We start from the raw sequence: 47,230 nt of genomic DNA on the forward strand, positions 1-47,230 counted from the left end.
GAGGTATTTTTTATTGTCAATCTCTTGACCTATTTAAATTATACAGGAAGCTTTCGGCTTTGTAAATTTGAATGTTGTGAGCTATTAAATAAATCGTTAAAAAACAAACAATATTGACTTGTGCTTCGATCATTTAATATTCCCATGGACTCTTTAATACCTGTTCGACAAACACTTTTGCATAGTCGGGATCAAACTGTTTCCCCGCTCCAGCCTGAATTTCTGCAATCGCTGCAAATTTCGTTAATTGTTGTTCATATGAACGCTCATTTGTCATATCATCGTAAGCTTCAACTAATGCGAGTATGCGTGCTTCCGGGGATATTTCTGTATTCTTCAAACCTATGGGATAGCCCTTCCCGTCCCAACGTTCATGATGAGACATAACAAAATCGGCGATATCAATATATTCGCTTGCCGAAGCCAATATCCGATGCCCAAGCTCCGGGTGCTTTTCGATCTCCATCCTTTCAAACACATCTATACGTTCTGCTTTAGTCAAAATCTCATCGCTAATGCCAATTTTTCCAATATCATGAACCAAACCTGCCAAGCCAATTTGAATGATCGTCTCATTCGTAAATCCCAACTCGATTGCCAGAGATTTACCAAGGATACTAACCCTTTTCGCATGGAATTTTTCACTCTGATATTTTTTGAAAAGTGATTCCAGGATAAGATCGATCGACTGACTGCGTAACTTTGAATTATTTTCCGCCTTATGGCGATACATTCGTTCTTCTGCAGCCCGATAAACGTCTTCCATATTCTGCGTAACATGGGTTTTGACTGAGAATCCCAATGCATAGGAAAGTTTTAGCTGATTGACTAACAGTTTAGAATTAAGCCTATTAAGCCGTTCAATCAGCGCTTTTGCTTTTTTTGCATTCGTTTTTGACAACAGGATTAAAAACTCATCTCCACCAACCCGAGCTATACAGGCATCCGCAGGACACTCCGCCTTCAAAATCGCAGCGAATTTTAACAATAAGGCATCACCAGCTTCATGTCCAAACCCGTCATTTGCCAGTTTTAAACCATTAACATCAGCCATGATCAGGGTAATCGGATAATTGAACTCCCGATCGATTTTATTTAGTTGCTTGTCATAAAGTCTGCGATTACCTAAACCAGTCAGGGAATCTCGATAACTGAGTACCCTTAGGGCCTCTTCTTTTTTGACATGGGTTTCTGCATTTTTTCTGTAATGGTTCAATTCAGCTTCAAGGTAATTAATTCGTGTTACTTCATCAGAAATATCAATCAGAAAGATGGTGCGCAGATTTTTTTCGCCCCGAACAATTTTTACATGAAAGTAACGGTTAAACGGTTTTAAGAGAACCATTCTCTCGTTTTGCAGTTCCTGATCGCTACGGGTCGCAAACGAGTCGAGCCACTGAAAAAAACTTTCCGGATCGTCTGCAAAGAGCCCCATCGCTCTTGCCCCCATGATCTGAGCTGCGGGTGTTCCCAGCATCCGTGCAACCACCTTGTTAACTGCCAAAATTTCTAAATCTTCCGGGTTACCCTGTTTGTCTACGATTATTTTTAAGTATATCAATCCCATCGGTGCATAATCCATGATATCTTTATATAATTGATCCTTCATTAATCCATTTACTCCCGATTGTTCTATTTTGGGGGACTTTGTTTCTTATCTGCAACTGCTTTTTACGACCACTTTAACAGACTAAATCATCCGAATTATATCATCTTTTTGCATTCTTGTCAGAAAAATTTATCGATCCATGAAATAAAAAGAACGCCTTCCCAATGCCGATTTGCATATTTGACATTGGACGGCGTTCTATTCTCGTTTTATACCAGCTTCTTTTTGTACTCAATAAATTCATCATACGTCGACAGACGATCAATGATACCTTCTTCTCTGATTTCAATAATGCGATTCGCGACGGTTTGCATAAACTGATGGTCATGGCTGGCGAAAAGTAAAATCCCTTTAAAATCAATTAGACCATTATTTACGGCGGTAATGGATTCCAGATCCAAGTGATTGGTTGGTTGATCCAGAACTAAAACGTTAGAACCAAACATCATCATTTTGGACAGCATACAACGTACTTTTTCGCCCCCGGAAAGTACTTGGACTTCTTTATAAATATCATCGCCCGAAAAAAGCATTCGTCCCAAAAAACCGCGGATATAGGTTTCCGTGATTTCTTCGGTGTATTGCTGCAACCATTGACAAATATTTAAAGTACACCCATTAAAATAATCACTGTTATCTTTCGGGAAATACGACTGAGAGGTACTGACTCCCCATTTAAAACTGCCTTCATCCGGTTCAATTTCCTCCATCAGAATTTTAAACAAGGTTGTCATGGCAATCTCGTTTTCAGCAACAAAAGCGATTTTGTCATCCTTATTCACCCGGAAACTGACATTATTGAGAACTTTGACCCCATCAACTGTTTTTGATAGATGTTCAACTGTTAATATTTCTTTCCCAGGTTCCCGATCGATCTGGAAACCAACCCATGGATATTTTCGAGATGATGATGGCATGTCCTCAATATTTAATTTATCCAGCATTTTTTTTCTTGATGTCGCCTGTTTCGATTTTGATTTATTGGCTGAGAACCGGGCGATAAAGTTTTGAAGCTCTTTGGCCTTATCTTCATTTTTCTTATTCTGATCTTTAATTAACCGTTGAATTAACTGGCTGGACTCGTACCAGAAATCATAATTCCCGACATATACCTTAATTTTACCAAAGTCAATATCGACAATATGAGTACAGACATTATTTAAAAAATAACGGTCATGGGAAACCACAATGACGGTTCCCTCATAGTCCATCAAAAACTCTTCCAGCCATTCAACGGCCTGAATATCCAAATGGTTGGTCGGCTCATCGAGCAGGATAATTTCTGGCTTGCCAAATAAAGCCTGAGCCAATAAGACCTTGACCTTTTCGTTACCGGTTAAACTGTCCATATTGGCATCCAGAATTTCGACCCCCAGGCCAAGACCCTGAATGATGCGGGACGCATCAGACTCGGCTTCCCAGCCACCCATCTCAGCAAATTCACCTTCAAGCTCGCCAGCGCGGATGCCATCCTCATCGGAGAAATCCTCTTTCATGTACAGGGCATCTTTTTCTTTCATGACTGAATACAAATGTTGATTCCCCATCATGATGGTATCCAGCACAGAATACGCATCATAAGCATAATGATCCTGCTTTAATACCGACATCCGCATGTGTTCGGGGATAAAGACATTCCCAGTGGACGGTTCGATTTCTCCAGATAGAATTTTTAAAAAGGTGGTTTTTCCAGCCCCATTCGCTCCAATGACCCCATAACAATTCCCCGGGGTAAATTTTATATTTACATTGGAAAAAAGATTTGTTCCGCTAAAATTTAAACTTAGTTCTGATACTGTTATCATATTTGATAATCCTCCCTTGATTCAATTGGCAAACCCTGTAAAATAATCTCATTGCGACTTTTTTAAACTACCTGATTTTTCTGCTTCCAGTCGCAGGTGCCAGTTTTTGCACAATCGCCGCATTAATCTGTAAATTTGTATTTCATCATTTTGTTGCCGTTCCGTAAAGAAGAGGCCTTTATCAGATCACTGACAAAGAACCTCTATCATAAGCCATTATATTATATCCTTTTTATCATTTTTTATCCAGTCTTTTTGCAAAATAATATCATATTCTTAAATATATCCAAATATGATTCCCTTTTTTGATTCTTTTTTATTAAAAAACATACTTCCACTAATAAACCCAAAAGGTATTTCCAATATCTGCAAAGCTGTCCGCTTTCTATGATGAGATGATTATCACAGATTTGTCTGGGTATATTGGGGTTAAAAGCAATAATTGAAAAAAAACTACACATAAATTAATTATCATTTCATCGTCAACTAATCCAAATAATCAAAATCATAGATCAGGAGGTCTTTAAATGAATATTAAAAAAGCAGCATTAGGAATCACTCTGGCAACCTCGCTGCTGGGTGTCTCAAGCTGCAATCAAAACACGGGCAACGATCCCATTGAACAAAGAATCGCTAATCTCGATGCCCAGCCCAATAATGATGGCAATTATAATATTGTTTTTATAACCGTTGATCAGGAGCATTATCTTGACGAATTCCCAGCTGGCACCAATTACAAAGCCCGGGAGCTGTTAAAAAAAATGGGAACCACGTTTGAAAAACACTATACCTGTAGCAATGTCTCCACATCATCCCGATCAGTTATTTACACCGGCACCCATATCACTGATACGCTGATGATTGATAATACTGAATCACCCTGGCAGGAGCCGATTTCCGAAAACCTCACCACTGTTGGTGACCGGATGCTCGCAGCTGGATACTACTCCGCATTTAAAGGTAAGTGGCACATGGGTGATACCAGTGTTTTCGATGATACCAGCCAACCCGCTATGCAAAAACAGAATGGCTTATTAGGATATGGATTTTCTGACTGGAATGCCCAAGGTGATATTGTGGGCCAGCTTCAGCAAGGCTATATGCAAGACAGCAACATTGCCGGAGACACGGTTAGCTGGCTGCGCTCAAAAGGATCAGCTACCAATACCAACGGACAATCTTTTTTCCTGGCCGTCAATCTGGTGAATCCCCACGATATTATGTACTATAACACTGATTCAGACGGTGTCGCCGTACAGGACACCGGCCAAACAACCTTTGCTATTGCCGGAGCTCCAGTTAATACAATCTATGAAACCAGTTACCCTAAGGCGGAAATTCCATCTACCTGGGATCAAGCCATTGATGCTCCCGGCAGGGTTCCGGCAGAATCAGAATACTTTGATTTATGGAACCGGCGGGTTGGTGAAATTCCCGCCGAGGCCAGCCGCTGGGAAAATTTTCGGGATTATTATTATAATTGCATTCAGGACAATGATGATCAGCTCTATAATATTCTTTCTGAACTATCCAATCTGGAAATGCTGGATAGTACCATCATCGTCTTTACCAGCGACCACGGTGATATGCAAGGTGCCAATGGACTCCGGGGAAAAGGTGGATTTATGTACGAAAATAACATCCACGTTCCCCTGGTTATCGTACATCCCGAATATGAAGGGGGCAATTCCATTGATGCGGTAACCAGCCACCTCGACTTGGCACCCACCTTCATTGATATGACCAATCTGCCGGATACTAAAAAAGATGAGCTTTCTGCTGGTCTTCCCGGCAACAGTATGATGGATCTACTTGATAGCAGCCAAGCAAAAATAAGAACGGGCGCTTTATTTGCCTACGAAATGATCTCAATGATCGACAGCAACATGATGCAGACCACCAACCCAACAACCGGTGTCACCAGCTATACGATTGATTATTCTAAACGTGGCTTTGTCCGTGGAATAACCACTGAAAAATACAAATTCGCCCGATATTTTTCACCACTCAATTTCAATCTGCCTACAACGATGGAAGAACTATATGCCAATAATGATGTTCAGCTGTTTGATCTGGAAAAAGATCCCAATGAATTAGTCAACCTGGCCGCAGATCAAAACACCAATTCCGCTCTGATTATGGAACTGAATAACCAGCTTAATGCCCTGATCATCGCAGAGATCGGTGTTGATGACGGCAGCGAAGCCACCACTGTCATTGCTCAGATCAATAATACTTCGAATTGATGGTAATGAAAAATGTATCTCCACCGGATTCCCGGACTTATGCCATCATGGCAAAACCCATTGGCGCATCCTGTAATCTTAGTTGCCGTTATTGTTATTACCTGGAAAAACAAGACCAGATGGCTCAATCAACAAAACTAATGTCAAATGTGGTGCTTGAAGCGTATATCCGTCAAAATCTTGCCATTCACGGGAACAACGCAGTTGTCGAGTTTGCCTGGCACGGTGGTGAACCAACCCTGGTTCCCCTTGATTTTTACATTCAAGCATTGAATTATCAAAACCAATACGGCTCTGGCCGAATCATCCACAACACTCTCCAAACAAATGCGACCCTGCTGACGGATGTCTGGTGTGAGTTCTTTGCGGTCAATCATTTTTTGATTGGCGTCAGTATCGATGGCCATGCCAGTCTTCATAACAGTTATCGAAAAAGTCATTTCGGCGACACATTTGAACAGACCATGGCTGGTATCAAACTGCTTCAAAAGCACGGTGTCACCTACAATACACTGACAACTGTCAATGCCATTAATTCGCATTACCCTGAGGATGTTTATCTGTTTCTTCGAGAGCTCACTGATTACATGCAGTTTTTGCCTGTCGTTGAATGCTTGCCACCCAGCTATGAATCCTCCTCTGGACAGCGGTTTGCCATGCCCGCTGGTATCCATTCCCCCATCATGAAGCATCCATTAACAGATTTTTCGGTCAACGCTATGGACTATGGCGACTTTCTCTGCACCATTTTTGATTTGTGGCAAAAAATGGATCTGGGCGAAAAATATGTCCAGATTATTGAATCGACGTTGGCTAATTTAAATAATCACCCTGCTGGCGTCTGCGTTCATGAAGCACTCTGTGGCCATGCAGGAGTCGTGGAAATGAATGGGGATCTTTACAGCTGTGACCGTTATGCCTTTGAAGCTTATAAGCTTGGAAATATTCTTGACACGCCACTGTCAGACTTAATGGAGAAAAACCGCTTGTTTGGTATGCACAAAACCTTGGGACTACCGGATGAATGCCTGGACTGCGATTATATCCGCCTTTGTTTTGGTGGCTGTCCCAAAGATCGGTTGCTTATCTCAAAAAACGGTCAAAATGGCAAAAACTATTTATGTGAAGGGTATCAGCACTTCTTTGAGCATATAAAAAAATCGCTCCGCTGATCATTTCCCTCATCTTTTCGCTCGTCGATTTTAAAACCTGTTTACATCAATTCTAAGGAAGAAATAAGGGAGGTATCATTTGACACCTCCTTATTTATGTTAACCTTATGCAATTTTTGTAAACAATGATATTAAACTCAGCGATTACTTTCCTTTGTCAGCATTATAGCGGTAGTAATTCGCATTTTTCTTAAATTTCACTTTTGTCAGGATAACACCAATGACAGATGCACCAACCTTGTCGAGATTTTTTTTTGCTTCTACAATTGTTGCTTTTTTTGTGGAGTGGGCGGCAATTACTAGCAATACCCCATCGACAGCATTTGAAATGATACTTGCATCAGCAAAGCTTAGCACGGGTGGGGTATCAATAAGAATAACATCGTATTCTTCTCGACATTGCTTAATGAATGTTTCAAATGCTTCTGAATTCAGCAGTTCGGTCGGCGAAACATGCTTGTTTCCAGCAGTTAGAATTTCTAATTTTTCAAGTTTTTCTATTTTATTAACAAGTGACTCCAGTGGTAATTCATCCACTAACATATTGGATAAACCATTCTTCCTTTTATTAATATTAAAAATGGTACTGATCTGAGGCAACCGTAAATCGGCATCGATCAGTAACACCCGTTTATCGGCCTGAGCAAACGTTACCGCCAGGTTTGAAATGGTGGTACTTTTCCCTTCTTCTTTACCAGCACTCGTTACCAGCATCACCTGATAACGATTATTCAAATTTTTAAAATTTAAATTTGTACGCAATAATTTATAACTTTCCGTTATAAATGATGTGGGGTCGCTTAGTGTGATTAAACTTAGTGAATCCATATTATCGAGCCTCCCCTTTAAATTCTGGAATATCCCCTAAAACTGACACGCCAATCAAATTTTCAATATCTTCATCACTTCGAATCGTATCATTAATCAAAAACATCAAAATAATTACAAACAATGATATGAAAAATCCCAATAAACCGCCGATAACTGCGTTAAGAAGGACATTAGGCGAGATCGGAGCCTGTGGTACCAGCGCCTGATCCAGAATTCTGATATTCTCTACACCGACAATTTGTAATACTGCCACCGTCAATTGTTTAGCCAGTTCATCGGCGATCTGTTTGGCGACTTGGGGATCAGAGTTTCTAAACCCAACTGTGAAAAGACGGGAATCGGAAACACTCTGGATATTAACGTTATCTTTAAATTCATCATAAGAAATATTCAATCCCAGGTTTTTAATTACTTCATTTATTACCAATCGGGTAGAGGCAATTTGCTTGTAATCAACAAGTAGTTGACTATTGGCATTTAATTGACCTAATGATACATCAATTGACCCCAAACTACCGCCCTCCTGACCAATATACAAAACTGTATTTGCTTCGTAGACTGGGGTTACATATTTTACTGTGTAAAGATATGCTGACCCGAAACCGACAACGGTCAGCAACAGAATGAGCCACCATTTTTTAATAATAATCTCTAAAAGTTCTTTAAAATTGACTTCCTTCGTTGTTTCCATATTGTTCTCCTTTCTTAAAGACCAGATAAGCTTTCTAGCTTTTATTTCCAGTTTTCCTGATTAATATCTTCATTCACTTTGAACAGGTTTTTAATTGCATCCAGATCTTCCTGATTGTACAGTTCATACCATAATCCATCAATAATTTCGGAATATGTTTTTAATCGATAATTTTCAAAACTAAGATTTGTGTCCCCACCGCTCATATTCAGATACTCTTTAAGCTTTGAAACATTAACATCGGTCTCAACGCCATTATTATAATAGGTTTCGATCAATTGCAGCTTTTTTTTCAGACTCATCGTTGAGAGATTCTCCATTAATGACTTAACCACTTCCTGCTGTCGGGCGATCCGGCCATAGTCATAGTCGCTATCACTCCGAAATCTGACATAAAATAATGCGTTTTTCCCATTCAAGATTTGTTCACCCTGACGGATAACTAATTGATTTTCATTTTTATAGAAATCTTTTTGTGCTGTGATTTTGACACCCCCAACATCGTTGATGATGCTGGCAAATGTATCAAAATCCAATTTCACTGAAAAGTCCAGTTTGATCCCCAGCAACTCCTCAATGGTCTGATCGCTCAATTCTCTGCCACCATAAGCAAAGGCATGATTAATTTTATCCAAACCATAACCGGGAATATTAACCCGTAAATCTCTTGGTAGCGAAGCCATTATCATTTTTTGCTGTGTAGGGTCGTACATCACAACCATGATGATATCGCTTCGTCCTGTTTCATCAGATCGCTCATCTGTTCCATAAATTGCAAAAATGACCGTTTTTCTCGTGTCTACCAGTTCAAGCAAGCTTTCATTGTTCTGATTCAAAACATCCTCAATCGATCCTGCATCAGTTTCGGAATCTGAGCCATTATTTTGAGTATTGACCATCAACAATGATCCATTGTTGACACGTGCAAATATGAGCAGGCTGGCCACAATTACCAGAAACAGAACACTAAATAGAGTTATAACCAATTTTCGATTTTTCATGGTGTTAGATTCCTTTCTCAGTTAAACTTGCCAGAACCCAAATAGCTGCTCAAACAACAATCTAGCTATTTCAGATAATTACCATTGTTATTAACTTCGTCACTATCTTTGTAGGTGGGAACAATATTTTTCACCATACTGATCAGCGCTTTTTTGTTCGATGCTTTTAGATAGGGCCTTAACTCTTCAAGTGACTTCTTAAGCAATGCATAATCAATATCACCCGGTTTCCCCACTCTGATTTTTTCGAAACAGGTCTCTTTCAGCCCTTCTTCATCCATTAATAGTTCTTCATACAGCTTTTCGCCGGGTCGCAAGCCAATGATTTCAATTTCGATGTCTTCATTCAGCTTTAATCCCGAGAGCTTAATCAGATCAACTGCCAGATCAAATATTTTTACAGGTTGCCCCATATCAAGTACAAATATTTCTCCGCCTTTTGCAATCGCACCCGATTGGATTACGAGCTGTGCCGCTTCCGGGATGGTCATAAAGTAGCGGATTATTTCTTTATGTGTTACAGTAACCGGACCGCCTTCTTTAATCTGTTTCTTAAATAGGGGAACCACTGAACCATTACTACCGAGGACGTTGCCAAAGCGAACAGCAGTAAACTTTGTTTTGCTTTGTCTGGCTAAACCTTGAATAATCATTTCACAGATCCGCTTACTGGCACCCATTATATTGGTTGGGTTAACAGCCTTGTCTGTCGAAACCATAACAAAGCGATCTACCCCAAACTCATGGGCCGCTTCCGCAACGTTTTTTGTTCCAAAAACATTATTTTTAATGGCTTCCCAGGGCGAACGCTCCATTAAGGGCACATGTTTGTGTGCTGCCGCATGAAAGATAACATCGGGATGGTAGGCCTCAATAATCGCAAAAACATCATCCCGATCTCTTACCGATGCGATAATTACGTCCAGATTAATTTTATTTTCATAATCATTAATCAGTTCATTTTGTATTTCATAGGCATTATTCTCATAATTATCCAGAATAATCAATTTCCCCGGATTAAATCTGGCAATTTGTCTGCATAATTCAGAACCAATCGAACCGCCACCACCAGTTACCATAATAATTTTGCCTTCGAGATAACTGACAACTTCTCTGATATTAAGATTTACCGTTTCTCTGCCAAGTAAATCCTCAATCTCGACATCTCGAATTTTACTTAATGAAACTTGTCCATCGATCATTTCACGTATTCCTGGAACAATTCGTACCTTGGCAGGTGTACGTTTGCATTCACTGATGATCATTCGAAGTGTCGTTGGATCTGCTGTCGGTGTTGCAATAATAATTTCATTGATATTGAACTTATGGACGATGCTGCCAATATCATAGTTATTACCCAGAACCTTAACACCCGCAATTGTTTTATTCAATTTTTTGGCATCTTCATCGATAAATCCCACGACTTGTCCATAGTTTAATGCGTGATTCTTAATTTCTGTTGCAATCAGGGTCGCAGTCGCACCACTTCCTATGATCAATATTTTCTTCTGGACATCCTGCTTCATGAATATTTTCCGATTTTTTAAGCTTCTCACCAAACGATAGCTGAAACGGCCACTACTGACAAATGCAATTTCAAAAAGCATACTTGTTAGATAAATACCAAAATATAGTCTTTCGCCCATATAAAAAAGATAAGCAGTACCAAACACGTTGGCGACAATTACGGCCATCAAAATCTTAATCAACTCTTCCACCGAAGCATAAGACCATAAGCTATTATATAAATCGAAGAATCGATAAATAAGCAGCTTGCCAACTGTTAAGATAAAGACACTACTTAAATAAATACTAATAATTTCTGAAGGAATCTTTCCTTCAAAATGCAAAAATAATGTAAATAAGAATGCGGCATTCACAGCCAATATGTCTGCTACAATTAAAAACAACTGTCTGCTTAGTTTCGTTTCCATCGACTACCTCACTTTTTGACAGAATAATTTTGACACTTTTTGCTAAGCTTTTTACTGATTCAGCGATGTTATACTATTGACGGTGAAATCCAAACCTTTTCTTTTTCAGCACAGGCACCATCAATTCTCGATCTCTGATTATCATCCCTGGGTTTTCATAAAAAAGCATTTGTCCACACTCATCACCAAACGCTTTTACAACAATCTCATGTGCCAATTTCATAACCGGTGGCCGCTTAATTAAATCATGCCCATCGGAAGCTATAACATAAATCAAGCCACTTTCAATCCATTTAAGGGCCTTTTTTCTTGTTTTACCATCCATAATATATTGTGATGTGATTTGGGAATAGATTCCCCGTTCGTTTAAAGCCACCAGCTTTTCTGGCCGTCTTGCGAAAATCTCATAACGCTCAACATGAGCCAGAACAACCTTATACCCACTTTCCTGTAATTCGAAAAGCATGGATTCATGAAAAGGATAGTAATGGTACAGGGGTAATTCCACAAGCAAAAATCGGCTGTTTCCCATCGTATGGGCAAGACCCTGTTTGATCCCTGCCATGCTTTCTTCACTTAGATAAATTTCATTACCCAAATGTAATTTAAAGTCTATGTTCTCTCGTTCAATATAATCAATCAGCAATTGATACTGCTCATCCACGTTTTGATTATGATAAGTTGGCAAATTAAAATGGGGTGTCACGATCATTTCATTAACGCCTTCGTTCATTGCCAGCTGCATCATCTGAATTGCTATTTCCAGATCTTTAGCCCCATCGTCAACCCCAGGCACCATATGTATATGTGTATCAATCATAAGTACACTCTTTTAATAATCCTTTCGCTTGATAGTCAGTTAGGCTATCCATTTTGTTAATCCCGACTGAATAAATCCCTGGTATATACCTTATCAACAACATCTTTTATTTCTTCTGACAAACGATTCGTTACAATTACATCAGCAACTTTTTTAAACGCATTAAGATCTTTTATCACTCTGGAATTGAAGAAATCGCTTTCTTCAAGCGATGGTTCATAGACAACCACTTCGATACCCTTTGCCTTAATCCGCTTCATCACACCTTGAATTGCCGATTCTCGAAAATTGTCTGAGTTTGTCTTCATTGTCAGCCGGTAAATCCCCACAACTTTGGGTTTTCTCTTGATGATCATATCTGCAATATGATCTTTTCTGGTCCGATTCGCGTCCACAATTGCCGACATAATGTTCTGAGGAATATCAGCATAATTTGCGAGTAGTTGCTTGGTGTCTTTTGGCAGACAGTAACCACCATAGCCAAAAGATGGATTATTATAATAATTGCCAATTCGCGGATCTAAGCATACCCCTTGGATAATATCATAGGTATTAAGACCTCTTACCTCTGCATACGAATCCAATTCATTAAAATATGCAACCCGTAATGCCAGATATGTGTTTGCAAAAAGTTTTATCGCTTCAGCTTCAGTTGAATTTGTATAAAGAATTTGAATATCCTTTTTTATAGCGCCCTGGGCCAGCAATTCAGCAAAGACGTGCGCCCGCTCTGACTGCTCGCCGACAACAATTCTTGAGGGGTAAAGATTGTCATACAGCGCATGTCCTTCTCTTAAAAATTCCGGTGAAAAGATAATATTTTCCGCTTCAAATTTTTCCTTTATAGCCTCAGTATATCCAACCGGTATGGTTGATTTTATAATCATTACTGCGTCTGGGTTGATCGCCAAAACATTGGCAATTACCGCTTCCACAGTTCTGGTATTAAAGTGATTTTTTTCCGGATCATAGTTTGTCGGTGTTGAAATGATTACATACTCCGCATCGATGAACGCTTCATAATTATCTGTTGTGGCTCGCAAATTCAGTTGTTTGGTTTTTAAATATTCTTCAATTTCATTATCAATGATTGGTGACTTTTTATTATTGATCATCTCAACTTTTTCTTTTAAAACATCAAGTGCAATAACCTCATTATTCTGTGCCAATAAAATGGCATTTGACAAACCCACATATCCGGTTCCGGCGATTGTTATCTTCATTTTTGTTTCCCCCGTCATTATCCATTTATTGATCTATTTTATAATATTTTTTAAACCATTTCACAAACTTAGCCAAACCTTCTTCGATGCTCGTATCGGGTCTAAAACCGATATCTTTTTCAAGATCACTGATATCAGCATAAGTAATTAATACATCACCCGGTTGCATATCCATATATATTTTTTCCGCCTTTATTCCCAACTGATCTTCCAGAATCGTAATAAAACGCATTAACTCAACTGGTTGATTATTTCCAATATTATAAATCTTATATGGAGCAAAACTTGAGCTTAAATCATTTTCCCTTTCATCCCAATTCTTATTGGCAACAGGAATTTTATCAATCAATTTGCTGATACAGGCTACGATATCATCGATGTAAGTAAAATCACGTTTCATTTTACCATGATTAAATACCTTAATCGGTTTTCCGGCTAGAATGTCCTGTGCAAACGAAAAATATGCCATATCCGGCCTTCCATATGGTCCATAAACCGTGAAAAACCGTAATCCGGTTGTTGGGATATTGAATAAATGGCTATAGGTGTGGGCCATCAGTTCGTTCGCTTTTTTAGTTGCAGCATACAGGGAAACCGGATGATCGACATTGTGATTAGTCGAAAACGGCACCTGCTTATTTCCACCATAAACGGAGCTTGATGAAGCATAGAGAAGATGCTTCACTGGATAATTGCGGCATGCTTCAAGGATATTCATAAATCCAACAAGGTTGGAATCCAGATAGGCATAGGGGTTGGTGATTGAATAACGAACGCCAGCTTGAGCAGCCAGATTAACCACGTAGTCGGGTCGATGTGATTCGAAAATGTGATCGACTGAAGCTTTGTTTTTTAGATCAACCTTATAAAATAGAAAGTTGCTATGATTTTTTAAAATAATTAAACGATCTTCTTTTAAGGATTGTTCATAATAATCATTAAGATTGTCAATTCCGACTATTTGATGATTATTGCTAAGCAATGAACTAGCTAAATGAAAACCAATGAAGCCTGCCACACCGGTTATTAGTATTTTCATTTTTATTCCGCCTTTTTCTCAAAACTTATTCATATTCCATTGTATGTATTTTACCCCTTTCAGCCGCAACTTACCACTATTTTAATGAATATTCATTCCGAAAAACCAATTTTTCTTTTTTATCCTTTTGCAGCAAAAAAATAAGCCCTGCTAAAAAGCACGGCTTATTTTTTTCTCGATCTTTTAATTCTATTTCAGAAATAATTACTATCATCATATTCTCTTAATCAACTTTTGCTGTCAGCAGGTTAAAATTATTGGTAGCCACGGAAAAATCAGAGCTGGAATTCAGTCGCTGGAATCCGCTGTAAGAATTATTAGAGACTTGAACTTGGGTTCCTTCGGGATTATAGATCAGATAAGAGTATGTTGCGCCGCTATTGGTAAACGTATTGTTTCGAAGCACGGCTTGTGATCCAACACCTCTGAATCCGATACCATATTTGTCGATACTGCTATACTGGAAGCTGGAGTTTTCCACCACTACATTGGTTGTCTTGGAAGTGCTGCTGGCACTGATTAACGGAATTTTATTGACATTTGTAACGTTCATTCCGGAGATCGTGGTATCCTTCACTTCTCCAATAAACCAGTACAATGCACCGGCCATCCCGGTTGAGTCAACGGTAACATTGGTAATGTTTGCCTGATAGCTGTTACCGATACTGAATGCGCCAATATCGGTGGTTGTTGGCTTCGCACCACTGATATTGACATCGCTAATGCTTAAGCTGTTGGCATCAGCAATTTTGAATCCCAAACCGCTACCGGTGATGGTTAAGCCTTTAACTGTGACATTATTGGCACCGGTATTGATATGCATCCCGACAACGCTGTTCTTGACACGACAATTTTCAAAGACGATGTGATCCGGTGGGGTCGGGAATTTTTCATTACCAGCTACTGCAATACCGCCACCAGGGGCGTTATTGAACTCGACGTTTCGAAACAGGAAATTGCTGTTATCACCGCGAATATACGCTGCATGAAGCCATTTTGTTCCGCCGTCGTTGGCGTTAAGAATGCTGTCGGTCATGGTTAAGTCGTTGGTTCCGGAAATCTGAATGGGCATCCCGGTTTTATCAATTTTAAGATTGCTGACGGTGACTCCCTGATTACGGCTGCTTCCAGATTGTCCCATTTTCAGGCCCACATACATACTGTCCATCGAAACATCTTTGATCGTCAGATTGCTGATGCCCTGGAAATACATTCCCTGTACATTACTGATCATGCTGTTGGCATAATAGTCGGCTCCAGCGATGGTGTTCTGGGATTGTAATGTCAACCCTTCAAGGGTTACGTTTGAGATATAGACATCAGGATTTGACCATAAAATATTTGCAACTGCCGACGGCTGTGGTGCCATGTACAAGATGGCCCCATAACCACTGATTCTGGTGTTGCTCTTTACTTCCAATTGGCTGGTGACCACATAGGTTCCCGCCGGAATTGTCAAAGTAACGTTTTTACTGCTAGCATCATTAATCGCATTCTGAATCGCTAGGGTATCATTGCTAACACCATCCCCTTTTGCTCCAAAATCTTTGACACTGACGCCCTGATTCACTGGTGTTGTGGTCGGTGGTGGTGTCTTTACAACACTGGCAGGTTCGCTTGTTGCTACCGCTGGCAGCTTTTCAATTATGATTTCGATCGCTTCTAAACGCAGGCTTTTTCCTTCCGAGCCAGCGAGAGCACCATCCGAAACCCATCCCTGAGCCCAGCCTTCGTTTTGAATATGCGTCCGGTACTTTACCGTATATTCAGCTGCACTCGAACCCGTTAATCTGATCTGGATTCCTTCTAGCCGCAAGCTTTCGCCCTCAGATCCAGAAAATCCGCCGTTTGCAGCCCATTTCTGTTCCCAGCCCTTATTTTGAACATGCGTACGATACTCAATTCCTAATCCTGCTGGAACAGCACCTGTCAGTTTGATCTCAATGCCTTCTAAACGATAGCTTTTCCCTTCAGAACCGGAAAGTTGGCCATTAATCATCCACCCCTGGGTCCAGCCTTCATTTTGGATATGGGTTCGATAGGTGACGCCAATTGCATCAGTGGCTTCTGTTTCTAATTCTTCAGCAAAAACATTTGCCGAAAAAAATGTCCCTATGATCAAAAATGACATCACTAAGGTTGCGATAATTTTCGTTGTCTTGTTTTCCTTTTTCAAATTCATTGCTTACTGCTCCTTTCGGTAACCGGCTACCTTTCTTTTGGTTAAGGCCCTTGGCTTTGCGTCCCAACTTTTCAGTTGGTTTGCCTTTATCGTGGACATGCTCGTTTGCAAATTGCTATTATTTAGATAAAATAAAGCCTTGTTCAAAAGAGCAAGGCTTTAGGAGAAATTGCTTTATTGAATTATTCTCAGATTATTCACGATATGACAACTTAATAGGCTGGCTTTATTAATCTACTTTTGCTGTCAGCAAGTTATAATTATTGCTGGCGATTGTGAAGTCCGAGCTGGAATTCAGTCGCTGGAAACCGCTGTAAGAATTATCAGAGACTTGAATTTGAGTTCCTTCAGGATTATAGATCAGGTAAGAGTAGGTTGCGCCGCTATTGGTAAACGTATTGTTTCGAAGCACGGCTTGTGATCCAACACCTCTGAATCCGATACCATATTTGTCGATACTGCTATACTGGAAGCTGGAGTTTTCCACCACTACATTGGTTGTCTTGGAAGTGCTGCTGGCACTGATTAACGGAATTTTATTGACATTTGTAACGTTCATTCCGGAGATCGTGGTATCCTTCACTTCTCCAATAAACCAGTACAATGCACCGGCCATCCCGGTTGAGTCAACGGTAACATTGGTAATGTTTGCCTGATAGCTGTTACCGATACTGAATGCGCCAATATCGGTGGTTGTTGGCTTCGCACCACTGATATTGACATCGCTAATGCTTAAGCTGTTGGCATCAGCAATTTTGAATCCCAAACCGCTACCGGTGATGGTTAAGCCTTTAACTGTGACATTATTGGCACCGGTATTGATATGCATCCCGACAACGCTGTTCTTGACACGACAATTTTCAAAGACGATGTGATCCGGTGGGGTCGGGAATTTTTCATTACCAGCTACTGCAATACCGCCACCAGGGGCGTTATTGAACTCGACGTTTCGAAACAGGAAATTGCTGTTATCACCGCGAATATACGCTGCATGAAGCCATTTTGTTCCGCCGTCGTTGGCGTTAAGAATGCTGTCGGTCATGGTTAAGTCGTTGGTTCCGGAAATCTGAATGGGCATCCCGGTTTTATCAATTTTAAGATTGCTGACGGTGACTCCCTGATTACGGCTGCTTCCAGATTGTCCCATTTTCAGGCCCACATACATACTGTCCATCGAAACATCTTTGATCGTCAGATTGCTGATGCCCTGGAAATACATTCCCTGTACATTACTGATCATGCTGTTGGCATAATAGTCGGCTCCAGCGATGGTGTTCTGGGATTGTAATGTCAACCCTTCAAGGGTTACGTTTGAGATATAGACATCAGGATTTGACCATAAAATATTTGCAACTGCCGACGGCTGTGGTGCCATGTACAAGATGGCCCCATAACCACTGATTCTGGTGTTGCTCTTTACTTCCAATTGGCTGGTGACCACATAGGTTCCCGCCGGAATTGTCAAAGTAACGTTTTTACTGCTAGCATCATTAATCGCTTTTTGAATGGCTACGGTATCATCGCTAACACCATCCCCTTTTGCTCCAAAACTTTTAACTTCAAGCGTTGTTGTTGGTTCAGTCGTTGTTGTCGGTTGGGTTGTTGTTGGTTCGGTTGTTGTCGTTGGCTCGGTTGTTGTTGGCTCGGTTGTTGTCGTTGGCTCGGTTGTTGTCGTTGGCTCGGTTGTTGTCGTTGGCTCGGTCACAACTGGTTTTGTAATTCTAGGTGGTTTAACGCGAGCTGCAAATGCAGAATTCACAGGCATAACACTAAATAACATAAATAATGTGACTAAAAAAACAGATATCTTTTTCATGATGGTATTCCTTTCGGTAGCCGGCTGCCATTTTACAGGCCCTTAGCTTTGCGTCCCAACTTTTCAGTTGGTTTGCCTTTATCGTTGAATAACGATGAATTGCAAATAAAAAACTTCCCTTTCGGTAACTGGCTGCCATTTTACAGGCCCTCTAGCTTTGCGTCCCTATTTTTCAATAGGTTTGCCTTTATCGTTGGAAAGTGATTCCACGATCAATATTAGAATTTTATAGATGCTCTTTTGAGTATAATACCTTCCTTTCAGCAGCTGGCTTTCATTTTACAAGCCTTCTCGCTTTGTGTCTCTGACTCTCGCCAAATTTACTCTTATCGTAAAAAAACAAATCACACCTTAAATAACTCATTAAATCAAATCCAATTGATTTGTTAAGTAAATTTTTTACGCTTCATCCTTTGAATTATAAATACAAAGGTTCTCTTACCAAGTAAATATTCAAATATTAAAATATTTACTTTGCTCGGGGTCAATATATCACATTTTTAGATTCTAGTCAACACCTTTTTTGAATTATTTTTCCCCATATTTCAAAACCGTCTCAAGCGCTACATATTGATACCATCAACATGTGACTTCAAGATATTGTATCTATTTCGATCAATTGCTATCATTACCTTAAAGGCGTTATTGCCTGAAATTTTTCATTTCAAACATCAGTGATTCGTAGTGCAACTCATTTCAAATTTAAATTTAACGCAGATAAATCACATTTTGGGGTAATAAATAACTATAAGCAATCAGTTACTTTTTATACATAAGAACTTTGTATCGGAGGAGGCTAAATTATGTTTGAAAAATTTAAATCTCAACTGATTAAAATGGATGCACGATTGTTCAAAGGTACTATCAAGTCATTTTATATTAAACATGTCCAATATAAAGGTAAAGCATATTTTTTAACCAAAGAATTATACTTTCCACCACATGCAACTGCAAACAAGCGCATCCGGCTGGGTTCTGCTAGCGAATTATTAGCGGTTGGTGGTGATCTAAGTCCTGAACGCATTATTTTTGCGTTCAAAAATGGTATTTACCCATCAAATCTTGTTGATCAGCCAATTCTATGGTGGACTTCAGAAATCCGTTGCATTTTATTTCCTGAGCGCCTTCATATTTCAAAAGTCATGTGGCGCATAATTAAGCACAATCATTTTCAACTGACCGTAGATAAAGCGTTTGACGATGTCATCAATGGCTGCACGGAGTCCCGAGAAACGTACACCTGGCTCACCCCCGACCGTAAAAAATCATGCTACGCTTTGCATGATTTAGGTTATAAACACTCCATCGAGGTTTGGCAAGATGACAATCTCGTTGCCGGATTGTTTGGCTTCTCATGCGGCTCATATTTTTATATCTCTTCAATGTTTACACGAGTTAACCATGCTTCGAAATTTGCAATGATTGCCTTGACCATTCGACTGGAACAACTCAACTGGGCAATGATCGATTGCGGAACCTGGCCAACCGATCATCTCACAAGTATGGGTGTCGTCACAATCGATCGTGACGAGTTTCTAAAACGACTGTACCAAAGCATCAATGTTCCTACTATTATCAACAACTGGGATGACCTTTTTGAAAATTGGGACTTTTGCCAAGCTGTCAAAGATCACTTGGCAAAAAATAACCTCGATCCGATATCGTAAATTCTTCTACCGTCGTACCGATCTAATTGCGACCTTCAACCAGGTCATATTCTGTTAGCATCGCTTTAATTCGATCTCTGGGATTAAACATCATCACATCAATGATCGATAAGTTTGGTACAAACTGATGATAAAATTGTCGATATTTTAATGCTTCCCTCGTTTTAATAAATTTAAGTTCAATACCATTTTCTGCAAATTTACTTTTTGAATATAAGTCCATTCCACCGATTGAATTTATATAACGTTTTGCCGCCAATTCTTTGCACACAAAAATCACTGAATCCTGATAGTCCAACTCCGTCGGTAAATTGAAAGTGGACTCTATAATAATCTTGGTTCTAATATCCAGATAGTAGCATATTTCCTTGATATTATTCTGCAAAAACATTACTACATTATAATCTTCGAAATTCATTATCTTTTCAATAAGAGGATAAATATTCTTAAATTCTGGCGCCTTGTGATACGAATTTTCAATTTTGTTCAAAATTGTGGTTCTTCCTTTAGAACCATTTCGATTTTCAAAGCTCCGTTCATATATTTTCAGGTACGTACTGTCCCGATTTACAGGCAACGTGATCATCAACGGTTCGCCATTTAATAAGATCCTGTTTCTGTTGATCCACCCTTTTTTAATAAACTGCACATCATCTGCAATAACAAAATAATCTGAACAATTTATCATTTGAAAATATCCAATATACGGAAATAAATAAGGTTGCATTATTGAAACATCCATTTTGATTCCTCGCTTTTTTTGCCAAGATTAATATTCACCATTTCGGGAAATTTGGGAGAATTTGCTAAGAATTATCATGCAATTGTACGCCTGGGTGACTTGCATTCATTTTACACTCACAAAAATGTGTTGTTGATAAACAATCATAAAAGGAATCTCCATTGCCAAAACCAAATTCAGATTTTCTCAGCTAAAATAACCCATAGTCATCCAGCATTCTGTTTATCTCTGCTGGTGAATTAAACATCATCACATCAATGATTGAGAGCTTTTCTTCAAATACCAGTCGCCGTTGGGGATAGCGCTTTATCTTCACCGAGTGAAAATGTATTATTATCCCGGATTTTTCGTATTTTTCAGGATTAAAAAAAGAAAGCCCTCCAATCGGATTCCAGTATTCCTCCACATTACCCAATTTTTTGCAGATATTAAGGGCCCACTCATCCGGTTCATTGGCTGGCTCAATTTCCAGGTTCATTTGAGAAAAAATATCTATATTTTTCTTAATCCCCAGATAATCACAAACACAGTTCATTGCATTAAGATTTAAATAAGTAATGCTTTCTGTATTTAACGCAAAAGCTTTTTCGATCACCGCTATGGTCTCCTTGTAAAAGGGGGCTATTTTTTTATAGTGATTCAATTGGCAAAGGATCTGATTTCTCCAATCTTCATTATTTCTTATCGAAACATCTTGTATTTTCGTGAGATGTGAAGCTTTTACCAGAGGTACGCAAATATATTGGACTCCTTCGCACGGTTTTAAAATTCGATTTCTTTCAATCCACCCATGCCGAATAAACTGAACCGTATCAAACAAAATAAACCGATCTACCTGCTTTAATAAACTAAAATATCCCAGATACGGGAAAAAATAGGGTTGCATTATTCCAATGATCATCTTACGCTCGCTTCTTTCGATTGCCCAACATCTCTTTTACAGTGACCATCAAATATGTCAGACTTTCAAATTTAAGTAATTTTGCCATTCCAAAATAAATTAAGATTCCGGCACCGACCTGTAGTGTCAGGGTTATTAACGGATTCATATTAAGCCATGAAAAGAAATAGATAATCACACCCATTGCCAAAGATAATAAAAGCGACGGCATTACATCCTTTAATTGTTGTACGTAACTGTAACTTAACAACTTCTTATTGGGATAGGCATTGATAAAGGAACAAGCAACGCTGCTGAAAAACATACCGGCTGCAATCGCATAGATACCATAAGGAATCGAGATTCCCAATATCATCAGGCTGACGATATTTTTGACTATTTCCAGCTTCAAAAAAATATCACTTCGGCCCAAAGCATTGATTGCCTGGAGATTAGCGGTATGAATTGGTAACAACGCAAATGCTGCACAGGAAATCTGTAAGAATGGCACGCAGGGTAACCATTTGTCAGTCAACAGAATTGTGACTAGTGGTTCTGCAATCACTGCCAGTCCAACCATCATCGGAAAGATAAAAAAAGCACTGGTCACAATCGCTCTTCTGACCATTTCCTTGACTCGCTGTCGATTATCCTGTTTGAGGGCCAGAGCCGGAAACAGAACCGATTGGATTGAACCATTTATGTTTGAGACAATCAACGATGGAAATTGCTGACCTCGATTAAAATAACCCAGCATCTCAGGATTATAGATTTTTGCGATGAACAAGCTTTGAACATTGTTATAGAGCATATTAATAAGTGCTGAAATTAATAATTTCCAGCCAAATGAAAAAAGACCTTTCAAACTTTCCAGAGAAAATTGAAACCCCGGTCGCCACTTTACTGTAAACCACAGAATTCCCGCCACCATCAATTGATTCGTAAGTTGCTGGACTACCAGTGCCCAGGCACCATACCCATTGTAAGCCATCACAATACCGATTGTTCCTGAACCAACAACAGCGCCTAAACTACTGTAAAACAATTTTTTGAATTCCAGATTTCTGGCTACTACAGCATTTTGAATCGAATTCAAACCACCTAAAAACAAGGTGGTCGATAAAACTCGAAGTAATGGTATAAGCATTGGATTCTCAAAAAAATCGGCAATCAACGGTGCCGAAATAAACAGGATTGCATAACATACCCCGGCAACCACTAAACTTAAAAAAAATACGGATGAAAAATCAGTTTCATTTGCATCCTTCTTCTGAATAAGTGCTGTATTAAATCCATATTGAACAAATACGTTGGCAAACGAGATGAATATCATAATTAATGCGATTGTCCCATATTCTTCTGGTAATATGAGACGTGCCAGTACAATTTGTACAACGAACTGTATTCCCTGAGTGCCCAGTCGCTCCATAAATTTCCAGAACAAAGATGTAATCACTTTAGATTTAATTTGCTTATCGTCCATAATCCTTCTTCCAGGTTATATTATTTGATATTTTTTTTCTTCGGTACAAGTTTTCTCGTTGTCTGATCTTTTACAATTTCAATAAACCCTCTGAAATCCTCGGGCATGTATTTAATAATAAAAAATTTAAAAGCTAAGAGATACATAAAACCCACTGCAAACGTCATGACAACCAGTCTGATCAGCGCATATGGTAAGGTTGCCACAGGCGTGCTAATCAGATAACTGATGCCCCCAATAATAATACTGACAAGGATAATTGGCGTTAAATAACCCAATAACTCTCTCATTTTAAGCTCAACCAAATGCCCAATCAGAAATGTCATAATAAAATAGTTGATGATAATTGCAATTGTTGTTGTCACTGCAACTCCGACGATCCCCCAATCTTTGCCAAGATATGCCCCCCCGATTACCAGAGTTGCATATGCAATTTGTACCCAGAGCCGTTTATAGACCGCTCCTAACGAACGTACCAGCGCATCACCAATTTTATACGCCATTCTAAAAAATAAGCTGACAATTAATATTTTGAAGGGGAGGATGGTTTCTTCCCACTTCGGGCCCAAGACCACTTGAACTAAGTCTGCACCCATTGTCAGCGACACAATCGTAATTGGAAAAGCCAGAATGGCGATCAGCGCTGTTAAATTCATGACGACATAACGGATTTTTTTATGTTCATCCTGATACATGGCCAAAAGAGGAAACAAAACCCGTTCCATCACTGTGGCAATCAGGTTTGTTGGTACCAGTAACAATTGATAGGCTCGATTATAAAATCCTAAAGCTGCACTTCCAAGCGTTTGACTCACAACAAAATAATCTCCCTGATTGGCAATATTATTAAATAGCTTCGAGAGGGCATATCCGGTCCCAAAATTAATCAGTTCTTTGGCTGATTCCTTTTCAATTTTTAACCTAAATTTAATTGGCTTTTTGATAATTGACATCACGGTTTGAAACATAACACTGATAATTTGAGCAAATACGAGCGACCACGCACCAAAACCATTCAGGGCAAGTATGATTGCCACGGCCCCATTGATGATCGCTGCCACCGTATTTATAATGCTGATGGTTTTAAATCGCATTTCTTTTTGAAGCAGTGCTTCTGATACACCAGAGATACTGTGAATAACAAATACGATTGAAAGTACTCGCAACATGGTAATATCATCTGACCCAACCAGGCTGGCGATTACGGATGAAAAAATAAAGATCGTCAGATAAATAATGAGCCCCAGTATTAAGTTTAAGGTATTTCCGGTTGCAATGTAGTCGTCTGACAATTGTTTTTTTTGAACAATGGCACTTCCCACACCCATCATCCAGAATATTTCAGCAAAACTGATGATGATCTGAATCGTTGCAACTTGGCCAAACTCTTGGGGCAACAATAATCTGGACAAACTCATTGTAATTAACAACCGGATCACAACACTGGCCAACCCCATAATTGTCATCCAGTAAACACCTAAAAATGCCTTATCTTTGTTTGATTCCTTCATACACTGTTACCCTACCTTCACTTCTCAATTCCACCAAATTAACAGTTCATTTGTTTCATTATCTTTTCTTTTGCAAATTTGGATAAGTCGCTTAACAATAGAAAATTTTTCTTATGTTTGATGATCGATGGAATCGCCAGATTTATAAAAGCTTCTCAATTATTCCACAAATTCGATCAACTTCTTTCAACTCCAAATCAGCGTAGAGCGGCAAAGTCAAAACTCGATCAGCAATATTTTTTGCAACCGGGGTTAGATTGGAATTAAATCGATTTGTATAGCATTCATAGTCCGTTGTCAGTGGATAAAAGTACTTTCTGGGAATAATATTGTTGAGTTCCAATTCATCGAAAACACAATCTCGCAAATTAACTTTTCCGCAGAATACGATCGGAAAATATGCGTAATTACTTTTAACACCAAATTGTGGTTTGACCAGCTTGATCCCCTTCACATTATCTAAATTTTCTTTGTAACGATAAACTACTTGCTGACGTCTGGCAATTTCTGCATCGATATGGCGGAGATTACAAATTCCCATCGCTGCCTGAAACTCATTCATCTTGGCATTACCACCGATAAACTCCACTGACTCCGGGCCAGTAATCCCAAAGTTTTTGAGAAAATAGAGCGTTTTTTTCAGTTGCTCATTATTATAGGTTACTGCACCGCCTTCGATGGTATTAAAGACCTTTGTCGCATGAAAACTGAAAGTTGATGCGTCACCAAAGTTACCGATGCCGATATTGTTAACCGTTACTCCAAAAGCATGCGCTGCATCATAAATCACCCTCAGTTTGTATTTTTTTGCAATCTTTTCAATCGTTTCCACATCACATACGTTTCCGTACAGGTGAACTGGAACAATTGCACAAGTTTTTTCGGTTATCAAGCTTTCAATTTTTTCTACATCAATAGTATAATCGTCCTCATTGATATCACAAAATACTGGATCCAGGCCATTTCTGACAATTGCGTGGGTGGTTGAGGCAAAGGTAAATGGTGTCGTAATCACCTCTCCCTGAAGATCAAAGGCAGCAATCGCACATTCAAGGGCAAGGTGACCATTTGCTAAGAGGGTTACCATTTCCACATTCAAATAGTTTCTTAAACATTTTGCAAATTCCTTGTGCTTTACACCCATATTGGTTAACCAATGGGTATCCCATAGCTCTTTGATTTCCGCCATGAATTCTTCAAATTCTGGCATCGATGACCGTGTAACGTTAATTTGGTCTTTCATATCAAAGCTCCTTCCACCTTCGTTGTCAAACCATCCAGATGATTTTGTACTGCTTGTTTCAAATCCCAATTTTCAAATAATGCGCCCCAATCCGCAATCACTTCAGGAGCATCCTTGCTTTTTTCCAGAATCTCTAGAAACTCATCTCGTGAAATAACAACAGCGCCCAAACTTTTCATATGATCCGTAGGCCAAATTCCACAATCCATAATCGAAAAGTTCATTTCTGCAAGTCGAAGCGATAATCCAATATATGCCAATTTTGAAGTATGACTCACCCGTGTAAACATCGACTCACCATGAAAATATGTTCCAAATGAAACTCCGAATAATCCCCCTACCAATTCTTCATCTTGCCAGACTTCAACCGAATGGGCAAATCCTAACGTATGTAGTTGATGAAATGCTTTGACCTGTTCATGCGTTAACCAGGTGTAGTTTTTTCTTGTTTCCGAGCAAGCACTGACGACCTCATAAAAAGCTTGATCAACAGTGAGTTTGTACTTATTCTGGCGAATTAGCGTCCGCATATTTTTGGGGATATGTACCTCTTTGGGATACATGACACAATGTCGTTCTGACGTCCACCAAAGAATGGGTTGATTCTTAAATACAACAGGATAAATGCCATTTTTATAGGCGTGAATAATGCGTTCCGGTTTCCAGTCACCCCCAATGGCCAATAATTCGCCATCAGGACCCATCCGAATGCTCTTGTTTGATGCTGTGTGGGGTGGGAAATATAAATCTTTCGTTAGCTCATAGGCTTTCCCCCGATACTTAATGCGATGTATATAGAACGCTTTAAGCTTTCCCTTGAAAATCAGCTCTTCAAACCTCAATAATCCCGATTTGAATTTTTTTAGTGTCACAATCGCTCCTCCATTTCCTTGTTCAGGTATTAGCAACCGATTAATCCTACATATTTCAACTCCGTTTACTTCATCAAGCGATATTTTTTACGCAGCTTTTTATAGGTTCGGACTGACTTTGGAAAGTACTGTTTTATCAATATTTTAGTTTTTTCCTTTTTTCCCAGTTTATTAAATATTGTTTTGAATCGATCTTCCTTCAGCGCTTCAAATCGCTCCTGTGCAATCATAATTTTAAACTGATTGATATTGTTTTTATTTGTAATCGCTTCATCATACTGATAATTTGTGTATTGATTGAGATGCTCCAACATTTTTTTAGTATTGTTGACGTGTTTAATTATTTTTTCTAAACTTGACTGTTCAGTATTTGTCCAGGAACCACTCACACCTTTCCGGTATGCCGCCATGTATTCATCGATATAATATACTTGTCCGTTCAAAGCAAGATAAATAGCCAAGGGGTAGTCCGTTACCGGGGCGCTTTTATAAAAATCTGGTTTATCTGAATCTAAATAGCGGGGATACATCATCGAATTTGTTGCAAATAAGCCGCCACCGCCTTCAATTACTTCTTCAATGGTAAATATTCTATTCCCTACACTCGGCCTTACCGGTTTTATTTTTCGGCCGATCACGTTGACAATATATGCAGCATGAACACAAAGTGTGCACTCCGGATGAGCCTCCATATAATCAACTTGTTTTTGAAGTTTAAGTGGATCAAGCCAATAATCATCACCTTCGCACATTGCAATATACTTTCCTGTTGCTCTTTCAGTATTTAAATCATCAACATCAACATCTTTTGAATACAGATTCTCCTTTTGGTAAATCGGTTTAATTAAATCAGGATATTTTTGTTCATAGTCACGAATGATTTCTGCGGTTCTATCCGTTGATGCATCGTCATGAATCAAAATTTCGTAATTAAAACTGGTTTTCTGCATAATAAAACTATTTAATGCATCAGCGATATATTTCTCGTGATTATAGGTGATACAATTCACGCTGACCATTATTTTATTTTCCATAATAAGCTCCTTTTTAAAGCAATTCAGCTGCATTTCTATCACTTATCCGGAATAATCTGGATCTGTTATATATTTAGCGATCTTGAATTCTCATTATATAGTTTACAATCGACTGCACTGTTTCATCTATACATGCTTTAGAATTCACATCAATGCTCTCCTGTTCCAGTTCGTTGAGAATTTCTCTGATTTTATTAAAATTATTCTGCTGGATGGTTAATGTATGGATAGCATCCGCTTTATTTAACTTTTGTATCCGCGAAATATTACCTCTTCGTTTAACAAGACGCTCAAAAGAGGTATTAATATCAAGATCAACGTTGACAACATATATTCCCAAATTCTTTTTTTTTGCAAGACAAATTATTCTTTTAACATATTTATCTGCAATCAGTTCTGATTCATAAAGCATCGAAATAATTTGTTGAACGATTCCCTGATCGACTAAAATAACTTCATCACCACGATCCTGGCCTTTTTTTTGATAAAAATCAAAAAGAACCACTAAAGAAAACACCCTTAACCAGTTCTCATGGTTAAGTTTTTTGTTTGTAATCAGATACATCGTTGCCAGATAACCTATTTTAACACTGCCCAGCTTTATCCTTAAAAGATATAGCAACAGATCCTTTAACTTTTTTCTGGTTGGTTTCTTAATCACCTTATGATAGGATTCAATCGGATAATTCTTACTTTTCATATCCTTAATTACTCGATTTGACAGCGTCGTTTTCCCCGAACCTGGAATCCCGTTAAACTCCAAAAACATTGTTTTATTTTTCATCTGCAACTTCCTTTCGCGACGGTTTCAAAGCGCCTATGCGATCATCGTCAGCCATGATCAATGCGCAGATTATTAAATAAAAGATGAAGTTTTCTCTAAAAAATAAATTTATCCCAAATCCCCGGAAAATTAATGCCACCAACGGTAAAAGACAAAGCATGCGGCCTTTTACTTTCATCGAAAACGGCTTAAAAATCGAGTTTAAGACATTAAAATATAAGATTGTCCCAATTATCCCTAAATGAACTAAGAGTTCAAGATAGTAATTATGTGCCTGTCTTAAATGATAAGCATCCACCGAGTAGCCAACTCCTACAAGAAAAATCCGCCAATCACTTAAATACAGACTTAAATAATCTGACCAGATATCTGAACGACCCGTAGTAAGATCCGACAGATTCTGATCAAGAAAATTGCCAACACCCAATCGTTGGAAATAAATATTCATATAAGGCAAACTGCTAATTTGTGAAATAATGAATAAAGTCAATGCGATAAAAAAGAGGCCTCTTAAAACAACATTGATGTCAAAGGATAATTTGGTCAACTGAGCAACCTTAAAAAATAAATAAACCATAAATACAACACCCATCGCCAATATAAAAGATAAACTCAACGATAATAGCCCAAATCCAAGCAAAATCACTACTAGAACATAATCATACCAACGATGTTTTTTCATGCCAATCATATATAACAGTGCTGCAATCGCAATTGTAATGTCCATTGTATAAAAGTTAGGATTTGTCTGGATTCCAGAAAATCTTCCAAATACATCGCCATCTTCGAGTTTAATCCGGGTTTCTTGCATAAAACCACTTAGGCCGGGAATTAAATCGCTAAAAGACCCTAAGATTGATGCAATGATGATACCCGCAACAAAATACATCAATAATTTTCGTACCTCAATATCAGCCTTATTGTTCATTGCTAAAAAAGCCAATACAAAATAAATAACCAGCTCCACCAGTTTTATTAAGCTTGAATCCATTGTATTAAGCAAGGAAAAAATAATTAGCGCAAGAATTGATAGGATTTGATAGAGTGAAATCTTCGTTTTCGGATTCAAAAAAACCATTCTGAGGATGTAAACTGCAATAAGGACATTAAAAAAAGTATTTTCCCCTGGTGCAAACTTCATGATGGGAGAAAATGGCAACATAAAATACAGACCATAAATTCCTTCTGCTCCACTAAGAAAGATATAGCTACTGGCAATTATAATTCCAATAATCAAGAATACAGTATTTGAAAGACCAAAAATAATAAATAACAGCGCCAAACCTAATATCACAATGGAGTTAGTTACTTTCCTGGTTATCATTTTGAACCTCTTTTTCGTCATTAATCGAATTGTTAATAAACCGCACGATTTTTTTAGCCCGAATATCGATATGGTATTTTTGCGACTGCTCCAAGGCACTTGCCGCCATTTTTTCACATCGAACATCATCGTATTTTAAAGTTCTGATTGCTTTGGCAATAGCGGCAACATCCATACTATCCACCCGGATGGCCCAGCGATCGGTTAGTATATCATCATTAAAACTGAGATCGGAAGAGATAATCGGCAATCCACAGGCCATTGCTTCAAGAATCGCATTGCTGCATCCTTCTGCCAGGGTCGGCAAAACAAACACATCGGAACAGTTTAAATATTCGCAGATTTGATTATGCGGGAGTTTTCCAATAAACACAATTTCATCACCAGTTGGTCTGAGATTCCCTGAACCAATAAAAATGACTTTCGTTTGCGCCACTTGTTTCACTGCCTCTGACAAACGCAAAACACCTTTTCGTTGATCGAATGAACCCATGAATGAAACAATAAAATCATCCTGACTGAATCCCAGTCTATTTCTGATTTCACGTTTGTCCATTTTGTAAAATTTTTTCGGATCAACGGCGTTTGGAATCACAATCATCTTGTTGCGTGTCGCAAGCTTAAGCTCAATACTTTCATCCAAATTTTTGGTTGATACACAAATCACACCACTTATACTACCCAGAGCTTTTTGAATCGTTTTCCGGGGAAAAAGACTTTCCACCCAAATCTTACTTTCACCGGTTGCTACGAAAAATGGAACTTTATACCGTTTACTGATTAAACCAGCGGTTACCCCTGAGTGCCAAAAGTGAGCATAGATAATATCCGGCCGCGGTCTTATTTTTCTAAAAACACGAATCACTGCTTTTTGTGACACGTGTGCCGAAAGGCTCATTCCAAAAATCTTAAGATTTGAGAATGACAGAACCTTGGGCTGATAAACATCCACCCATACCTCTTCATTCACAAAATCCTGCCAGAATTCAGGCCGGGCTGATTTATTTTTTAACAGCTTTTTTGTGATACTTTGAGGGGCAATGACAGAACATGGGTATCCCTGCTCGGCAATTGAGCAGACCAGCTCTCTGACAAAGGTATAAACCGGATCACTCTGCGTCGGATAGTTCGGTACAACAAAGCAGATGTGTTTTTTTTGCATGATGGCCTCCCCCCTTCTTCGCTCTTACTTATGCCCGATCGCCTCATATATATTTTTGTATTCGTCGCAAATATCAGTCCAGCAAAATTTTCGGGCATTGGTTACTGCATTTTGTGACAAATCATTGTAGTGATTTTTGATTTTGACTATCTTATTTGCAATATCTTCTACATCAAAACAATTTACCGCAAACCCAACTTCCCCATCGGGAAATTGACCATCAAAGCCCTGCTCCTTTGTGTAAATTACTGGTAATCCCTGACTCATTGCCTCAGGATAGACCAGGCCAAAGGTCTCGGTGATCGACGGCATCACAAAAATATCACTGTTTCGGTAAATCTCAATCAACTTTTCTTTTGAACTATGTGGAAGATATCGGATAAACGCTTCTTTTTTTATTTGCTCAAAAATTGACGTATCATTGACTGTACCAACAACCGTAAAGGTCACCTCATATCCCTGGCGGATCAAGCGCTTAATTGCCTTGATGGTTGCAGGAATGTTCTTTCTTTTGTTGACCATTCCCACAAATAACAGGTTTAGCTTGTTATTGTCTTGACTTATTTTAGGTGCCCCCAAATGATCCAACCAGAATTGATCAATGCCATTGGGAACAACTGTACATTTGTGGAGAATCTCATCTTGCAGCTGCACCGGTAGATATTTTTTAATTACCGCATCGCGATAGGTTGTTGACAGAAATATTACCTTTGAGGCCTCTTTTAAAATATTTTCCCCAAGTTTTCTAAGCCAGACCATCCGTTTAAAAAAGATATTAGCATCGGTATCCCGAACTGCAACGATATAGGGAACACCAAAGTCCTTTTTTATCCGCATTGCAATGTATCCGTTGGAAAATAATGAATGCGCATGAACGACTGTATAATCCTCAAGTTGGTAGGTTCTTTTTATATCCCGATAAATTTTTGTGTGTTTCAGATGAAAGAAATAACGATCATATTTATTATGGTTAATGCTGATGGTTGTATAGTTTCCCAGATCACGGTTGACCGAATTTGGCGTCGGAACATAAACATCAATGGCCATTCCTGTTTGTATCTGTTGATCATACAAATGTTTATAAAATGCTCCTTGAGCGTAATAGGAATTCACATGTAAGACATTCATTTTGGTGTTCCTCTAACCATCAATAATCACATTGCATACGTCATCGATTTCTTTTTTTGTTAAATAAGGATGCATTGGTAGGGATAATACTGTTTCGCATAACGTATTCGTAACCATATAATCATCATCATCAAACTCCTGATCGCTAAACGCTTCCTGTCGGTGCATCGGTTTCGAATAATAGACCATACTCGGTATCTTATGCTCGCTTAATCTGGTTTTTAGGGCATCTCGTTTTGATTTGTTCTTAAGTTTAATGGTGTATTGTGCAAAGCTGGAATAATACCCTGCCGGTATCACTGGGATTTCGACAGCGTCAGCCAATTTCTGGTTATAAAGACGGTAGATTTTATTGACATCCTCAAGTTCATGTTCTATAAATGCGGTTAGTTTGACATTTAACACCGCTGCCTGGATCGTATCCAACCGGGAATTAAGGCCAATTCTGATGTTATCATATTTATTTTTTCCTTTACCGTGAACCTTTAATGAATTGAGCAGACTGGCTAATTGATCGTCATTTGTAAAAATCGCACCGCCATCACCATAACAACCGAGTGGCTTCGCCGGGAAAAATGATGTTGTGGCAGCCTGACCAAAACTACCGGCCTTCTGACCGTTAATGCTGCCGCCAAAGCCCTGGGCGGCATCTTCCAAAACAAGCAAATGGTATTTTTCGGCAATTCGACCAATTTCGTTATGGTCTGCCGGCAGACCAAATAGATCTACCGGGATAATCGCTTTTGGTTTGAGTTCACCTTTTTTAATGACCCTTTGAATGGCTTTTTCTAATTTTTTCGTGTCGAGATTAAAAGTATTTGGATCGACGTCAACAAATATCGGTGTTGCACCGCTTAAAGACACGACTTCACCCGTCGAAAAGAATGTAAAATCCGGTACAAAAACAGCATCATCGGCTTTAATTCCCCAGGCCATCAACACCAGTGTCATGGCTTCAGTACTATTAGCGCAGGAAATAGAGTGTTTGACGCCAACATATTTTGACAGCCGTTCTTCTAATATTTGAATGTCTGAGCCATTTATAAAGTCAGCCTTTAACAGAACTTTTTGAATGGCACCATCAATTTCATCTTTATATTTTTGATACTGGGTTTTTAAATCTCTGAATTCCATCAAAGTCACTCTCCATTCGCATGATTTATTTACTTTTCAAATAATTGATCATTCTCCAGACGATAAGCTCTGCCACAAACTTCACAAGAAAGGCCTTTTTTTAATGGTGTTCCACATTCACAAACCCAGCCAATTTGTTTTGCCGGTACCCCGGCCATCAGTGCGTAGTTTTTAACGTCTTTAGTTACCACGGCTCCTGAAGCAATCATTGCCCAGCGGCCGATGGTGTTACCACAAACGATGGTCGCATTTGCGCCAATTGATGCCCCATAGCTCACCAGGGTCTTTTTGAAGCCCCCCGGACCTTTGGGATATTTACTTCGTGGGGTCAGGTCGTTGGTAAACACCATTGACGGCCCGCAAAAAGCGAAGTCTTCCAACTCAACCCCTTCATACACCGAAACATTGTTTTGAATTTTTACCCCGTTACCGATTTTTACACGACTGCCAATATTGACGTTTTGACCTAGAGAACAGTTTTCGCCAATCTCAGCCCCCTCTTGTACATGGCAAAAATGCCAAACCTTTGTACCCGCTCCAATTTTTACGTCTTTATCGATATAACTGCTTTCATGGACGAAATAGCTCATTTTTCAAATCTCCCTTTAAAATCTGTCGTACTGCATTTTTCCAATGGCAACCTGATCCGTTTTCCTTCCGCGGCTGATTTGTAGATTGCCAGAATAAGCTCCACTGCTCTACGACCATCTTTGGCTGTGATGGATGGTTCCCGGTCATTTTTTATCGCATCAATAACATCGGCATAATAGGGTGTATGCCCGTAACCAGCGACGTTGGGCGGATTTTTGCTAAACCGTTCTTTAATTTCCCTGGAGTCATCCAGCACATCAGAAAAATTCCATTCTTCAATAATATTAACCGACTGACCAGTAGCTTTGACCGTTCCCTTTTCACCAAACAGGTAGAGTGTTTCTTCCAAATTTTTGGGATAAATGGTCGTCGTTCCTTCAACGATGCCATAGCTGCCATTAGCAAACCGTATCAGGGCGATTCCAAAATCTTCCGCTTCGATATAGGGATGATTGAGATTATCGGTCATTCCCACCACTTCTATAATATCATCACCCAACATCCATCTCAGTAGATCGATGTTGTGAATGCATTGATTCATCAAAGCACCACCATCGTGTTCCCAGGTTCCCCGCCATTTCGATCCAGCATAGTATTCCCGACCCCGATTCCAGCGGATATGGGCTGTTCCATAAAATAATTTGCCAAACCTTTTTTGATCCAGCGCTTCTCTAATTTTAATAACCGATTGATTAAAACGATTCTGGTGACAAGCGCTGACTTTGACGTTCTTTTCTTTGGCTTGCTTAATAATTTCGTCGGCATCTTCAAGCGATAGGGCAATTGGTTTTTCAATGATCAAATTGCAACCGGCCTCGATAAAATCCAGTGCGATCGACCCATGCTTCCCATTTTCAGTACAGATCGCTGCCAAATCCAGCTTTTCATGTTGAATTAACGCATGATGATCAGTATATTGATTAATTGTTTTCGGTAAATCAAATTTTTCGATCAGTGTACTCATGCTATCCGGGTAAACATCACACAGTGCAACAATATCAAGATCATTGGCCATGGCGGCAGCAATATGATTGGCCGAAATTTTTCCGCATCCGATTAACGCATATTTTAAACCCAAGTTGACACCTCCTTAAAGCAGTTCAATGTTTTCTCTATCCGTAATGTTTTTCATGGCATTTTTTGTATCAAAAATAAGTTTGGCATGTCTTTGAATGGCACTGTAATCAACATTCGTGTGAGCAGTTGTGATGATGACCATGTCGGCTGACTCAATGAGTTCGCCAGTTAGTTCCACCTCGCCGGCTCGTGTTTTTCCATGTTCCTGAAAATCTGGCACAAAGGAATCATAATAAACGACTTCTGCACCTTCTTTCTCGACTTCGTCCATTAATTTTATAGCCGGACTTTCTCGGTAATCTCCAATATCCTGCTTATAAGCGACACCAAGAAAGAGAATTTTTGAGTCTTTCAGGGTTTTGTTATGGTGATTTAAGATTTTACTGGCCCGTTCTGCGCAATACTCCGGCATCCGGTCATTTACCATCATTGACGATTCAATCATCGATGTATGAAATCCATATTCCCGGGCTTTCCAGGACAAATAGTAAGGATCCAGCGGAATGCAATGGCCACCGACACCTGGCCCCGGATAAAAAGCCTGAAAGCCGTAAGGTTTTGATTTGGCGGCATCGATGACCTCCCAGATACTGATTCCCATTTTGTGACACAGCATCGCCAGCTCATTCACCAGCCCAATATTAATATTGCGATAGGTATTTTCAAGAATTTTTTCCATTTCGGCAACAGCCGGTGAAGAAACCCGATAAATGGGGGCTTGTAAAATGCTCTCATACATCGCCGCCGCCACTTCGGTACACTGCGGGGTGATCCCACCGGTCACCTTTGGGGTGTTTTTCGTTTTATAAATCAGATTTCCGGGATCAACCCGTTCCGGTGAAAAGGCCAGAAAAAAATCTTCCCCACATTTTAATCCCGATGACTCAAAAATTGGTTTAAGCAGTTCTTCGGTTGTTCCGGGATAGGTAGTCGATTCAAGAACAATCAACATTTCTTTGTGCATGTATGGAACAATACTTTCTGCTGAAGACTTGACATAACTAATATCTGGCTGTTGATGCTCATCGAGGGGGGTTGGCACGCAAATACAGACACAGTCGGCGGCGGCAACCTTGGAAAAATCCGTTGTCGCTGAAAGCAGACCCGACTTCACAATTTTCTCCAGATCTTCATTTACCACATCCCCGATATAGTTGATGCCGGAATTTACCATGTCGACTTTTTCTTTTTGCACATCAAAGCCAATTGTTTTAAAACCAGCTTTCGCTTTCTCCACTGCCAGTGGAAGCCCTACATAACCAAGACCGACCACACCGAGTATTGCTGTTTTAGAAATTAATTTGTCTTTGATCGTCATTTTTATAACTCCCTTTAAATTAATTCGATAAGTTTTTCTGTTAATCGTTGATAATCATAATCATTCGCAGCCGCTATCGCATTTTTACAGTATTGTTCATATTGGTTTCTTGGCATATTACTAAACTCGATAATGGTTTTGGCCAATTGTTCCGGGTCAGCCTGATCAACCACCATTCCGCAATTGTATCTTTTTATCAGGTCATAACCAAACTCACAATCAGAAACCGTTGGTTTGCCGCTGGCAAAGTACTCAAACATTTTATTGAGACTGGCTCCGTATTTTTTTATCGGATTGTCCTCAAAGTGAATGATATTGAGATTTGACTTGCTTAAAACATATGGAATCCTATTTTTATTGACATAGCCTTTGAACACTACATTATTAATATCATTCTCTTTACAGAAGTCTTCCAGGTTTTTTCGATCACTGCCATCGCCATAAATAAGGAAAATGATTTCATTGGGTGATTCTTTTCTGACAACTTGGGCTGCTGCTACAATGGATTTGACGTTATTTACAAGTCGAATTGACCCGGCATAAATTACCTTAAAGGTTTTCTTATTATCTAAATCCAGATCTTCAAATTTATTAACCATTTGGTTTGCCATAAAGCCATCCAGATCAACACCATTATTTATGTGATAGACCTTTTTAAGATCAATCGTACCACCTTGCTCTTTGCTCCAACCACGTTCAATGATGTAATCTGCACCACCTTCCATGGTAAAGATGAGTTTGTCTGCTCTTTTGTAAATCCACTTTTCACCACTATAAAGGATTTTTGCAATTAAGCTGGTTCGCTTTAACCCACCATAAGCGACAATGCTTTCAGGCCAGAGATCCCGGACTTCACAAATACATGGGACGTTAAACTTTTTTGCTATCTGAATACCCGCAATCAATGTAAGAGGATGAACACTTGATGCCAGAATCAGATCCGGTTTTCCATTAATTTGTGCGTATTCTTTCGCAACTGGGAACAGGTTTTTATAAAAGGTCAACATGTTGTACAATCTTTTTTTTGCATTGCCAGCGTAATCAGGCGTTTTTACAATCACAAAGGTGATTCCATCAATTATGTCCACCTGATATTTTTTATTTATGATTTCAATGTTTTCATTCGTAAAGTGATTGGTTGAGGCACAAAAAATGATGGGACGATAACCTCTAGTAAGTAGATTCTCGGCAAAAGAGTAATGTCGGCCGGCGCGATCCTTATACATATTAGTAGCATAGTGGTTCCAAATCCAGACAGTTTTTTTCATCAACGGATACTCCTTGCCGGAACGCCCACATAGGTTCCCGATTCAGTTATGTCTTTTACTACAACTGCTCCGGCACCAATTTTACAGTCGCCGGTAATGGTTAGATTATTGCTGATGGTGCTGCCAATTCCAATCCAGGTTTTTTGACCAATCACCACCGTCCCAGCCAGATGTGCCCCAGGCGAAACATGAACATAATCGGCAATACGATTATCGTGATCTACTGTTGCTGCAGTATTTATAATACAGCCTTTGCCGATTCGTGTGGCACTGTTAATTACAACCCCAGCCATAATCACCGTTCCGGTTCCCACTTCCACCGCTGACCCAATAATCGCTGATGGATGAATTAAGAGTGGTGGCTCTATTCCAGCTGACTCAAGTTCGTTTTGTACCGTCTCTCTAATTTTATTGTTTCCAACAGCAACAAAAATATCTGCTTCATCTGCAATTTTAAAGGCATCCGCTGTTTTTCCGACAACATTGAATCCCATACACTCCGTAATTAATGGATCATCATCGAGAAACGCAATATCTTCCCATTTTTTCATCCGAATTGCAATATCAACGACTACTTTTCCATGCCCACTTGCTCCAATGATCAATAACTTTTTTTTCACACTGCAGCGCCCCCTTCGATAAGTATTGAGAACTTTTTAGCACTATTTATAGATTTTTTAATCGTCTCCGCTTGTACCCTGAAACAACTCCATTGTTGTCGAGTCATTTGCATTGATCCCTTCTCGTTTAAAGACCTTTTTTAACGTTAATATAATAATCTTCCAATCCTCCACAAAACTGACAGTATCAACATACTTAACATCGAGATCGAATTTCTCTTCCCAGCTAATGGCATTTCGTCCATTTACCTGTGCCAAACCAGATAACCCTGGCCTAACCTCATGTCTTCTTTTTTGTTTTTTATTGTAAAGGGGCAAATATTGCACCAGCAATGGTCTCGGGCCAATAACAGCCATATCACCTTTAACCACATTTACAAGTTCCGGCAGTTCATCGAGACTGGCAGACCGTAAAAAATTACCAAATTTGGTCTGTCGTTTGTCATCAGGTAACAGTGCACCTTGTTCATCCCGCTGATCCGTCATGGTTCTAAATTTATATAGTGTAAACACCTTTTCATTCAAACCTGGTCTTAGTTGTTTGAATAGCACCGGATGGCCCAGTTTTTTTCTGACTAACAAAGCCAAAACAAAAAATACCGGTGAGAGGACAATGATCGCTGCCAAAGATAAACAAAAATCCATTGGTCTTTTTATAAATCTTTTATAGATCATCGCAGTCACAACCCCTTAATAATCTGACAAATTCGTTGCTGATCCGTTTCTGTCATCTTTGTGTCAGAGGGCAGACAAACACCTGAATTAAACAGCTTTTCTGAAACTTTTCCCCCAATAAAATCGCACCACTCAAAAAAAGGTTGCTGATGCATGGGTTTCCAAAGCGGCCGTGATTCAATATTTTCACTTTCCAGCGCCTCGATTATATCAAGAGGTTTTATTGATCCATCTAAGGTTATGCAACTTAACCAATAATTTGGTTCATTCCAATGATTGATCGGCATAAATTGAATCCCTGGTAATTTTTCCAGCTCCTGTCTGTATAATTCAAAGATATATTTTTTTTTGGCAATCCTTTGATCCAGCACTTTTAATTGACCACGACCGATACCCGCAGATATATTACTCATGCGATAATTGAATCCCAATTCACTATGCTGATAGTGCCTTGCCGAATCTCTCGATTGCGTCGACCAAAATCGCACTTTTTCAATTCGTTCCTGATTATCAGAAACCAGCATTCCACCGCCAGACGTAGTAATAATCTTGTTTCCATTAAAACTAAATACACCATATTCACCGAAGGTGCCGGTTTGTCTACCTTTATACAAGGTACCCAGGGACTCCGCAGCATCTTCGATGACAGTGACACCATGATGATTACAAATTGCCATGATTTTATCCATGTCTGCCGATAAACCGTAAAGATGAACGACAATCACCGCTTTTACCTGAGGATATTTTTCAAAAGCCGCTTCTAATGCAATTGGATTCATATTCCAGGTTTCTTCATCACTGTCGATAAATACCGGAATTGCCTTTTCGTAAATAATTGGATTGACGGTTGCTGAAAAAGTTAGCGATGGGCAAAAAACAATATCCCCTTCGCTTACACCAACTGCCCGTAATGCCAAGTGAATTGCGGCTGTCCCAGTATTGACTGCTGCTGCATATTTAGCGCCAACTTTTACTGCAAATTCTTTTTCAAACTCATTTACGTTTGGACCCAGTGGTGCGATCCAATTGGTGGCAAATGCTTCCTTGATATATTCCATTTCAAATCCTTCATCACTCATATGTGGTGATGATAGATAGATTTTCTCAGCCATTGTTGTCGTCCTCCTAATAAATTGTTAATTGATATCTCCATAGCATTATGATTTGATCGTGTTTCAAACTGCGATTATCTGAATAATTTGTTCGAATCGTTTTCCATTCTTCACGAAAATCACTCAATAATCAAATTTTTTATTGTTGCAGTGCTGTTAACACTGTATAAAGGAATATCCTTGACATTATTATCTTCAAATGAAGATAACCTCAGATTATCAATACTTCCAATCAACAGACACAGGGATTCTGTTATTTCGCTGGCATCAATTGTAACATTAGAAATTGTAGCTTGCTCGACATTCTCTATACTAAAACCACCATGGTCATTTTCATTCGGTTTTGATCCACTGATACTCACCTTATCAATGCTTAATTCGGATGCTTCGTTGATTTTGAAACCCAAACTACACCCTTCAATCACTAAGCCTGATATTGTTATGTTTTTGGCACCACTATTGATGTGAACACCAACAACGCTATCCTTGATGCGGCAATCTTTGAAAATCATGTTTTCAGGCGGTTTATTATATTGGGGATTTCCTGCAATCGCTATTCCGCCTCCCGAGGCATTATTAAACTCAACATTTTCAAAATAAAAATTACTGTTGTCACCTCGCAGATATGCAGAATGCAACCATTTCGTTCCACCGTCGTTTGAATTCAGGATACTGTCAACCATGCTAAAACCATTCGTACCAGAAATCTGTATCGGCATCCCCGAATGATCAACTTTTAATTTACTTATCGTAATATCTTTATTTTTAGATTTGCCTGTTTGGGCTAATTTTAGGCCAACATAGACATTATCCATGAAAACATCTTTAATTGTCATTGTTTCAACGCCTTGAAGATATATCCCCTGCACATTGCTGACATGACTGTTTTCATAATAATCAACACCCTCGAAGGTATTATCTGATTTTAGAGTTAGTCCTTCAATCGAAATATTTGAAACGGTCTCGTCTGGATTCGACCAAAGCATGTTTTTGATTGTGTCTTTTTGTGGGGCCATGAATATCACTGCACCATAACCACTTATATGGGTATTATCACTAATCATCAGTTGTTTTGTAATTAAATACGGTTTCTCCGACTCTGGTAAGATTAAGAGCGCATTCTTTTTACTCGATTCATCAATTGCATTTTGTAGGGCAACTGTATCATCAGTTAAACCATCACCCTTTACTCCGTAATCTTTTGCGTTAACAATTTCGTCACTCGGTATAATTACTCTTTTTATTTGACTTGGATTCGAAGAAAGCTCTTCCGATGAGTCCAATTTTGCGGAACTTATAAAATTAAGTGCAATAACAATTACACCGATCACTGCCAATATGAACACTGAGATTGCTAGCTTCTTCATAACAAAACCTTCCTTCCGATGTTTAATCAGAAATTAGTACAGCCATACGATCTGTTCGAAATTGTCTGCATCTTTGAGCATGAACTCTATCTTAAAATAGAATTGTTCTAACTATGATAGTCTTACTTAAACCAAAACGCAAGTACAAGTTAAAAATTTATTGCTACTTAACAAATTTTGATTTTTATTCGAAAAATCGGCACACCATTGTGGAATACATACCCAATATTACCGCAAAAACGCAGGTGTTAACTGCGATTGGTTCTCGATCTGAATAATTACAGTGTTCTTTTCTTTTTTTGTTGTTTTATTATATCATACTATCAAATCGGAATCAGTCAGGTTTTTTCAAAATAAATATCGTTGCCTCTTGTTTTGAAGTCAAACCATTGGGTATAATAGATTCGAGGTGATAAATTATGAAAGTTGAGTACAACAAAATTGTTCGGGATAAAATTCCTGAAATCATTCGAGACAGTGGACGTACCTGTGAGTACAAAATCTTAGGTGAATCAGAAGTTAGAGAAGCACTGCAAGAGAAGCTTCTTGAAAAAGCTCAGATTTTTTTGAAAAGACCCTCTGAAGATGAACTTTCAGATATTTACGAATTGCTGGATGCAATTGTGGAAAGCTTTGATTTTGAGCCGCTTCATATTGATTATTTAAAAATTCAGAATAAAGAGAATAAAGGTACCTATTCTGAAAAAGTCTTTCTAATTTCAGTAGATGACGGTCAATAGTATTTAAAAAAATAACAGGACTGGTGATCAATTTTCTGTCACCAGTCCTGTTTATTCTTTAAAACGAAAAAGCACTTTCAAAATGATTAATGACCTGCTCTCCGTTTGTTTCATAATAGATTTCGATAACGTCAAAGCGAATATTGACATCATCAAGCTGCATTTCTTTGAGGTACCATAGCGCCGTTTTACTAATACGTTTTTGTTTTGACCGGTTCACCGCTTCCCGGGGATATCCAAAATCCAGGTTTTTTCGATATTTCACTTCTATAAATACCCATGCATCACGATCTTTTGCAATGAGATCAATTTCGCCAGATGGCTTTTTATAATTCGTTTCGTAAATCTGAAAACCATTATTTTGTAAATAGTTTAGTGCTAACGCTTCTCCGGCCTTGCCTTTTTTGACATTATGTGTTTTCATTTTAGGCCAAGATTCTGAATAAAACTCTTACGGTGGATCGGTGTCGGCCCATATTGTTTTAAGGCTTTTATATGTTCAGCCGTTCCATAACCCATATTGTGATCGAAACCGTACTCCGGGTACTCTTCGTGATAAACCTGCATCAGATTGTCCCGATAAACCTTGGCAACAATGCTTGCCGCCGCAATGGCATAGCTTTTGGCATCACCGTGAACAATCGCTTTCTGGGGTATTTCTGTATCAATATGAAGGGCATCAATCAATAGCAGATCCGGTTTAACAGACAACTTCGTCAAGGAATCAGTCATAGCTTTTTTTGTAGCATTAAGAATGTTCAGATTATCAATCACATCACTATCTACTAATCCAATGGCGTAATCCACAGCATCCTCAAGGAGTTGTTCACATAAGTTTTCGCGACTTTTTTTTGCGACTTTTTTTGAATCATTAACATATAAGCGGCTGGATTCCGGTTTTAGAATAATGACGCAGGTCACCACCGGTCCTGCTAAGGGGCCCCGACCAACCTCATCAATGCCACCGATATTCAAGATACCCTGATCATAGTAACCGGATTCAATTGATTTCATTTTTTTAATTCGTTGAACTTCAAGATCTCTGGCTGCAATTTTATTCTCTATTTTTTGTCCAATTTTTTTAACAGCTACTCGATTATCTTCTTTCAACATCGGTATCAGATCGGGATATTCTTCCATCTGCCTGGTCTCAATGTACTCTTTTATATGTGTAACGGTCATATTATCAAATAGATTCATGTTTACCTCTTTTTCCTACAATTCTATCGCCATTATACTACAAGTCAGCGAACAAATATAGACGACACCACCCAATAATCCATTTTAAACCGAATAAACTGCACTTCCATCAATGGATAGTTTCTTTGCTCAAATAAAAAAACAACCAACTTTATATAAGATAATTGGTTGTTTTGTCATCATCATAACACATTGCCACAAATCCGTCGCTATTCCGGTCGCTCCAAGGTAATTCGGCCAATTCGGCCATTCTTGAAATCGTTGAGAATCAGTACACTGGTGCGGGCATAATCATATTCGCCGCCTTTAATCAGCAATCCCCTACTTTTAGCAATGGCATCAAATACCTCAGGGATATTTTTGCCTTCGACCTCAATTTTGTACAGGGTTTCCAAATCTCCCGGATAATAGATTAGCAGATATTTTAACAGATCAGCCGCGATGTTCTCTTTTTCATAAATAGTATCCTTGATGGAGCCTAACCAGGCTAAGTGGAGACCGACCAGGGGATCTTCAAATTTTGGCCATAAGATTCCAGGGGTGTCCAAAAGCATCATGTGATCCGGAGTACTCAGCCATTGCTGTCCCTTGGTGACTCCTGGCTTATTGCCAATCTGGGTCTTTTTCTTACCGATCAGACTGTTGATCACTGTAGATTTACCAACGTTGGGGATTCCACAAACCAGACATTTCACTTGCGCTTTTTCTTTTACATTTAAATCTTGAATGGTTTTGACCAACTCAGTCTTCATCCGTCGGTCAAAGGCGTCAAACAGTACCACTTTTTGGATGTCAGTATTTTTTTTAAACCACTCAATCCATTCCAGACTGACTTCCGGATCAGCTAAGTCCGACTTGTTCAGTAGCAGGATATGCTGCTTATTCCAGGTATACTGATTAATTTCGGGATTTTTGCTGGAAAGCGGTAATCTGGCATCAACTACTTCGATTACCACATTGATCAGTTTAAGCTTTTCTTTAATTTCCCGATTGGCTTTGGCCATGTGCCCAGGATACCATTGTATATATTCTATTTTTTCTTCAGACATCCTTATACCGTACCAATTTCTGAAAGCGGCCAGATTCTAAAGATAACTTTCCCATCAATGGCATCTCTTTCGACAAAACCAAGATTGGGATAGCGGCTATCAGAACTATTTGCCCGATTATCGCCCATGACAAAATAGGTTCCCATTGGCACGGTAACCTCAGCAAAGTCTTCATAAGGATCGGGATTAATGTAATCCTCTTCTAGTGGTTCACCATTGCGATATACTACCATATCCTTGATTGCAATGGTATCGCCACCCTTGCCAATGACTCGCTTGACATATTCAATACTCTCACTATAACTGAGGATCACAATATCGCCATAATCCGGTTCACCAATGGTATAGCCAATTTTATTGACAATCAGACGATCTCCCTCCACCAGCGTGGGAAACATTGAGCTGCCTTGAACCATGACAAAGTCAAACAAAAACATTTTTATGATAAAAGCAAGCACAATGGCAATCACTGCGGATTGAATCCATTCTTTAAGTTCCAAATTACCTTTAGATTCCTGATCTTCTTTCATTTTTTCACTTCCTTGCTAAATTTCTAGTTATTACAACGCTTGAATCAACCAAAAAAGAGGCTTAATAGCCTCTGAATTACGCTCTTTTTTCTTTGACTTTTGCTGCTTTACCAACACGATCACGAAGATAGTTAAGCTTAGCTCGACGTACCTTACCACGACGAACCACATCAACCTTTTCAATTTTTGGCGAATGCACCAGGAAAGTTCTTTCTACTCCAAAGCCAGACGAGATTTTTCGTACCGTAAACGTTTCGCCAACGCCGCCGTTTTGTTTTTTAAGGACGATGCCTTCAAAAATCTGAATACGTTCTTTTTTACCTTCGATTACTTTAACATGAACTTTAACGGTGTCACCAACACTAAATTTTGGTGGTTCAGCCTTCATGTTTTCTAATTGAATCTTTTTGATAATGTCCATAATTTTCTCCTTAATATTCGATTTGCGACGTTCATGTATCAGGTACAGAGGACCGTCTCACTTGATAACATACTGATATATTATACACTTTGTTTATTCTTTATGCAAGCTTTTTTGATATCTTTCAAATAAATCAGGTCGTTTTAACCGGGTTCGTGTTTCTGCCTGTGATAAGCGCCATTTATTTATTGCGGCATGATTACCAGAGAGTAATACTTCCGGCACTTCCTGGCCTTCGAATTCCCTAGGTTTTGTGTACTGGGGGTATTCCAACAGATAGCTTTCAAACGATTCTTCTGTCAAACTATCACTATTTCCCAGAAAGCCGGGGATATGTCTGGCAACAGCGTCAGCCAGTGTTAACGCCGGCAATTCACCACCAGTCAAGACATAATCTCCCACAGAAAATTCCAGATCCACATAAGCATCAATCACCCGCTGATCAATCCCTTCGTAATGACCACAGATGAAAATAATGCCTGAATACTCCGATAGCTTTATCCCATCGTTCTGTTCAAATGGTTTTCCGCCAGGTGTCAAGTAGATAACCGGATACTGACCAAAATCAGCAATGCTTTTCAGGGCGGCGACAATCGGCGGTGCCGCCATCACCATCCCTGCACCGCCGCCATAAGGGGTATCATCAACCTTATGGTGTTTATTTCCGGAAAAATCCCGAATGTTTATCACCGTATAGTCAATCAGACCCGCTTTCACGCCTCGGCCAATCATCCCGGTTTGAAAATAAGTTTCAAAGATTTCCGGAAATAAGGTTAAAAAATAAAATCTCATAGGTCCAATATTTCTTGAGGGATGCTGGCATCGATCCGACCGTCGTTAACATTGATTTTTGTAAAATAAAGCTTGCGGGCCGGAACGCAATAGACCTTCTTATCAGCAGTGATGGTATAAACATCCACCCCACCCGCTTGCATCACATCGGTTATCCTCCCAAGCAGTTCACCGTCATTGTAAACCGGCAATCCCAGCAAGTCTTCAATAAAAAACTCATCTTCAGACAAGGCCACTGCCAATTCCCGGGGAATCCCAACTTCCCGACCAATTAACGCTTCAGCGGTGTTACGGTCAGTTACATTTTTCAGAAACAGCAGGACATTGTTTTTATGAAGACGGCAATTGGTGATTTTATAGTCCGTTGCCGTTTTGCCATGGATTAAACTGACCTCATCCAGATCATAAAAACGACCGGGATCATCAGTCAGCGGTTGAACTTTTAGTTCACCCTTAATACCATGAACACCAAGAATTCGGCCAATGATGATTAAACGATTATTATTTTCCATTATTCTCTCCTGTTTTAAACCCTAAAACACCCGAAAAAAAAGAGCTGTATACACAGCCCAATGCCTTTATTGGATGATCTCCAACATGACACGTTTATCTTCTTTCGTGGCAGCGGCTTTTATGACGGTACGAATTGCTTTTGCGATACGCCCCTGTTTTCCGATGACCTTGCCCATATCGTCGTCTGCGACCTTGAGTTCCAAAATAATGGACTGTTCGCCTTCAACTTCCTGGACAGATACCGCATCGGGGTGTTCAACAAGAGCCTTTGCAATAATTTCCACAAGTTCTTTCATCATTTACCTCCTGGTACTACTCGATTACGTTTTCTCTTTTTAACAAATACTTAACGGTATCTGTCGGTTTTGCACCATTGGCCAACCATGTTTTGGCTTTATCTGCATCGACTTTTACGAGTGCAGGGTCAACACAAGGATTGTAGTATCCAATTTCTTCGATGAACTTGCCATCACGTGGTGCTCGTGCATCGGCAACAACGATTCTATAAAAAGGTTTTTTCTTTTTACCCATTCTTTTTAATCTGATTTTAACTGCCATGTTTATTCCCCCTTCCTATATTGTCAAGCCTCAAATCATTGATTTTTAAGGCTTTTATTTAAATAG

The 47,230-nt window shown here is 39.2% G+C and carries 45 protein-coding genes and 4 riboswitches; of the genes, 4 read left to right on the plus strand and 41 right to left on the minus strand.

The annotated features are described in order from the left end of the window. Nucleotides 1-133: 133 nt before the first annotated feature. Nucleotides 134-1,609, minus strand: coding sequence for an HD domain-containing phosphohydrolase (locus Q7P33_RS16070; protein ID WP_303871760.1), 1,476 nt, complete (start codon nucleotides 1,607-1,609; stop codon nucleotides 134-136). A 209-nt stretch (nucleotides 1,610-1,818) separates the two neighbouring features. Further along, nucleotides 1,819-3,414 carry an ABC-F family ATP-binding cassette domain-containing protein gene (locus tag Q7P33_RS16075; protein ID WP_303871761.1) on the minus strand — a complete coding sequence of 532 codons (1,596 nt, stop codon included), beginning with the start codon at nucleotides 3,412-3,414 and terminating at the stop codon, nucleotides 1,819-1,821. 527 nt (nucleotides 3,415-3,941) lie between these two features. Here Q7P33_RS16075 and Q7P33_RS16080 point away from each other — a divergent pair. Beyond that, a complete protein-coding gene (locus tag Q7P33_RS16080) occupies nucleotides 3,942-5,660 on the plus strand; it encodes a sulfatase-like hydrolase/transferase (RefSeq protein ID WP_303871762.1) in 1,719 nt (572 codons plus the stop codon). A gap of 5 nt (nucleotides 5,661-5,665) precedes the next feature. Beyond that, nucleotides 5,666-6,832 (plus strand): anaerobic sulfatase maturase, encoded by a 1,167-nt coding sequence (locus tag Q7P33_RS16085; RefSeq protein WP_303871763.1) that lies wholly within the window; start codon nucleotides 5,666-5,668, stop codon nucleotides 6,830-6,832. Between the two features lie 144 nt (nucleotides 6,833-6,976). Here Q7P33_RS16085 and Q7P33_RS16090 read toward each other — a convergent pair whose 3' ends face one another. The 10 genes from Q7P33_RS16090 to Q7P33_RS16135 all read right to left on the minus strand — a co-directional run bounded on the left by Q7P33_RS16090 (nucleotide 6,977) and on the right by Q7P33_RS16135 (nucleotide 18,312). After that, nucleotides 6,977-7,660 (minus strand): CpsD/CapB family tyrosine-protein kinase, encoded by a 684-nt coding sequence (locus Q7P33_RS16090; RefSeq protein WP_303871764.1) that lies wholly within the window; start codon nucleotides 7,658-7,660, stop codon nucleotides 6,977-6,979. A gap of 1 nt (nucleotide 7,661) precedes the next feature. Further along, nucleotides 7,662-8,354: a YveK family protein gene (locus Q7P33_RS16095; RefSeq protein ID WP_303871765.1), complete on the minus strand. Its 693-nt coding sequence runs from the start codon at nucleotides 8,352-8,354 to the stop codon at nucleotides 7,662-7,664. A 41-nt stretch (nucleotides 8,355-8,395) separates the two neighbouring features. Next, nucleotides 8,396-9,355, minus strand: a complete 960-nt coding sequence (locus tag Q7P33_RS16100; protein WP_303871766.1) for an LCP family protein — start codon at nucleotides 9,353-9,355, stop codon at nucleotides 8,396-8,398. Nucleotides 9,356-9,420: 65 nt separating this feature from the next. Further along, nucleotides 9,421-11,289: a nucleoside-diphosphate sugar epimerase/dehydratase gene (locus Q7P33_RS16105; RefSeq protein ID WP_303871767.1), complete on the minus strand. Its 1,869-nt coding sequence runs from the start codon at nucleotides 11,287-11,289 to the stop codon at nucleotides 9,421-9,423. Between the two features lie 73 nt (nucleotides 11,290-11,362). Then, nucleotides 11,363-12,109, minus strand: coding sequence for a tyrosine-protein phosphatase (locus tag Q7P33_RS16110; RefSeq protein WP_303871768.1), 747 nt, complete (start codon nucleotides 12,107-12,109; stop codon nucleotides 11,363-11,365). A 56-nt stretch (nucleotides 12,110-12,165) separates the two neighbouring features. Next, nucleotides 12,166-13,332 (minus strand): nucleotide sugar dehydrogenase, encoded by a 1,167-nt coding sequence (locus tag Q7P33_RS16115; protein WP_303871769.1) that lies wholly within the window; start codon nucleotides 13,330-13,332, stop codon nucleotides 12,166-12,168. Nucleotides 13,333-13,357: 25 nt separating this feature from the next. Then, the gene (locus Q7P33_RS16120; RefSeq protein WP_369693329.1) at nucleotides 13,358-14,377 is read right to left on the minus strand and encodes an NAD-dependent epimerase; all 1,020 of its coding nucleotides are present in this window, start codon (nucleotides 14,375-14,377) and stop codon (nucleotides 13,358-13,360) included. A 70-nt stretch (nucleotides 14,378-14,447) separates the two neighbouring features. After that, entirely contained in the window at nucleotides 14,448-14,585 is a 138-nt protein-coding gene (locus tag Q7P33_RS16125) for a hypothetical protein (RefSeq protein WP_303871771.1), read from the minus strand. Nucleotides 14,586-14,594: 9 nt separating this feature from the next. Further along, nucleotides 14,595-16,553 carry a glycosyl hydrolase family 28-related protein gene (locus Q7P33_RS16130; protein WP_303871772.1) on the minus strand — a complete coding sequence of 653 codons (1,959 nt, stop codon included), beginning with the start codon at nucleotides 16,551-16,553 and terminating at the stop codon, nucleotides 14,595-14,597. A 14-nt stretch (nucleotides 16,554-16,567) separates the two neighbouring features. Then, nucleotides 16,568-16,648, minus strand: a riboswitch (cyclic di-GMP riboswitch). A gap of 134 nt (nucleotides 16,649-16,782) precedes the next feature. Beyond that, on the minus strand, nucleotides 16,783-18,312 hold the full coding sequence (locus tag Q7P33_RS16135; RefSeq protein ID WP_303871773.1) for a glycosyl hydrolase family 28-related protein: 1,530 nt from the start codon (nucleotides 18,310-18,312) through the stop codon (nucleotides 16,783-16,785). A 69-nt stretch (nucleotides 18,313-18,381) separates the two neighbouring features. Continuing rightward, a riboswitch (cyclic di-GMP riboswitch) is annotated at nucleotides 18,382-18,456 on the minus strand. A gap of 33 nt (nucleotides 18,457-18,489) precedes the next feature. Continuing rightward, nucleotides 18,490-18,565: riboswitch (cyclic di-GMP riboswitch) on the minus strand. Between the two features lie 63 nt (nucleotides 18,566-18,628). Then, nucleotides 18,629-18,704, minus strand: a riboswitch (cyclic di-GMP riboswitch). Nucleotides 18,705-19,172: 468 nt separating this feature from the next. Between Q7P33_RS16135 and aat (Q7P33_RS16140) the strand changes: the two genes are divergently transcribed. After that, entirely contained in the window at nucleotides 19,173-20,036 is an 864-nt protein-coding gene (gene aat, locus Q7P33_RS16140; RefSeq protein WP_303871774.1) for a leucyl/phenylalanyl-tRNA--protein transferase, read from the plus strand. Nucleotides 20,037-20,058: 22 nt separating this feature from the next. Here aat (Q7P33_RS16140) and Q7P33_RS16145 read toward each other — a convergent pair whose 3' ends face one another. The 20 genes from Q7P33_RS16145 to Q7P33_RS16240 form a co-directional block, all read right to left on the minus strand. After that, the gene (locus Q7P33_RS16145) at nucleotides 20,059-20,778 is read right to left on the minus strand and encodes a WbqC family protein (RefSeq protein WP_303871775.1); all 720 of its coding nucleotides are present in this window, start codon (nucleotides 20,776-20,778) and stop codon (nucleotides 20,059-20,061) included. Between the two features lie 190 nt (nucleotides 20,779-20,968). After that, nucleotides 20,969-21,679: a WbqC family protein gene (locus Q7P33_RS16150; protein WP_369693327.1), complete on the minus strand. Its 711-nt coding sequence runs from the start codon at nucleotides 21,677-21,679 to the stop codon at nucleotides 20,969-20,971. A gap of 1 nt (nucleotide 21,680) precedes the next feature. Continuing rightward, nucleotides 21,681-23,141, minus strand: a complete 1,461-nt coding sequence (locus Q7P33_RS16155; protein WP_303871776.1) for a lipopolysaccharide biosynthesis protein — start codon at nucleotides 23,139-23,141, stop codon at nucleotides 21,681-21,683. 20 nt (nucleotides 23,142-23,161) lie between these two features. Then, nucleotides 23,162-24,652, minus strand: coding sequence for a lipopolysaccharide biosynthesis protein (locus tag Q7P33_RS16160; RefSeq protein ID WP_303871777.1), 1,491 nt, complete (start codon nucleotides 24,650-24,652; stop codon nucleotides 23,162-23,164). Between the two features lie 142 nt (nucleotides 24,653-24,794). Next, nucleotides 24,795-25,895 (minus strand): DegT/DnrJ/EryC1/StrS aminotransferase family protein, encoded by a 1,101-nt coding sequence (locus tag Q7P33_RS16165; RefSeq protein ID WP_303871778.1) that lies wholly within the window; start codon nucleotides 25,893-25,895, stop codon nucleotides 24,795-24,797. Continuing rightward, the gene (gene aat, locus Q7P33_RS16170) at nucleotides 25,892-26,767 is read right to left on the minus strand and encodes a leucyl/phenylalanyl-tRNA--protein transferase (protein WP_303871779.1); all 876 of its coding nucleotides are present in this window, start codon (nucleotides 26,765-26,767) and stop codon (nucleotides 25,892-25,894) included. Before aat (Q7P33_RS16170) ends, Q7P33_RS16165 begins: the two co-directional genes overlap by 4 nt. 65 nt (nucleotides 26,768-26,832) lie before the next feature. Continuing rightward, the gene (locus Q7P33_RS16175) at nucleotides 26,833-27,801 is read right to left on the minus strand and encodes a glycosyltransferase (protein ID WP_303871780.1); all 969 of its coding nucleotides are present in this window, start codon (nucleotides 27,799-27,801) and stop codon (nucleotides 26,833-26,835) included. A 73-nt stretch (nucleotides 27,802-27,874) separates the two neighbouring features. Then, entirely contained in the window at nucleotides 27,875-28,585 is a 711-nt protein-coding gene (locus Q7P33_RS16180) for an AAA family ATPase (protein ID WP_303871781.1), read from the minus strand. Next, entirely contained in the window at nucleotides 28,575-29,909 is a 1,335-nt protein-coding gene (locus Q7P33_RS16185; protein ID WP_303871782.1) for an O-antigen ligase family protein, read from the minus strand. The genes Q7P33_RS16180 and Q7P33_RS16185 overlap by 11 nt, the downstream gene beginning before the upstream one ends. Beyond that, a complete protein-coding gene (locus Q7P33_RS16190) occupies nucleotides 29,887-31,071 on the minus strand; it encodes a glycosyltransferase family 4 protein (protein ID WP_303871783.1) in 1,185 nt (394 codons plus the stop codon). The genes Q7P33_RS16185 and Q7P33_RS16190 overlap by 23 nt, the downstream gene beginning before the upstream one ends. A 24-nt stretch (nucleotides 31,072-31,095) precedes the next feature. Further along, nucleotides 31,096-32,199 (minus strand): glycosyltransferase family 4 protein, encoded by a 1,104-nt coding sequence (locus tag Q7P33_RS16195; protein WP_303871784.1) that lies wholly within the window; start codon nucleotides 32,197-32,199, stop codon nucleotides 31,096-31,098. Nucleotides 32,200-32,211: 12 nt separating this feature from the next. Then, nucleotides 32,212-33,333: a DegT/DnrJ/EryC1/StrS aminotransferase family protein gene (locus Q7P33_RS16200; RefSeq protein ID WP_303871785.1), complete on the minus strand. Its 1,122-nt coding sequence runs from the start codon at nucleotides 33,331-33,333 to the stop codon at nucleotides 32,212-32,214. Nucleotides 33,334-33,362: 29 nt separating this feature from the next. Next, the gene (locus tag Q7P33_RS16205) at nucleotides 33,363-33,923 is read right to left on the minus strand and encodes an N-acetyltransferase (protein WP_303871786.1); all 561 of its coding nucleotides are present in this window, start codon (nucleotides 33,921-33,923) and stop codon (nucleotides 33,363-33,365) included. After that, on the minus strand, nucleotides 33,920-35,002 hold the full coding sequence (locus Q7P33_RS16210; protein ID WP_303871787.1) for a Gfo/Idh/MocA family protein: 1,083 nt from the start codon (nucleotides 35,000-35,002) through the stop codon (nucleotides 33,920-33,922). Before Q7P33_RS16210 ends, Q7P33_RS16205 begins: the two co-directional genes overlap by 4 nt. Before the next feature lie 12 nt (nucleotides 35,003-35,014). Further along, complete coding sequence (locus Q7P33_RS16215) at nucleotides 35,015-36,319, minus strand: nucleotide sugar dehydrogenase (protein WP_303871788.1); 1,305 nt, start codon at nucleotides 36,317-36,319, stop codon at nucleotides 35,015-35,017. A 14-nt stretch (nucleotides 36,320-36,333) separates the two neighbouring features. After that, nucleotides 36,334-37,587: a glycosyltransferase family 4 protein gene (locus Q7P33_RS16220; RefSeq protein ID WP_303871789.1), complete on the minus strand. Its 1,254-nt coding sequence runs from the start codon at nucleotides 37,585-37,587 to the stop codon at nucleotides 36,334-36,336. Further along, nucleotides 37,587-38,207 carry an acetyltransferase gene (locus tag Q7P33_RS16225; RefSeq protein WP_303871790.1) on the minus strand — a complete coding sequence of 207 codons (621 nt, stop codon included), beginning with the start codon at nucleotides 38,205-38,207 and terminating at the stop codon, nucleotides 37,587-37,589. The genes Q7P33_RS16220 and Q7P33_RS16225 overlap by 1 nt, the downstream gene beginning before the upstream one ends. A gap of 57 nt (nucleotides 38,208-38,264) precedes the next feature. Next, complete coding sequence (locus Q7P33_RS16230) at nucleotides 38,265-38,852, minus strand: sugar transferase (protein WP_369693328.1); 588 nt, start codon at nucleotides 38,850-38,852, stop codon at nucleotides 38,265-38,267. A gap of 35 nt (nucleotides 38,853-38,887) precedes the next feature. Then, the gene (locus tag Q7P33_RS16235) at nucleotides 38,888-39,994 is read right to left on the minus strand and encodes a DegT/DnrJ/EryC1/StrS aminotransferase family protein (protein ID WP_303871792.1); all 1,107 of its coding nucleotides are present in this window, start codon (nucleotides 39,992-39,994) and stop codon (nucleotides 38,888-38,890) included. A gap of 119 nt (nucleotides 39,995-40,113) precedes the next feature. Further along, complete coding sequence (locus tag Q7P33_RS16240; protein WP_303871793.1) at nucleotides 40,114-41,361, minus strand: glycosyl hydrolase family 28-related protein; 1,248 nt, start codon at nucleotides 41,359-41,361, stop codon at nucleotides 40,114-40,116. A gap of 419 nt (nucleotides 41,362-41,780) precedes the next feature. On the opposite strand from Q7P33_RS16240, the gene Q7P33_RS16245 reads away from it, so the two are divergent. Beyond that, on the plus strand, nucleotides 41,781-42,101 hold the full coding sequence (locus tag Q7P33_RS16245) for a nucleoside triphosphate pyrophosphohydrolase (RefSeq protein ID WP_148636469.1): 321 nt from the start codon (nucleotides 41,781-41,783) through the stop codon (nucleotides 42,099-42,101). Nucleotides 42,102-42,159: 58 nt separating this feature from the next. Here the strand turns inward: Q7P33_RS16245 and Q7P33_RS16250 are convergent, their stop codons facing one another. The 9 genes from Q7P33_RS16250 to rpsP all read right to left on the minus strand — a co-directional run bounded on the left by Q7P33_RS16250 (nucleotide 42,160) and on the right by rpsP (nucleotide 47,164). Further along, a complete protein-coding gene (locus tag Q7P33_RS16250) occupies nucleotides 42,160-42,525 on the minus strand; it encodes a YraN family protein (protein WP_303871794.1) in 366 nt (121 codons plus the stop codon). After that, nucleotides 42,522-43,301: a ribonuclease HII gene (locus Q7P33_RS16255; RefSeq protein ID WP_303871795.1), complete on the minus strand. Its 780-nt coding sequence runs from the start codon at nucleotides 43,299-43,301 to the stop codon at nucleotides 42,522-42,524. Before Q7P33_RS16255 ends, Q7P33_RS16250 begins: the two co-directional genes overlap by 4 nt. A gap of 209 nt (nucleotides 43,302-43,510) precedes the next feature. Next, on the minus strand, nucleotides 43,511-44,350 hold the full coding sequence (gene ylqF / locus Q7P33_RS16260; RefSeq protein ID WP_303871796.1) for a ribosome biogenesis GTPase YlqF: 840 nt from the start codon (nucleotides 44,348-44,350) through the stop codon (nucleotides 43,511-43,513). 2 nt (nucleotides 44,351-44,352) lie between these two features. Further along, nucleotides 44,353-44,880 (minus strand): signal peptidase I, encoded by a 528-nt coding sequence (lepB, locus tag Q7P33_RS16265; RefSeq protein ID WP_303871797.1) that lies wholly within the window; start codon nucleotides 44,878-44,880, stop codon nucleotides 44,353-44,355. Between the two features lie 76 nt (nucleotides 44,881-44,956). Next, entirely contained in the window at nucleotides 44,957-45,304 is a 348-nt protein-coding gene (rplS, locus tag Q7P33_RS16270) for a 50S ribosomal protein L19 (protein ID WP_070369476.1), read from the minus strand. Nucleotides 45,305-45,394: 90 nt separating this feature from the next. Continuing rightward, nucleotides 45,395-46,093 carry a tRNA (guanosine(37)-N1)-methyltransferase TrmD gene (trmD, locus tag Q7P33_RS16275; RefSeq protein WP_303871798.1) on the minus strand — a complete coding sequence of 233 codons (699 nt, stop codon included), beginning with the start codon at nucleotides 46,091-46,093 and terminating at the stop codon, nucleotides 45,395-45,397. Further along, nucleotides 46,090-46,605, minus strand: coding sequence for a ribosome maturation factor RimM (gene rimM, locus Q7P33_RS16280; RefSeq protein WP_303871799.1), 516 nt, complete (start codon nucleotides 46,603-46,605; stop codon nucleotides 46,090-46,092). Before rimM ends, trmD begins: the two co-directional genes overlap by 4 nt. Nucleotides 46,606-46,671: 66 nt before the next feature. Further along, nucleotides 46,672-46,902 carry a KH domain-containing protein gene (locus Q7P33_RS16285; protein WP_026394773.1) on the minus strand — a complete coding sequence of 77 codons (231 nt, stop codon included), beginning with the start codon at nucleotides 46,900-46,902 and terminating at the stop codon, nucleotides 46,672-46,674. Between the two features lie 16 nt (nucleotides 46,903-46,918). Then, the gene (rpsP, locus tag Q7P33_RS16290) at nucleotides 46,919-47,164 is read right to left on the minus strand and encodes a 30S ribosomal protein S16 (protein ID WP_026394772.1); all 246 of its coding nucleotides are present in this window, start codon (nucleotides 47,162-47,164) and stop codon (nucleotides 46,919-46,921) included. Nucleotides 47,165-47,230: the final 66 nt, after the last annotated feature.

This window comes from Acetobacterium wieringae (genome assembly GCF_026646375.1).
GTDB lineage: Bacteria > Bacillota > Clostridia > Eubacteriales > Eubacteriaceae > Acetobacterium > Acetobacterium wieringae_A.

Excerpts from the sequence above, each read along its gene's own strand:
- Q7P33_RS16070 (WP_303871760.1), bottom strand. The coding sequence starts at position 1,609 with ATGAAGGATCAATTATATAAAGATATCATGGATTATGCACCGATGGGA.
- Q7P33_RS16075 (WP_303871761.1), bottom strand. The coding sequence starts at position 3,414 with ATGATAACAGTATCAGAACTAAGTTTAAATTTTAGCGGAACAAATCTT.
- Q7P33_RS16080 (WP_303871762.1), top strand. The coding sequence starts at position 3,942 with ATGAATATTAAAAAAGCAGCATTAGGAATCACTCTGGCAACCTCGCTG.
- Q7P33_RS16085 (WP_303871763.1), top strand. The coding sequence starts at position 5,666 with ATGAAAAATGTATCTCCACCGGATTCCCGGACTTATGCCATCATGGCA.
- Q7P33_RS16090 (WP_303871764.1), bottom strand. The coding sequence starts at position 7,660 with ATGGATTCACTAAGTTTAATCACACTAAGCGACCCCACATCATTTATA.
- Q7P33_RS16095 (WP_303871765.1), bottom strand. The coding sequence starts at position 8,354 with ATGGAAACAACGAAGGAAGTCAATTTTAAAGAACTTTTAGAGATTATT.
- Q7P33_RS16100 (WP_303871766.1), bottom strand. The coding sequence starts at position 9,355 with ATGAAAAATCGAAAATTGGTTATAACTCTATTTAGTGTTCTGTTTCTG.
- Q7P33_RS16105 (WP_303871767.1), bottom strand. The coding sequence starts at position 11,289 with ATGGAAACGAAACTAAGCAGACAGTTGTTTTTAATTGTAGCAGACATA.
- Q7P33_RS16110 (WP_303871768.1), bottom strand. The coding sequence starts at position 12,109 with ATGATTGATACACATATACATATGGTGCCTGGGGTTGACGATGGGGCT.
- Q7P33_RS16115 (WP_303871769.1), bottom strand. The coding sequence starts at position 13,332 with ATGAAGATAACAATCGCCGGAACCGGATATGTGGGTTTGTCAAATGCC.
- Q7P33_RS16125 (WP_303871771.1), bottom strand. The coding sequence starts at position 14,585 with ATGATAGTAATTATTTCTGAAATAGAATTAAAAGATCGAGAAAAAAAT.
- Q7P33_RS16130 (WP_303871772.1), bottom strand. The coding sequence starts at position 16,553 with ATGAATTTGAAAAAGGAAAACAAGACAACGAAAATTATCGCAACCTTA.
- aat (WP_303871774.1), top strand. The coding sequence starts at position 19,173 with ATGTTTGAAAAATTTAAATCTCAACTGATTAAAATGGATGCACGATTG.
- Q7P33_RS16145 (WP_303871775.1), bottom strand. The coding sequence starts at position 20,778 with ATGGATGTTTCAATAATGCAACCTTATTTATTTCCGTATATTGGATAT.
- Q7P33_RS16150 (WP_369693327.1), bottom strand. The coding sequence starts at position 21,679 with ATGATCATTGGAATAATGCAACCCTATTTTTTCCCGTATCTGGGATAT.
- Q7P33_RS16155 (WP_303871776.1), bottom strand. The coding sequence starts at position 23,141 with ATGGACGATAAGCAAATTAAATCTAAAGTGATTACATCTTTGTTCTGG.
- Q7P33_RS16160 (WP_303871777.1), bottom strand. The coding sequence starts at position 24,652 with ATGAAGGAATCAAACAAAGATAAGGCATTTTTAGGTGTTTACTGGATG.
- Q7P33_RS16165 (WP_303871778.1), bottom strand. The coding sequence starts at position 25,895 with ATGAAAGACCAAATTAACGTTACACGGTCATCGATGCCAGAATTTGAA.
- Q7P33_RS16175 (WP_303871780.1), bottom strand. The coding sequence starts at position 27,801 with ATGGAAAATAAAATAATGGTCAGCGTGAATTGTATCACCTATAATCAC.
- Q7P33_RS16180 (WP_303871781.1), bottom strand. The coding sequence starts at position 28,585 with ATGAAAAATAAAACAATGTTTTTGGAGTTTAACGGGATTCCAGGTTCG.
- Q7P33_RS16185 (WP_303871782.1), bottom strand. The coding sequence starts at position 29,909 with ATGATAACCAGGAAAGTAACTAACTCCATTGTGATATTAGGTTTGGCG.
- Q7P33_RS16190 (WP_303871783.1), bottom strand. The coding sequence starts at position 31,071 with ATGCAAAAAAAACACATCTGCTTTGTTGTACCGAACTATCCGACGCAG.
- Q7P33_RS16195 (WP_303871784.1), bottom strand. The coding sequence starts at position 32,199 with ATGAATGTCTTACATGTGAATTCCTATTACGCTCAAGGAGCATTTTAT.
- Q7P33_RS16200 (WP_303871785.1), bottom strand. The coding sequence starts at position 33,333 with ATGGAATTCAGAGATTTAAAAACCCAGTATCAAAAATATAAAGATGAA.
- Q7P33_RS16205 (WP_303871786.1), bottom strand. The coding sequence starts at position 33,923 with ATGAGCTATTTCGTCCATGAAAGCAGTTATATCGATAAAGACGTAAAA.
- Q7P33_RS16215 (WP_303871788.1), bottom strand. The coding sequence starts at position 36,319 with ATGACGATCAAAGACAAATTAATTTCTAAAACAGCAATACTCGGTGTG.
- Q7P33_RS16220 (WP_303871789.1), bottom strand. The coding sequence starts at position 37,587 with ATGAAAAAAACTGTCTGGATTTGGAACCACTATGCTACTAATATGTAT.
- Q7P33_RS16230 (WP_369693328.1), bottom strand. The coding sequence starts at position 38,852 with ATGGATTTTTGTTTATCTTTGGCAGCGATCATTGTCCTCTCACCGGTA.
- Q7P33_RS16235 (WP_303871792.1), bottom strand. The coding sequence starts at position 39,994 with ATGGCTGAGAAAATCTATCTATCATCACCACATATGAGTGATGAAGGA.
- Q7P33_RS16240 (WP_303871793.1), bottom strand. The coding sequence starts at position 41,361 with ATGAAGAAGCTAGCAATCTCAGTGTTCATATTGGCAGTGATCGGTGTA.
- Q7P33_RS16245 (WP_148636469.1), top strand. The coding sequence starts at position 41,781 with ATGAAAGTTGAGTACAACAAAATTGTTCGGGATAAAATTCCTGAAATC.
- Q7P33_RS16250 (WP_303871794.1), bottom strand. The coding sequence starts at position 42,525 with ATGAAAACACATAATGTCAAAAAAGGCAAGGCCGGAGAAGCGTTAGCA.
- Q7P33_RS16255 (WP_303871795.1), bottom strand. The coding sequence starts at position 43,301 with ATGAATCTATTTGATAATATGACCGTTACACATATAAAAGAGTACATT.
- ylqF (WP_303871796.1), bottom strand. The coding sequence starts at position 44,350 with ATGTCTGAAGAAAAAATAGAATATATACAATGGTATCCTGGGCACATG.
- lepB (WP_303871797.1), bottom strand. The coding sequence starts at position 44,880 with ATGAAAGAAGATCAGGAATCTAAAGGTAATTTGGAACTTAAAGAATGG.
- trmD (WP_303871798.1), bottom strand. The coding sequence starts at position 46,093 with ATGAGATTTTATTTTTTAACCTTATTTCCGGAAATCTTTGAAACTTAT.
- rimM (WP_303871799.1), bottom strand. The coding sequence starts at position 46,605 with ATGGAAAATAATAATCGTTTAATCATCATTGGCCGAATTCTTGGTGTT.
- Q7P33_RS16285 (WP_026394773.1), bottom strand. The coding sequence starts at position 46,902 with ATGAAAGAACTTGTGGAAATTATTGCAAAGGCTCTTGTTGAACACCCC.
- rpsP (WP_026394772.1), bottom strand. The coding sequence starts at position 47,164 with ATGGCAGTTAAAATCAGATTAAAAAGAATGGGTAAAAAGAAAAAACCT.